This window comes from Pedobacter ginsengisoli, from assembly GCF_002736205.1.
GTDB classification, from domain to species: domain Bacteria; phylum Bacteroidota; class Bacteroidia; order Sphingobacteriales; family Sphingobacteriaceae; genus Pedobacter; species Pedobacter ginsengisoli_A.
This window is the reverse complement of the sequence record NZ_CP024091.1, coordinates 4901763-4959433: the sequence shown is the minus strand read 5'-3', so window position 1 is coordinate 4959433 and position 57671 is coordinate 4901763. Positions and strand designations below refer to the sequence as shown.

Below are 57671 nucleotides of genomic sequence, written 5' to 3'. Positions count from 1 at the left end.
AAACTAAAACATTAAAATAAGCGTTACCAACAATTAAAGGGTTTATATCAAAAGTATAAACCCTTTTTATTGGTTTAATATTTGATGCAGTCAGAACAAATTATCCCCCATATGAAAAAACAAATCTTATCGATGGCTATTGTTTCAATGCTGCTTTGGAGCTGCAGTAATGAAAAAAAACCGAAAACAAACACAGATGCCTCCTTAATAGATACGATAGAAGCTGTTGACACCACACACCATGCTCAAACATCCCTTGATTGGAACGGAACATACAAAGGGATTACCCCATGTGCAGACTGTGAGGGTATAGAAACAGAAGTTACTTTAAATAAAGACATGACTTTTATAGTAAAAACAAAATATAAAGGCAAAAGCGACGAGGTATTTGAAGAAAAAGGCATCTTTAAATGGGATCAGACAGGATCAATAGTTATGCTTGAAGGCCTTAAAGACAGGCCCAACCAATTTTTTGTTGGAGAAAATACTTTAACCCAGTTGGATCTGGAAGGGAAAAAAATTACAGGAGCATTGGCAGAGAATTATATCCTGAAAAAATAAAAAAGATCCGAAGGGTGTTCAAAAAGATGTGATCAAATAAATACATCTCTTTGAACACCCTTAACATTATATCCCAATTTTAACCCCAACATTTAACCCCAAACCTCCAATATTAATATATGAGCGCAGGTCATCCGAGGGTTTTCCAGAATCATAATTAGGTTGCCCTTTAACATTCATTGTAGAATTAATTGTTTTATGGTAGTTAACTTCTCTATCTCCTATTGGCTGATCTCCAAGAGTGAGTTGCTTTGATCCTGCCGGAGTATTGGTCGCATTAACAACTACGGTTGCTGTTCCATTGTACTTTCTAAGCTCTTTGTCTTTCCCTCCTACAGAAACATTACGATACTCAATTTCCGAGAATAAGCTTATTTTATTCCCAATTGCGTAATCAAAGCCTAAAGCACTTTGAAATCCAATCGTCGGTCTTGGGTTAATACGCTCTTCACGAGCCAAAACAAGAGTTGTTCTCGTTCCGGGAGGCGATACGGTACCTTGGGATGCAGCAATCTGACCAGTTTGATCATTAACTGATGTATTGATTTGCAGATAACCTCCAACCGGAACTATTACACCAATTTTACTGTAAGGCTGGATTTTTCCTGTATTTGGAATTCGAAATACTAATGCTGGTGCTATATCGAATGCACGCACCTGCCCTACGGCATGCAGACTTAACACATTTGTTCCGTTATTTATTACCGTCTGTTTTAGCATGTCCTGCTCTTCGCTTTTAAAGTAATTAAGCCCGACTTCTAAACCGATAATTTTATTAAACTGGTACCCCCCAACTAAGCCTACCCTAAAACCTTGTCCAAATGAGCCCGTTAATGCGGTTTCAGATGTTGAAGTGGTAGCGCTTGCACCAGTTCCTGTAATTGTTGTTGTTTTGTCTCTGGCCAACTGACCATTTATTGCTGGAAATTCAACAGGGGTTACTTTCATAAAATAACTACCTGTTGGTTTAATGTAAAAGCCCTTTTCTTGTGCTGATGATGATAAAGAGGCTGCGGCGAGTAATACTACTGATAAAATTAAGTTTTTCATATTTGATTAAATTTATGCATGCATAGTATTTAACGCGCAAAGTCAGGAAAAAGTTTGTTATCATTTTAAAGTCATAAGCTCCCGTATTTTTTTTTGTTTTACTTAACGTGACTACATTTGCTAACACTGTTATTTTTAAAACTTGTGTTAGAGCAAAAAGACAGATAAACATAAAAACTAAAAAAAATTCAATATGAGCTTAATAGAAGCCTTAAACTGGCGATACGCCACAAAAAAAATGAATGGTGAAAAAGTTTCACAAGATAAGGTTGATCAGATTCTGGCAGCTGCACATTTGGCGCCAACATCATCAGGCTTACAACCATTTAAAATTATAGTTGTTACCAATCCAGAGCTTAAAGAAAAAATTAAGGATGTAGCTTTCGGACAGTCCCAGATTACTGATTGTTCTCATTTATTGGTTTTCGCTGCCTGGGATAATTATACTGAAGATCGCATCAAAGCAGTTTTTAACCATACCAATAGCGAACGAGGATTACCTGAATCAGCAACAGCTGATTATGTAAACAGACTGATAGGCATTTATACCGCAAGAACCGAGGAAGAGAACTTTCATCACGCTGCCAAACAATCTTATATCGGCTTTGGAGTTGCCTTAACTGAAGCAGCTATATTAAAAGTTGATGCTACACCAATGGAAGGTTTTGAGGCGGATAAACTTGATGAATTATTAGGTTTAAGAGAGCAAGGACTACGCAGTACAACCCTATTACCATTAGGATACAGAGATACAGAAGGAGACTGGTTGGTTAACCTTAAAAAGGTTCGAGTACCTTTAAAAGATTTTGTATTAGAATCTAATTAATACGGTGAATATGCTTTAACGCATTAAGCGTAACAAAAAAATTAAGAAGATCCTGAAATTCATATTCAGGGTCTTTTTTTGTCTTATCATCTCCCCCTTCACCAATCATATTATGTCAAAATATGTTAAAGATGCAATGTAACTAACCTATTCAATTCATAAATGAATATATTAGCATGATTAACAGTATACATTCATATTGATGAGATTCGTAAAATTTGTAATTGCCCTAATATTATTTTCAACTGCTGCTCAGTCTTCTTTACATGCGCAGCAAGACAGTATTGTTTTAGACAACATAATGAACAAATCCAAAAAACTGGCGGAAGAACGACCGACAGAAAGAGTTTATGTTCATTTCGACAAACCATACTATAGTGTGGCCGACACCATCTGGTTTAAAACATACTTAACTATGGAACAGAATCTTCCGTCTATTCTAAGTAAGATAGTTTATGTTGATGTGATAAATAGCAGCGATTCCCTTGTTCAAAGTATAAAAATTCCTGTTGTAAAAGGCGTAGCAACCGGGAATATACCACTTACTCCCGGCACTTATAAGCAAGGCAACTATTATATCAAGGCATATACTTTATGGATGCTGAATTTTGGTGATAGCTTTTTCTTTACCAAGACTATTCCGGTTGGAGAGGCTATAGATAAACAATTAAATACTCACTTCAGCTACAAAACCACTCAAACAGATAAAAACCAAAGCATTGATGCTATAATCCAATTCAAAAACAGTGAAAACGTTGTACAGGCCAATAAAACAGTAAACTGGCGGGTAACCTCTAACTTTGATCTTGTAAGTAAGGGAAAAGGGACTACCGACCAGAACGGAATTTTAAAAATTAAGATTGATTCACGTAAAAATGAAGCTATTACCAATGGAGAGCTCATAACCGATATGGTTCTAAGTGAAACTAATACTGCTACTTCGACTTTTAAGCTTAAACCAGTTAAAAGTGTTAATGATGTTCAATTCTTCCCTGAGGGCGGAGATTTAATTAGTGGTATCGCTTCAAGAATAGCCTTTAAAGCTATTAATGGTGCGGGATTAGGGATTGATTTAAAAGGTACCATTACCGACAATGGCGGTAATACGCTTAGTAATTTTACATCAACTCACTTAGGTATGGGTTCTTTTTACCTAAATCCGGAGAGCAATAAAGTATATACCGCCAATGTTACTTTTAAAGATGGCACTACCAAAAGTTTTGAACTACCAAAACCTATCGCTTCTGGCATTACACTTCAGGTAGCCAATACAGATCCATTAGCATTAAACATTAAAATATTTGCCAACGAAACATATTTCGCTGCCAATAAAGGTAAAATGGTATTTATTGTAGGATCCAATGGTGGGATTGTTTACTATGCCGCAAAAACCAAGTTAAATAACCTGGTTACCAATGCTAAAATCCCAAAAGATAAGTTTCCATCGGGTATAACTCAAATTACACTGTTCTCCGAAACTGGTGATCCAATCAGCGAAAGACTGGCCTTCAACTATCCGAAAAATACGGTAAGCGTAACATTAAAAACCGACTTGCCAGCCTACAAACGCAGACAAAAGGTAAAAATGACTGTGACTGCCAAGAACGGCACTGTACCTATGGAAGGAAGCTATTCAATTTCTGTTACTGACGACCAGAAAGTTCCGGTTAATGAGGACAATGAAATAACAATTTTAAGTTCATTGCTGCTAACATCAGACTTGAAAGGATATGTTGAAAAACCAAACTACTATTTCAATAAACCTGATGAGAAAAAAATAAGTGATCTGGATGTACTACTGCTTACTCAAGGGTATCGTCGCTTTAATTTTAAGGATATAATGACCGGGCAACTTCCTCCGGTTACTTTATTACCGGAACAAGATATGCGAATTACAGGTACATTAAGAGACCGCACGGGCATGCCAGTAAGAAAGGGCGCATTAAGACTAACCGTTACAGGAAGCAAATACGCTGCTGAAACCATGACTAATAATACAGGTATTTTTGCCTTCCCTAATCTGAATATTCCTGATTCTTCTGAGGTTGTAATAAATGCAAAATATAGTGCCAATGGCTCAAGCTTAATGATATTGCTTGATGGGCAAATGGCCCCTCCGCTTACCAAAAACCCAGAGCACCTGGACGAGGTTGTTAATATAGATAGTGCACTTGCACCTTATTTAAATAACAGTAAAAAACAATATAGCTACCTTCGTACTCTTAAAGAGGTAAAAATTGAAGGCGCAAAAGTAAAACGACCAAGTCATGCCGACTATCCATCATTAGCTGGCTTAAGCAATATTACCGGAACAACAATAGATGGCGATCGTTTTCAGGGATGCAATATGTTTGCCCTATGCCTACAAACTCAGGCAATGGGCTTAACTTTTTTTGAAAACAATTTCTATGTCACCAGAGATTATAATCAAGGAAACAAAACACCTGTTCAGATCTTTATTAATGGTACACCTAGTGATTATTTTGCGTTAACTGCTGTTCAAACTTCAGAAGTTGAATCTGTTGAGATATTTCCAAGAGATGAGCTGGGTACAGTAAACAGATTATATGGTACCAATGGTGTATTAGTTGTTAACCTTAAGAAGGCTCCAAAAGGCACAAAAATGAGTTTAGCAGAATTTAAAAAGCTTATGCCTGAAGCTAACCTATTAAAATTTAGCCCTAAAGGATTTAGTACACAAAGGGAGTTTTATTCCCCTAAGTATATAAATGCTGCGAATACCTATAATTTTAATGATTTACGTAGTACGATTTACTGGAACCCTAAAGTGGTTACTGATTCAACAGGCGTGCTGTCATTAGAGTATTACAATGGTGATGGCAATGGCACCTACAGAGCTGTAATTGAAGGGGTAGACAAAGATGGAAACATATCTCGTTCTGTTTACCGTTATTCTATTAAATAACGGGGATTATTCCCCGTTATTTTCTTTCTCTTCATGTTCACATTTAATGCCCTCCTGGGTCATTTTCCAAACAGTAAACTCGCTACTTGAATCATGATCACAGTCCCAGTATCCATATCCGTCCAGGTATCGGCTAAAGTTTTTGCTTATATTAAGCCTGGTTCCAACAGGAACCTTTAAGGTAAGTTCAACCTCTTGTCCGCGCCAGTTACCAGCCTTAATAAACTGTAACATCGGACTAAAGGTTAATAAAGAATCATGCTGTAAAAAATCATAATGGATATTTTGTGCATTCTTTAAAGCCATTTCAAAGGTTTTACCTCTCGCTTTATAATATTGACTTAAATAACTCTTCCCGTTCTCACTTTTCTCAATATTCAACCTGATGTTTCTTGGTGCATCAAATTTATGATCAAGATCAGTTAAAATTCTTCTGCCGTTATAATTTCCAGGGTCTATGCTATAGCGTAAACTGTCTTCTTTTGTAAAGAATCTAGTCCTGTCTATGTTTAATGTGTACACTTGGTAAGGTTTAATGTCGTTCACCTGTGTAAATTCTGCCCCCTCCTTAAACTCAGATCCAATTTTAACCACATAAAATGAAGCTACTGCAACACCTGCAAGCCAAATAATCAACAAGCCAAATGAAAGCGACTTATTAGCGGGTCTGCTGTTAAAGGCTACTCTTATAGAAAAAAGTACAAGAGCTAAAACCGGAATCGCAAAAACCAAAAACACAGCAACAATTGACGCAGTAAGATAATCCTGATTTACTATGTTAAGTGGAAACATCTGATAAATATTTGAGTCCCATAGTCCTAGTAAAGCTGCCAGGGCAACAATCAGACTTAAAATACATAACGATCCAAAAGCTATAATACCGGCAGCAATGATTTTAAATATAACCTTACCTGTCCCATTAATAAAGTTACCTAAAACATCAAGAAACTCAGCAATAAAGCCCCTTGATTGCTGTGCTAAAGGCTGCAGATAACTATTGGCAAAGCCTTTCAGATTAGCTTCTTCACCTCTCATAGTCATTTTTTCAGCCTTGGTTACAGCCCGTGGTATCATTATCCATAATACAACGTAAGCCAATATCCCTGATCCACCAAGAAAAATAGTAGCAATGGCTATAAGCCTAACTAAACGCGATTCAATATCCAGATAATGGCTTAAGCCAGAGCATACACCGGCAATCATTGCCTGATCAGTATCTCTGTAAAGTTTCTTTACACTAAAATGAGGAGGGGCAACATACTCTTCAGGCTCCTCTTCAGATGATTCAAAATCTTTTACTGAACCCATCTGGGCAATAACAGTCTGAACGTCCTGAAAATTAACCACCTGTCTTTGCTCATTAGCTAGTATTTCTACAAACATTTCAGCAATCCTGTTCTCAATATCGGTTACAATTTCAAAATCATCCGCATTCCGTGCAAAATGCTGCTTTACTTCGTTTAAATAAACCGTTAGTATTTCATAGGCGTCCTCTTCTATATGAATGATGGAGTTGCCAATATTTATGTTGAGTGTCTTCTTCATTACTTATTTATATTTATTTGGTTGTTGGTATCATTATCTGCAACTTTTTTAGAAGTATTTATTGCATACGATAGCTCCTGCCAGGTAGAGTCAAGCTGGATTAGTATCGATTTACCCTTTTCTGTAAGCAAATAATATTTTCTGGGCGGACCGGAGGTCGATTCAACCCAATTATAGCTCAACAATCCATTATTCTTTAGGCGGGTCAGTAATGGATATAAAGTCCCTTCCACAACAAGCAACCTCGCTGATTTTAATTCAACTATAATATCTGAGGCGTAAATCTCACCTCTGGATATGATAAGAAGCACACAGTATTCCAGTATGCCCTTTCGCATTTGCGTTTGCGTATTTTCTGCTATCATAATACAAAGTTATATGTTTTATATAGTAATATGCAATACATAGTACTGTATAAAATTCAAAAAAATACATATCTAATTGATAAACAGGTAAATAATTTTAAACAAAAGATGAGTCAAGAGAAAGCAATAACATGAATGTTAACGAAAATAGGAAGTTATTAACATTTTAACACTGCTGCCTGAGTTTGGCTCACAGTTTGCAATAATCAACTGCATCTACTTGAAAACCATCTACCTATGTTAACAAAAACTTATTCCTTATTTAACATATTCGCAAGGCGAAAAGAGGAAGCTCCCCCTAAAGAATTAACCAGAAAACAATGGATAGCTGGCGATCGGATTGTAATGATCTTACTTTTTCTCAGTGTTATTATTGGTGCAATTATTTTCTCGTAATTACAGCAGTAGGGTATCTATTCTGTGAGCCTGTACCCTACCTTGATGTTCAGACCATGTATAGATTGTAAAATGTCCATCCTGAGAAGCCACCAAAGCCGTGGCATCTCTTTGATCATGAACAAATTGAGCAGCTGAAAGATGCCTTGTTCCGCCAACTTTTGAAGGATGGATTACTACACCATCACCTCCTGTAATTGGTTCAGAAAAAGAAATCTCATCTACATTATCTTTTCCTTTTGCCCGTCCTATTTTTGCTCCAAATGCCAATAACTCATACTGGTTACTAATAACCGTAGCTCCATCAACAGCAGTTAAACCTGCCAAATGCTCTACCTCTCTTTTTAAAGCAGTTTGCCAAAAAATCTGACTTGCCTCTTTGCGGTCCTGTTGCAAAAGTTTAGAAAGCCCTGTAAAAGAAGGCTGCACATAATATTGAATAGGTTTAATAATTGACTGCAGCCAATTATTTGTTTCATTAGGCACTACCAGCAAAGTTCCGCCCCTACCATGAGCCCGCATAGATACAGCAAGCTGTATAAGTACATTAGCAGAATCATTCCAATATGAAGGAGCAGTAAGATCAAGTAGAGATAAAAGTATTGGCGGACAGTCTGGCACACTTGTACTTTGTCCATCAACCATTTTTACCTGGTCACCTTTAAGAACAGCAATGTTCGTAAATTTACCGAAACCATAAATCCTTCTGTGTTTAATAACAAGTAGCGCAGGTTCCGAAACATCCAGTACAAAACAAAAATTAGGAATACTAACAGTGGTTCCCCAAATGTAAAGCGCACCCTCCTCTTCCCAAACGCCCAAATGCACCCCTGCACGCTCTACACCCGGGGCGATTTTAGTTAATGTCCCCGGGTTTAAAGGTAGCCTGCTTTTAAACAGTAACGGATTTCCTGCTTGTTGCGGGGGCAAAAATGCCAGTGATATTTTTGGTGAATGCCCTTCTTCTTTGCGTAAGCTTGCCCAAAAAGTAGCATCAATTATAGCCTCAACTATGCCTGCGGTAGGCAATGGTGCAAGGTCATCCTCTCCACTATCTTTGGCAGCAGCAAGGTGCGCGGCAAAAATAGCCTCAACTTTAGGGGCAATAATCCGTGCTGCCTGATAGGTAGATTGGTAGATCATGCCATAAAGTTAAGCTATTCGATTTATTTAATTGTATATCTAATGCCAAAAAATCCCCGTATTCCTTGGTTCGGACCATAAACATAGGTCGGATCAAAAGTAAGTCCATATGGGTTATCTACATCCAAATGCTTATCAAATGGATCGTTAGCCCTTGCAATTATAAATGGATTCCCTCTATTTGGAGTCCAGTTTAACAAATTCTTTATCCCTCCGTACAATTCAAACCGATTAAATCCACTAAATGTAAATTGAATATTTTGAATGCTCCATACTGGCGAAAATTCTTTGCGGGGGTCGAGCTCGCTTAATAACGGTAAACGCATCGGACTATAAATATTGCCCGTATAATCTACTGCCAGGTTAAGTGGTTTAATTTTATAAGAAACCGTCCAGTTTCCTGAAAATTTTTCTGTAAGAATTTGTTGCTTCTTAACACCATTTTCAAAGCTGGCCACATCCTGGTAAGTTGCTCCAATCATAACCTTAAGTCCATTGCTAAAAGCCATGTCAATACTTGTACTTAACCCCTTACTTACTGCGTACCCATTTAAATTATCGTAAATAATTTTATTAGGATCTGTATCAAAATCACCTATAATCCTGTTATTAAAATAAGTGTAAAACGCTGAACTTTCAATTCCGATAAACGTCCCATTGTCAGCATACATCTTCTTTAAATAATTTAAATTAACATTATAAGTTTTTTCAGGCTTTAATTCATGTGCAATCTCTACAGTTCTTGCACCAGTTAAGGCTGCATGATCTTCTGTAAATATATTTACTACCCTAAATCCGGTCCCTGCATTTAACCTAATAATATTATTATCGTTTATATTCCATTTGTAAGCCACTCTGGGCGTAAAAATATTTCCATGAACAGAATTATAATCATACCTGAATCCTGCAAGAAACTTATGTTTGGAGTTTAACGATATTTCATCCTGAATAAAGACGCCGGGCAGCCAGGTATTTTTTGCAATAGCCTGATTCAGACCTGTTGTGGCAGGAGTATTATCATCGTAAAATGTATATCTCAAAGCAGCTCCCAGCAAGAGATCATGCTTGTCAATTTTTTTATCCCATGTAAGCTGGGTAAAACCGATCTTCTGTTCGGCTATGTACGAAGTAGTACCGTATCTGCTATCCTGATTATGTTCATTATATGAAAAAGCCAGAAATAATTTCTCTTTTACTGGCAGTTGATAGTTCCCTATTACTTCCCAGCGTTTAGTATAAATACTTTCGCCATATACCTGGTCTCCTCCTCTAAACGATTTATTCCACTGCATTTCTCCGCCCCACCTGTCCTCATACATATATCTGCCACCCAGTGTAAATATCCTTTTGTTCTTTCTTTCAAAGCTCCATTTTTGAAATACAGAAACCCGATCCTGAAGTGTTACATCTGTAAAGTTATCATGATTATGATCAACAGGATTTCCATACTTAAAATAATTCACCCCAGTTAAGGCAACGGCTTTCTTCCCAATATTAAACTTAAACCCCAGATCAGCATTATATTCCTTGTAATCAGTAGCAAAAAAATCAGCAGAAATCAGAGGTGCATTTTCAGGCTTCTTGGTAATAATATTAATAAGCCCCCCAACAGCCTCACTACCATAAAGAGACGAAGCAGGTCCCTTAACAATTTCAATCTGCTCAACCAATGAATTTGGGATACCCGAAAGTCCATAAACTGTCGAAAGGCTGCTTACTATTGGCATGCCATCAATCAAAATCATGGTATATGGGCCTTCAAGACCATTAATATGAATATCACCGGTATTACAAATATTACAATTAAGCTGTGGCCTAACCCCGTTTACATTCTGAAGAGCTTCAAAAATACTTGGAGTAGGATTTTTTTTAAAATAACCAGGAGTGTATACCTCAACCGGAACCGGGCTTTCTAGTCTGTTCACTTCCTTTAAAGTTCCCGTAACCACAACCTCGTTTAAATCATTTTGAAGATTACTAAGGTCAAAATCAAGAACCAATGTCTCTCCACTTTTCAACACAATAGTCTTAACCATTTTTCTAAATCCTACCGCCGAAGCCTGAATTTTATAGGTTCCCGAAGGAACTTTAATAAAAGTATAATTTCCCATACTATCAGTTCGAGCCGCTAGTTGGGTTCCTTCTATCTTAATATTTACAAGGGGCAGGGCAGTTTCCTCAGAAATAATTTTTCCACTAATACTTCCCGTTTGCCCCATAGCATTAACAACAAACAGCATCAAAATAAAGGAGAGTAAAGTTTTACTTAGCATATATTTATATCGATCTAATAATTTAATAATTTTAACAAAACTATAAAAGTTAGATTAGTCTAACAAATATAATTTGACATTTATTATTTTTATTTCGCTTTATAAAGCGATAAGTTTGTACTTATGCTATCTTATACCGAAGAAAACTATTTAAAGGCCTTATTGAAGCTGAGCTTTCAGAATGAAGAAAAGCCAGAGGCGGGAACTAATGAAATGGCTGCCTATTTAGGTGTTAAACCTGCTACTGCTACCGACATGCTGAAAAAGCTGAAGGAGAAGAACCTGGTTACCTATCAAAAGTATGGCAAAATACTACTTACAGATATTGGTAGAAAAAATGGTATTGCCATATTAAGAAAACACCGACTTTGGGAAACATTTCTATATGAAAAGCTGGATTTTAGTTGGGATGAAGTTCATGAAGTGGCAGAACAGCTTGAGCATATACAGTCGGCAAAACTGGTAGACAAGCTTGAAGAGTTCCTCAACTTTCCTGAATTTGATCCACATGGAGACCCTATTCCAAAAGCAAACGGAGATATGCCTGCAATTGCAAAAACACTGTTATCAGAATTAAATGCTAACCAGAATTGCACAGTTGCTGCCGTTAAGGACACATCAACACTATTTCTTCAGTATCTTGAAAAATTAAAGATTACAATTGGCACTAAAATAAAAGTACTTGAGGTTATTGCTTTTGATGGTTCATTAAATATTCAGATTGAAAATGAAGAACCCAGAAGTGTATCAATGAAATTTGCTGAGAGTTTATTTATCAACCAACTTCCATAACATCCATTATATGTCAACCGAAATAAAATGTCCTAATTGCGCGCACACATTCCCAATTGAAGAGGTGATGGCTGAGGAGTATAAAAAAGACCTCAGGGAGAAGATGGTTACCTTTACCAAACAAAAAGAAGAGGAATTTGCTAAAAAGCAAAATGAGTTCCTTGTGCTCCAAAAACAACAGGAGCTTGCTTTTGAGCAGCAGCAAAAAAAACAGGCTGAGACTTATGAGCAAAAGTTAAGTGAAGAAAAAAAACAACTGCAAACCGTACTGGAAGAAAGTTTACGTAAAAGCATAGCAACAGATTTTGAGAACAGGCTACAGATACTTGGTAATGCAAATAAAGAAAGCGAAGAAAAGTTAAAGTCTGCTCGCGCTAAAGAGCTCGATTTCTTAAAAAAGGAAGAGGCTATGAAGCAAAAAGAAGAAGAAATGGAGCTTCAGCTACAACGTAAACTGCAGGAGCAACGTGCAGATATGACAGAGCAAATCAGGAAACAAGAGGCAGAAAAAAACAGCATAAAGGAAACCGAGCATCAACTAAGGGTAAAAGAACTGGAAAAACAACTCGACGACCAAAAAAAACTGGCCGAAGAGATGAAGCGTAAAGCAGAACAAGGTTCTATGCAACTACAGGGCGAGGTACAGGAATTAATTCTGGAAGAACTACTTAGAAACGCATTTCCTTTTGATCTGATAGCTGAAGTTGGTAAGGGAGTAAGGGGGGCCGACTGCGTTCATCATATCAGAAACCAATTTGGGCAGGAATGCGGTAAAATTATATATGAAAGTAAGCGCACCAAAGACTTCTCGATGGAGTGGATTGAGAAATTAAAAAAAGATATGCGTAGTATGGGGGTCGATGTTGCAGTTATAGTTACCCAGGCATACCCAAAAGGAATGGATTGTTTCGGTGAAAAAGATGGGGTTTGGATTTGCTCATTTGATGAGGTAAAGGCTGTTTCATATATCCTTAGAGATGGTATTGTGAAGTTATTCAGCGCATCAAAATCTCAGGAAAACCGTGGAGATAAAATGCATATGCTCTACGATTATCTGACCAGCAATGAATTCTCTGAACAATGGAAAGCCATTAGAGAAGGTTTCATGAGCATGAAACTATCTATCCAGAGAGAGCGTGATGCTATGGAAAAATTATGGAAGGCCCGCGAAAAACAACTTGAAAAGGTATTGTTAAATGCAGCACATATAAGAGGATCTATTGAAGGTATTGCAGGAACAGACAGCATACAGCTCAGCCTTACTGATGACGAAGATGATCCGCTATTATTAGAGTAATCATATTATGATATACGCAAAAAAGAAAGTACAGCAAACTGCTCATTTGGCCGCTCAAACGGCCAAAATTATTGCGAACGTAAAAGAGCTTCAAGAAAAAAACTTATTAAGAATTGAAGGTAATGAAGTATATGTATATCCTGAAATTCTTAAAGATAAACCAACAGCATTAAACTGGATTAAATGCCTGCATTTATACTGTATGCTAAAAAAACGCTTTAAAGAAAGTGATTCTCTTTTCTTTAAAGATTTTACTACCGGAGAACAGATAGGAGCCTATAAAAATAAAAAAGCAAATGTTTCTATTTTTACCTGAAACCAACTATATCCATTTAGTTTTTCGCCAGTTTTCTTGTTTTTCAAAGTCCAGAAACGTCCAGGCTACAAACCTGCTTACCTTTTGCCCCTGAGCCATCTCAATTGTTCTTACCTCAAACGCATTAAAATTCTGAATCGCTTTATAAATGAACGGAAGGTTACTGCTCTTTGAAACCAAAGTTGAAAACCAAAAACATTGATTAGCAAAAGCAACACTTTCTTCTACCATTTTCCTGATAAATCCTACTTCACCCCCATCATACCATAGCTCTGTATTTTGTCCACCAAAATTCAACGTCACTTCCTTGCCTTTTTGCTTGCCTAAATTTTGCAACTTCCTTTTTGTACCAGATTGAGCCTCTTCAGCAGAAGCATGAAAGGGAGGATTACACATAGTAAAATCAAACAGCTCGCCAGGCTTTATAATACCCTTAAAAATATGTTGTTTATTACTTTGCGCCCTACAGGTTATAGCATTAGTAAGCCCCGAATTTGAAGATATAATTGCTTTTGCAGCTTTTATGGCCCCAGGATCTATTTCAGATCCTACAAAGCCCCAACCATATTCCTGATGACCTATAATCGGATAAACACAGTTAGCGCCCAACCCAACATCTAAACCCTTAACTAACTTTCGTGTTGGTATTACACCATTATTAACAGAAGCAAGCAGGTCTGCCAGGTAATGCACATAATCTGCCCTCCCAGGTATTGGCGGACAAAGGTATCCGGCAGGAATATCCCAATGTGAAATACTATAAAAATGTTTAAGAAGTGCTTTATTAAGACTTTTAACCGCTTCGGAATTAGAAAAATCTATAGATTCATCTCCATATGAATTCACTGCAACATAGTTTTTCAGTTCCGGATAACTTTTAATTAACTCAGGAAAATCATACCTGAAGCGATGTTTATTTCTTGGATGGAGTGATGTTTTTTCTGCAGACATTCGTATAAAATTAACCAAAGTTAAGCGTTCTAACTAAACAATTGGATATATAAGAAAGCATGACGTACTTTGCATCTATAATTTTTCAACTTTTAAAGGTACTATGCTTAAGTTTATCAAGGGATTTGGCTATGCGTTTTCAGGTATTGTTTATGCCTTTAAAACACAGCTAAATTTTAAATTTCATATTGCTGCCCTGCTTGTAACCGCCGTTGCCGGATGGCATTTTACCTTATCTGTAAATGAATGGCTTTGGATAATTGCCGCTGCCGCTATCGTTTTAATAACAGAATTATTGAATACAGCTATAGAAGTACTGGTTGATCTGGTTTCGCCAGATATTAACCCTAAAGCAAAGATCATTAAAGATGTGGCTGCAGCAAGTGTATTGATTGCTGCTATAGCTGCAGCAATAATTGGTTTGATCATTTTCATTCCAAAAATCTTTTAACCCATGCTGCATAAAACCCGGGGCATTGTTTTAAAAACCACACTTTACAGCGAAAGTAGCGTAGTTGTACAGATTTTTACTGAAAAGTTTGGCATTCAATCCTACATGATCAACGGCGTTAAAAAACCTAAGGCAAAGATCAGGATGAACATGCTCCAGCCGCTACACCTTGTAGACATGGTGGTTTATCATAAAACCAATACCAGTATTCAGCGTGTTTCGGAACTCAGGCCTTCCCCTATTTTCAATAGCATCCCTTATGATGTTATAAAAAGTACAATGGCCATATTTATTAACGAGGTATTATACAAGAGTATAAGGCAGCAAATGGCTGATGAGCAATTATTTGATTTTATATTTAATGCCATTTGCTGGTTTGATGAAAACAATGAAACTAATGTAAATTTCCACCTGGCTTTTTTACTTAAGTTATCACGACACTTAGGTTTCGCACCTAATATGCAAACAAAAAGCGACCAGAGCTATTTCGATTTACAGGAAGGAGAATTTAAATCGATGCTCCCAATACATGGCCATTATTTAGAGAAATCTGATGCGATTCTCTTTATTTCTCTATTTACTGCGCCTTTTGAAAAAATAAATCAAATAAAAATAGAAAATAAAACGAGAAGGCTCATTCTAGATAAAATACTGATTTACTACACCTTACACACCGCATCTTTTGGAGATATCCGATCACATCAAGTTTTAGAAGAAGTCCTTTCTTAAAATCTCACAAAAGTTTTGGAGTTTTAAATTAGAGGTGTATATTTGCACTCCCTAACAATCAGGGATTATTACAGCCTACTCAGCTGGCTTTTTTTGCAAAAGAGTAGAACCAAAGGGGAGATTAGCTCAGCTGGTTCAGAGCACCTGCCTTACAAGCAGGGGGTCACTGGTTCGAACCCAGTATCTCCCACCAAAAACCTAACGAGGACTCGAAGGTTAAGAACAACAGCTTACTCAGCTGGTTGTTTTAAACAAAAGAGTAAAAGAACCAAAGGGGAGATTAGCTCAGCTGGTTCAGAGCACCTGCCTTACAAGCAGGGGGTCACTGGTTCGAACCCAGTATCTCCCACCATAATGGACAACCTCGGATAATTCCGAAGTTGTCCATTTTTTTTGCCCTGGCAATTCCTTCTTCACCCCTATTCGCGAGAATAGATTGGCCTAAACCATCCGCTGGGCGTAACTTTTCTGTGATTATTGATATAGATGCAAGCAAAGGAATTTTAAAACTTACTTTTTAGTTATATATTGAGCTAACCAAATACGCTCTCATGAAGATTCTGCTCGCATTGCTTACAATCTGCTGCATCTTTACTGTTCCCACTGCCGCACAAAATTCCTTTACTGTAAAAGGTCTGGTTATCGACACGACTACTCATGTTAAAATTCACGAAGCAACAATTATAGTACTTGATGGCCAGGATTCCATTCTGCAAAAATTCACTTATAGCAACAAGGGTGCTTTTGAACTTAATAACCTAAGACCAGGTAAATTTCTAATTTTCGCTACTTATCCAGACTACGCAGATTTTGTTGAACATTTTACATTAGATGAAGCAAATCCTGTGCACGACTTTGGAAATATCATGATGATTCTAAAATCAAAGCTGCTTAATGAAGTTATTATTAAAGCAAGGGTAGCTGCCATTAAAATAAAAGGTGATACTACAGAATTTAATGCCTCTGCTTACGCAACGCAAAAAAATGCAAAGGTAGAAGACCTGCTGAAGCAATTACCAGGAATGAGGATCAATCAAAGTGGTGTTATTATTTTTCAGGGTGAAACTGTAAGTAAGGTTCTTGTAGACGGTGAAGAGTTTTTTAGTGACGACCCTTCTCTGGTAACTAAAAATATAAGAGCCGATATGGTAAGCAAAGTGCAGGTTTACAATCAGAAAAGTGAACAGGCAAAGCTCACAGGTATTGAAGATGGTGTAAAAGTTAAGACAATCAACGTTGTACTTACCGAGGATAAGAAAAAGGGTCTTTTTGGCAAAGCCGATGCAGGTTATGGCACAGATGATTATTATACAGCCCAACTTATGGCTAATAAATTCAGTCCTAAACAGAAGGTCTCCGTGTATGGGAATATCGGCAATACCGGAAAGGTAGGGCTGAGTGGAGAAGACAACAACAAATTCGGTGATGGATATAGCCAGGGTGATTATGGGGGCAATGGAATTCCCCTGGCGCGTGACGCCGGTGCACATTATAATAATAAATGGAATAAAGACAATCAGTCTATCAACGTGAACTATAAAGCTGGCGCATTAACTACAGATGCCGTTTCCAGTACCATAAGTCAAAACAATCTGCCGGGTAATTTTAACACAAGCAGCAGGAATGGTGTAAATCACCGCTACAACTTTAACCAGTCCTTCAATGGCAGATTTAACTCTAAAATTGATTCAACAGCAGATATTAGTACTAATATTAATGCATACCGTGCTGAAGGCAACAACAAAAGTTATCAGACGGGTTCGACCTTGCGAGGCAATGGCGTTCTACAAAATACAAACACAAATTCAACAATAGGTGAGAACATGTTTGAATCCTTTGCTGCGAACGCAAGGTATACAAAAAGATTTAAAAAGAAAGGCAGAAGTATTTCCATTAACACAGGTGGCTCTTTGGATCGGAGTAATAGCAAAAACAATCAGAAGTCGGAATTGAAATATTATAATGAATTGGGTGTGTTAGACAGCACAAGTACCATCGATCAGTTTAAGCCCTATATTTCCAATGCGAACAGGCTCTCAGCTGGTTTTTCGTACACCGATATGCTGACTAAGGCTATTTCGATTACCGCAGGATATAATTTTTCCAGAAGTATCACCACAAACGACCGAAGATCTTTTAATCTATCAGGTGCCAACCGGTACGAAGAGCTTGATTCTGCATTCAGCAGTGATTTTAAGTTAGTAAATCTCTCAAGTTTATACAGCTTAAGTGCAAATTATTCATCAGGCAAGTTATCCGCAGGTGCAAGTACCAGTCTTGCAGATGCCAGCTATAAACAGGAGGATCAATTTATTGATTTTGTGATGAACCGCAAGTTCATCAACCTCCAGCCAGGGGCCTATCTGAGATATCAGTTAAGCAAGGCGGCATCACTCTCCTTAGACTATAATGGAAACACTAACCTGCCCTCCTCCTATCAATTACAGCCACTACGTCAGAACAGTGATCCGCTAAACATAAGTCTGGGCAACCCGGATTTGAAATCTTCCTTCAGCAACCGTTTTTCTTATAATTATAGGGTCTACCAACCAACGCGTGACCAGGGAATCAATTTTAACGGAAATTACAGCTTTACAACTAATGCCATTGTAAGTAACAGAGTTACTGATTCAGCTGGTGTAAACACGCTGAGCTACTCAAACCTACGCGGTGGCAAGCCCAGTTACTGGAATATGTACGCTGAACTATATGGACATGCAACCAAGCTTGATTTTATACTTTACATTAGCCTCAACGTTAATGGGAATGCCTATTTTAACTATGTAAACAATACATTGAACAAGACCAGTACAGTAGAATATAAACCACAAATCGACATAGGGAAAAATACAGCAACCTATTCCTATGGTTTCAGTATAGGATCAAATTATGTGGTCAGCTCATCATCGCTGCAATCTGTAAATAATAACAGAAAAGGTTTTTTTAGCAATGCTAGCTTTTACACCAAACTACCCAATAACTTCTTTATAGGAGCGGATGCTCAATACAACTACATGGCAAAAAACCGATTGTTTAACCGCAATTTTGAGCGGCTCATTGCCAATGCTTATTTTGGAAAAAATTTCCTTAAAGAGGAAAACCTGAAACTGACAATTAGGGGAAATGACCTATTTAATCAAAATACAGGATATGAACGTTACAGTTCAGCAGATGGCTTTACTGAGTCAAGAAATACAACCATTCGCAGATATTTCATTCTATCCTTAACCTGGGACTTTACAAAGTTTGGTAAATCACTTCAAAAACAACAACCATGAAACAGTTAGTTATTTTGCTGATTTGCATATTCACAACAAAAAGTATTTATGCTCAAAATAAACACTTTATTACCAGTGGGGTAATAGAATTTGAGCGAACCATGAATATGTTTGCGCTGGTCAAAAAAAAGGTGACAAAACACAGTATGGAGAATAAAGCTTACTATGAAAAGTACTTGCAAACTGAGCCTCAATTCAGGGTACTGAAGAGTAGTTTGACCTTTAATACCGGTAGTTCTCTTTTTACGCCCGTGGCCGCAAAAAATGTTCATTGGTGGTATGATACCCCAATGGCAAATCAGGTCAATATTGTATTTTCTGACTTGAAAAATGGAACGAGCACCATTCAAAAAGAATTCTATGAACGTACTTATCTTGTGAAGGATAACTTACGGAAAATTAAATGGAAAATAACTGAGGAAACACGAATAATTGCTGGTTATGAATGCCGGAGAGCCAACGGGCTGATGCTCGATTCTATCTACGTAGTTGCTTTTTATACAGAAGAGATTCATGTACCAGGTGGTCCTGAATCCTTCAACGGACTGCCGGGAATGATTCTGGGTATTGCTGCTCCACATGAAAATGTGACCTGGTTTGCAACCAAGGTTACAGAAACTAACGTTGAGCCGAAAAACATTGAGCCGCCAAAAAAGGGCAAGGCAGTAAATAATGAACAAATGCATGAAGAGATTATGAAAGCTTTAGCCAACCAGGGAGACCATGCAATTGTTCAACTTAAAGGGCTTTTGTTATAACATTTCCAACTTGCGTACTTTCCTTAAAAACTAATATTATGTGTATTTTTTATTTCTGCCATAACAAAAGTACTGTGGGTACTCCCTATACTTTCAACTGAGCCCAGTTTGTTAAAAACAAAATCCTGATAATGCTTCATGTCCCTTGCATACACTTTTAGGATAAAATCATAATCGCCCGAAATATTATAGCACTCCACCACTTCATCAATTTCAAGAATGTCGGCTACAAAGTGATGGCCTATTTTTTTGTCGTGCTGTTTAAGTTTGATATTGCAAAAAACAATGAATCCTTGATTGAATTTCTCTGCATCCAAAATCGCAATATACTTTTTGATGTATCCGTTATTCTCTAATCTTTTCATCCGTTCAAAAACCGGTGAAGGAGAAAGATTTACCATCGCTGCCAGCTCTTTATTTGTATGTTTTGCATTGTTAGCCAATATCTTCAGGAGCAATAAATCTGTTTCGTCTAATTCGTTCATAGAATATTTTTCTTTGTGACGAGTAAAAATAATGTATTATCAGCAAAAAACACCAAAACAAATAACAAAACCAGACAATATATCTAAATATCATCTTCTGAAAAGATATATAATCTTCAAATGTATCTTTGTTAAAGTTTAAAACTGATTTGTAATAATTAAAGTTCTTTACATATTTCAACCATCGGAAAAGGTTTTACTTAGCTGTAAATTAATAGGGAACTGTGTGTAAATCACAGACTGTCGCGCAACTGTAAGTAACAGATCAAACTGTTATAAGTCAGACCCCTGCCTGCTCTGCATGCTGAAATCATAAAGGGCCTTTTACAATGATTATTAACCATTTAAAAAGTTGAAAAAAATGTTAACACAAAATCTGGGTTACCCGCGCATTGGTAGCCAAAGACAACTAAAAAAAGCCTGCGAACAATATTGGGCAGGTAAAATTGACCTTATAGAATTGAATAAGGTAGCCCGTACCATAAAAGAGCAAAACTGGCAAACCCAATTAGAATCAGGAATCGATTTGATCCCATGTAACGATTTCAGTTATTACGATCAGGTATTAGATACCAGTTTACTGTTGGGTGTTATTCCGCAGCGTTACGCTCCAGTACTTTCGCAAGTAAAAGACAATAATGAGATTGATCTTTATTTTGCTATGGCACGTGGCTATCAGAAAGACGGCCTTGACATTACCGCCATGGAAATGACCAAATGGCTAGATACCAATTATCACTATATAGTTCCTGAATTTACGGCGAACCAGCAATTCAAAATTTTCAATGAGAATATATTTGGCGAATACAACAGCGCTAAACAATTGCTTGGAGACAAAGCAAAGCCAGTATTAGTTGGCCCGGTAAGTTATTTACTAATAGGCAAAGAAAAAGAACAAGGATTTGAAAGAGTTGACCTGATCAGAAATCTTGTTCCGGTTTATATAGAAATCATCAACCGCCTGAAACAACAAGGCGCCTTATGGGTGCAGCTAGACGAACCTTGCCTGGCATTAGACCTTTCTAAAAAGGAGAAAGAAGCATTTGATTACGCTTATCGTGCCATTGCCAATCGCGTAAGTGGTATTAAACTGCTTGTTGCCACTTATTTCGAGGCCTTGCTAGACAACACTGAGTTGGCCGTAAATCTTCCGGTTACTGCATTACATATTGACCTGGTACGTGCACCTGAGCAATTGGATGAAGTGCTTGCGCTGATTCCAGATAATCTGCAACTCTCTGTAGGTGTAGTAGATGGACGTAATGTTTGGAAAAACGACTATGAAAAGTCATTATCTTTAATCAATAAAGCAGTTGAAAAACTAGGTGCAAACCGCGTGATCATTGCTCCATCGTGCTCACTGCTGCACAGCCCAATTGACCTGGAACTGGAAACTGCGATTGACCCTGAAATCAGAAACTGGATGGCTTTTGCCAAACAAAAACTAACTGAAGTAAGCGAAATCCGTCAGATTGCTGAAGGAAATACTACTCTGCTTGAAGCCAATAAAGAAGCTATTAAAAGCAGACGATCATCACAAAAAGTACACAAGCAAGTAGTTAAAGATCGTATTGCAGCGATCAGTGAAGCCGATGCAACTCGTAACAGCCAGTTTCCTATACGCCAGCGCTTACACCACGAAAGATTTAATTTCCCGGCTTTTCCAACAACAACCATCGGATCATTTCCGCAAACTGACGATATCCGTCAACTACGCGCAAAGTTCAAAAAAGGTGACCTTACACTTGAACAGTATGATCAGGCAATAGAACAGGCTACCATAGATGCCATCCGCTGGCAGGAAGAGATTGGCCTGGATGTGTTGGTTCATGGCGAGTTTGAGCGCAACGACATGGTTGAATACTTTGGTGAGCAGCTAGATGGCTTCCTGTTTACTAAAAATGGATGGGTACAAAGTTATGGCAGCCGCTGTGTAAAGCCACCGGTAATTTATGGTGATGTAAGCCGCCCTGAAAACATGACTGTACGATGGAGCAAATTTGCCGCTGCACAAACTGATAAACCAATGAAAGGAATGCTTACCGGCCCGGTAACGATCCTGCAATGGTCATTCGTCCGCGACGATCAGCCACGTGAAACTACAACCAACCAGATCGCCTTTGCAATCCGAGATGAAGTATTGGCATTGGAAGAAGGGGGAATTGGCATAGTTCAGATTGATGAGGCTGCTATCCGCGAAGGCCTGCCATTAAGAAAAGCCAAGCATCCGCATTATCTTAACTGGGCAGTAAAAGCTTTCCGCATTACAGCAAGTGGTGTGCAGGATAAAACCCAGATCCACACCCATATGTGCTATAGCGAGTTCAATAACATAATTGAACATATCGCAGCAATGGATGCTGATGTGATCACCATTGAAACTTCCAGATCACAAATGGAGCTATTGCAGGCCTTTGCTCATTTCGAATATCCAAACGAGATTGGCCCGGGTGTATACGACATCCACTCGCCACGTGTACCAACTACCGGCGAGATGGCTTCATTACTTGCTAAAGCGGCTGATTTATTACCTGCACGTAACCTTTGGGTTAATCCAGACTGTGGTTTAAAAACCCGAAAATGGCCTGAAACAAAAGCAGCGCTCGAAAACATGGTTGCAGCCGCTAAACAGGCCCGCGAACAGATCAGCGTAGAAAGTATATTATAATTACTATAATACTGCAGGCGTTAAAACTGCCTGCAGTATAAATTATAAACGCCCAAACATATGTTCCTAGATAAGATCAAATCCGGTCAGTCCGGAATTTTAACTTATGGTATCACCCCACCAAAATCAGAAACAAGTCCGGAGAGAGTTGCCGAAATTGCCAATAGAACCATGGCACGGCTTATCCCTTTGGATATTGATGCACTAATTGTATACGATGTGCAGGATGAATCGGCCCGGACTTCTGAAGAAAGACCTTTTCCTTTTTTGAATGCTTACGATCCGTTCACCTTTGCCAGTAAATATCTCGGAGATTTTGAAATCCCCAAAATCATCTACCGCCCTGCTGGTAAGTTTTCGGCAAAGGAACTTTCCAATTGGCTAAATGATTTGCATGAGTACGGCTTTTATCCCGTTTTTGTTGGCGTACCAGCACCTGATTTTCCCGTTAAAATTAGCTTGACTGATGCATACGATTTATGGCGAACACACGAAAAACACTCTGTAATAGGAGCCGTAACTATACCCGAAAGACATGAAGTATTAAAAGATGAAGACAAACGTATATTAGGCAAGGCAGCTTGTGGGGTATCCTACTTTATATCCCAATGCATATTTAATGTTGATTACGCAAAAAAAGTGGTTGATGACTTGTGCCAAACCTGCCGCGAACACCAGACCGTACCACCCACTATAATTTTTACACTTACAGCCTGTGGTTCAGTCAAAACCCTGCATTTTATGGAGTGGCTTGGCATACATATTCCGGATCAGCTGAAAGAAGAGCTAAGGCATACAGATAATATGTTGGAAAAATCAGTCAGCGTTTGCCTTGATATCGCTACTGAACTCATTGCATTTTGCGCTGAACGCTGCGTACCATTTGGATTTAATATTGAAAGCGTAGCTATAAGAAAAGATGAAATTGAAGCATCAATTCAAATGGTAAATCAAATTGCTGAAATGCTGGAGCAGAAAGGTATTCGAAAAACGGCAGCTGTACCAGTACAAAAAGTGATTAGACTGTAATAAATTCACATCAATTCAGTAATGAGTCTATGTTTTCATCGAAAAAATATGGACTTTGATGAAACAACACCTACTGGCACTGTACATCTTACCTAAACTCATGCTATTTGAAATAAAATAATGTAACCTGTTATTTAAATTGGTATCATTATTCATATTTTTACTACCAATTGAGAAACTAGTTGAAATGAAAAGAAAACTATCATTAATTGAAGGAACCATGTATGCAGGTGGCCAAACAGCAGTAAATGTTGTTTCTTCTGTTAAAATTAAAGGCTCAATTCAAGAATCTGGCTTGCATGCCGCATTGCTGAAAATTCAAAATCGTCATTCTTTATTAAGTTGTAATATCGAAGATGAGGCAGGCATACCCTACTTTATTGAACAGAATCCGGCTCAAAGAATTGATGTACGCATAGTTAACCGACAAACAGATAAAGATTGGGAAAGGGAATCGATAACAGAATGCCTCACTCCCTTTAACACCAGGAATGATACTTTGGTGAGGCTGGTATGGCTAAAATCAGAAGATTTTTCTGATCTGATCATTGTAGGTCATCATTGCATATGTGATGGCAAATCAATTCTGAACCTTTTAGATGAAACATTGTCTTTGTTAGACGATCCGGAAAAAGAAATAGGCACCTATAAATCTTTTTCGTCTATTCAGGATTTTATTCCTGCCGAAATCAGGAACAGTAAGGCCAATAGGTTAAAGATTCAATTATTTTCTAAAGTTGCAAAACTTGCTTTACTGGCTGTTGCCTTTAAAAAAGAGATTAAAAGAGAAAAGCCATTTTTTTTACATTGGAAACTTAGCAAGGAAGAATCATCCCTAATTATTGAAAAATGCAAAGCCGAAGATTCTTCTGTACATGATGCACTAAGTGTGGCCTTTTTAAAAGGATTTAAAGAAATTAAAACCATAAAATCGTACTCCAGGCTTTATTGCGCTGTAGATATGCGTAAATTCCTCCCTGAGGTCAAAAGCAATATGCTCTTTGCCTTTCCGGCAATGGTTGGGCTAAATCTGACGAACAAAAAAAACAATGATTTTTGGAGCCAGACCCGGGATTTTAAAGATGACCTGGCTAGAAAAATTGGGGACATGGATGTAAACACTGTATTGTTGTATAGTGAGTGCCTGTTACCTTCATTACCAAGAATGACCAGATATGCAAAAGCAGATAAAGGAGCTCATGATTTTACGCTTTCGAATATGGGAAAAGTAAACATCAGCGAAAAATATGGTGCATTGGAAATCGAATCGTTACAATCTCCTTCAACTATTTTTCCCTTTGGTAATCCAACAACGCTATTCACAACTTATTTTAAGGGGCAAATTGACTTCATATTTACTTCGGATGAGCATTTTATAAGGCATGAAGATGTACTAACCTTAAAAAAGACTGCGATAAATATGATTATATCTTAATGATGATTAATCCTGCTTTTTCAGATGCTTTAACATCGTAACCAATTACCTTAATTTCATCTATAAAATAATTGGTACAACACCCGCCAGAACCTTCTCTTATATTTACTTCCATGGGTATCACTACATCAGCACCAACTTTTAGTATAATTTTACGACTCTTTTCACTATCTATACTAATATTAAATATGTTAATATTATTTTCTGAAATAAAGTTCAAATAAACGGCTTGGTTAGCCTCATCGGTTAACTGAATACTTTTTGAATCATACTTTTTAGAGGTAAATACATTTACTCCGGTTTCAGAATCAATGAGTTCAACAGAAAAAACCGGGGGACCGGTTACGCAAGCTATCCCATCACAACGATCGCATCCATTCATTAGTAGAATGATGAAAACGGAGGCAATCATAAAAATGTTTCTCATAAAGAGCGTTATAAAGCGGTAAATATTACTTCAATATAGCCACATTTTTTAATCTGCGCGAAATAAATGATTAAGTTAATTATTTATTTATATTTAGAAAACGTTGAAAATCACTGAAATGTAAATATGAAATTACTAAAACTAATCGCCCTCTCTGCAATAACTTTAGCGTCCTGCTCTCCAAAGCCCGATGCCAAGAAAAGCGCACCAGCACAATCTATAAATGGCACATGGAAACTTGTATCGGCAAAAGTTATCACTAAAGGCGATACCCTCAGTACTTTCCCGGTCGAAAACCAAGAGATGATTAAAGAGTTTAATGGTACTCATTTTGCCTTTTTTAAGCATGACATTAGCAAAGGAAAGGGCAAAGAAGCCACCTTTGATGCAGGTAGTGGCACATACACATTAAATGGCGATAAATACGAAGAACATCTGCAATATTGCAGCTTTAGAGATTGGGAAAACCTCAAATTCAGTTTTACGGTAAAAATCAGCAATGATACGCTGGTGCAACGTGGCATTGAAAAAATAGATAGCCTGAATGTTAACCACGAGATTGTAGAAACCTACGTTAGGTTACCTTTATAAGCATAAAATTCTATTCTTTATTTTAATTGGTAAGCCATTATACTCTTCTTAAAGAAAGTAGGGATATAAACTATTTTTTTAACCGGATCGTAGCCAATGTCTGCAGTATTCTTTTTTTCAAGATGTGTATCTAGCAATAATTCTGAAGTACCGTTAGCAAATACATAGAACACATAGCCACCCCAACATGAAAACAAGAAATCGCCATTCCCAATAGGCTCAATTCCATCGCCTCCATAAGGTAAACCTGCTACCTTAATCATCTCCTTTTTTGCATTGGCCTTTAAAAGGTTTTTGCCACCTCCGGCTATATATAGATCGTCGCTAACTGCTTTAAGTCCGTTTACACCGTCTATATTTTCCATGTAAACAACATCTTTATTTTTTATGAGCTGATGAATTCGTTTTGTCTGCGAATCTGAAACATATACTACGCCTTTATCGCTAACGGTAACATCATTTAAAAATTTAGCCCCTTCTATAGGTATGGTAAGCTCAACTTTACTTTTCGGAATATCAATAACCACTACATCAGTCAAATCGGCAACGTACATTTTATTGCCATATATAGCCATCCCCTTTGGCGAATTAAGGCCTGTAACCCAATCCAGATTAATTACTTTACCATTCATGTCCAGTTTCCCTATCCCCCCAATCCCATCTTTATCATTCGCACTATTTCCCATTATTGCTACATACAATACGCCGGCCTTAGTATCGGGCAATACAGATTCAGGCATATTAATTATACTGTCTGTTTCCCATATTTTTTCCAGTTTGTGCTGTGCGTTAACACATAAACCTAACAACATTATAAACGATAAACTCAAAAATTTCTTCATACAATTTCTTTAAAATAACTGCTTTGCCAATGAAATTACATAAAAACCAACACATTAGATGTAAAATTTTTATGTTTCATATTTCTTTTTTTACATTACGACTTTACTAAATCGAGTTAATTATCTGTTTATTTGTATTTATTAATTAAATAAACACACAAATTTAATCTTCTTTGTTATGCTGCTTAGCATCTTAAACTCCGTTTTTTGCGTCGCGTTTATACTTTTCGCGTATGTAAACCTTAATGATAAAGATTCATGGCTTTGGGTGCCTATCTATATGGTGGCTTCCATTTGTTGTGGATTTGCCATTTTTAATCTTTTTTATCCTATCGTATACCTTGTTGCCATATCTTTCTATCTTATTTACGCAATCATCCTGTTTTTTGCTAAAGACGGAGTGCGCGACTGGATAATAAAGTACCGACGCCCAAGCTTAGTTGAGAGTATGCAGGCCACCAAGCCTTATATTGAGAAAGCCAGAGAGTTTTTTGGTCTGCTGATTATAAGTGGTGCACTGGCTATAAACTATTTTGTGGCTATCAATTTATAAAAAAAGAACATCATGCTTTTGATAGATATAGAAGGGATAAAAAGCCTCAATGATCTTTTTCTGCAAATCATTAAACAAAATCTTAGCAGTGATGCCTTGTTGTGGTTAGAGAATAAGATTGGGTTAATTAAAACAGAAGAAAAGTCAATACAGTTAAATCTTACTTTTTCTCATCTGCCAAGATTGGCAGGAAAAAAATCTATAGAGGTACAGGCGGAAGATGAAGAAAAAATAAATAAACTGGCACCTGGCTTTTCATTAAATAACTGGACTGCCGACAGGTTATCTCGTGTTTATTTATTGATGCAGGTTCCCTCTGAAGATAAAGATGTTTATCTGAAAAAGATAAATGGTTTATTTATAGCTTCTGAGATGAATGAGCAGATTGCACTTTATTCGGCTTTGCCATTTTTAGCATATGCTGAAGAGTGGATCGGCAGATGCGAAGACGGAATCCGCAGTAATATTGGTACTGTACTGGAGGCCATTATGTACCACAATCCTTATCCGGCTCATTTTCTGTCGGAAGGAGCATGGAACCAATTGGTGCTAAAGGCATTTTTTACAGAAAAAGATGTAAATAACATCACCGGATTAAAAGAAAGATCGAATCAGGCACTGACAGATACTTTAAGCGACTATGTACAAGAACGTTTAGCCGCCCACAGAACAGTTAACCCGGAGATCTATAAATTGATAGAACAAAAAAATCAGAAAATATAAATTTTGAATTATGTGCTGTAATGATAATTTTCAGGAAAGAAATGAAGGAGAAAAAATTCAAACTTCTCTTGATTTAAACGACATCAGCGGGATGAAATTTTTTGACCCGCATGTACACATGACCTCTCGTACTACAGATGACTACCAGGCTATGGCCGATGCAGGAATTGTTGCTTTAATAGAACCGGCTTTTTGGCTGGGACAACCACGTACCGGAGTAGATAGCTTTACCGATTATTATAGCAGTCTTATTGGATGGGAAAGATTCAGGTCTTCTCAATTCGGCATTAAACATTATTGTACTATAGGTTTAAACTCTCGTGAGGCCAATAATGAAAAACTGGCCGAACAGGTAATGGAGGTTCTACCGCTCTTTATTTTTAAAGAAGGAGTAGTTGGTATTGGTGAGATTGGTTTTGATGACCAGACTGCTGCCGAAGAAAAATATTTCCGCTTGCAATTGGAATTGGCTAAAGAATCTGGATTACCTGTACAAATTCATACCCCACACAGAGACAAGAAAAAAGGCACACAACGCAGTATGGATATCGCCATTGAACATGGCCTTTCTCCGTATTCTGTAATTGTAGACCACAATAATGAAGAAACTGTTAAGGAAGTTTTAGACAGAGGTTTCTGGGCAGCATTTACCATTTATCCTTTTACAAAAATGGGCAATGAGCGAATGGTAGAGGTGGTAAAACAGTATGGATCGGAAAGGGTGATGATCAATTCTGCAGCTGACTGGGGCATTTCTGATCCTCTTGCGGTGCCTAAAACTGCAGCATTAATGAAAAAATCGGGAATCAGTCTTCCTGATATTGAACTGGTGAGCTACAGAAATGCAATAACTGCATTTGCACAAAGCGGACAGATTGATGAGAATGATTTTATTGCTGTTAAAAACATTGATCAGAGTCAGAAATTTGAGAGTAATTCGATTCTGCGTGGCGGGCAACAACCAAGAATAGATAAAAACTCTATTATCATTTCTTAATTAGTTATTGAATTGAAAAAACTATTAGGATATATAAGGTTAATGCGGCCTGCAAATGTAGTTACTTCGGTGGCAGATGTACTTGCCGGTATAGCCATAGCAGGAGCTTTTTCTATAAGTAGCTGGAACAGTTTACAGCTTCCGGTTATATTGCTATGCATCTCGACAATAGGTTTGTACAGTGGTGGTATTATTTTTAATGATGTATTTGATGCTGATTTGGATAAAGTTGAACGTCCGGAACGTCCTATTCCAAGTGGCCTGATAAGTAAAAAAGCAGCTACCATATTTGGTGCAGTATTCTTCTTTATAGGAATTGCGGCCGCTAATCTGTTTGGCACAACAACATCAGTAATTGCGGTTTCTATCATGATTGCCTGCCTTACCTATAACAAATGGGCCAAACATCATTCTATTTTAGGTCCGCTTAACATGGGCTTTTGTCGTGGATTAAATTTGTTGCTGGGTGTAAGTATTATCAGTTCTCAGGTACAGCAATGGTGGTTTTTAGCCTTAGTGCCTATTATTTATATTGCATCAATTACTATGATTAGCAGAGGCGAGGTACATGGCGGAAGCAAAAAAATGCTGTATTTTGCGGCACTACTTTATGCAGTAGTTATTGCAAGTATACTTTTTTTCGCAACTACCAGAGGAGGTTTACCCATCACCCTGGCATTTATTATCCCTTTCGCTTTAATGATATTTATACCGCTGTTAAAAGCCATAAAAAATCCAATAGGCCCAAACATAGGTAAAGCAGTAAAATCAGGTGTAATTGCACTAATATTAATGAATGCTGCCTGGGCCAGTGTTTTTGCAGACTGGAAAGTGGCCCTATCAATTGTTATTTTATTACCATTATCAATATTACTAAGTAAGGCATTCGCGGTTACTTAGTCAGGAATTTTCAACTATGAGTTATTTAGAACAGTCGTTTAGTGTAAAATTTGAGTATAAAATATACTTTACCTCTTCACTATTTGATACCGGCAATCCTATACTGGCAAACTTCTTTAAGGAGAAGCCTTCGGAGGCTTTGCGCAAAATATTTTTTGTACTTGACAAGGGTGTTGCCGATGCTCATCCAAACCTTGTAACATCAATCAGGGCATACTTTGCACAGCATAGCGATGTACAATTGATAAATGACATAATGATTGTTCCGGGTGGAGAAGCATCAAAAAACGACACTGCTCTTTTTGACCAACTGGTTGAAGCGGTGAATGTTTATGGTATTGACAGACATTCGTACATTGCTGCAATTGGCGGAGGTGCTGTGCTTGATCTTGTTGGTTATGCTGCTGCAGTTTCGCACCGAGGCATTAAACATATCCGCATCCCTACAACTGTTCTTTCTCAAAATGATTCTGGCATTGGTGTTAAAAACGGCATCAATTACAAAGGCAAAAAGAACTTTCTTGGCACTTTTGCACCGCCATCAGCTGTGCTAAATGACGATCAGTTCTTACTTACACTTAACGACAGAGACTGGCGTTCGGGTATTTCGGAAGCAGTTAAGGTAGCTTTAATCAAAGATCCTGAGTTTTTTTACTGGATTGAGGCGAATACCGCACAATTGGTTGCACGTGATATGGATACCATGAATTATCTGATTAAGCGCTGTGCCCAATTACATTTAAACCATATTGCAGGAGACGATCCGTTTGAAACAGGATCGGCCAGACCTTTAGATTTTGGCCACTGGAGTGCACATAAACTTGAGCAGTTAAGCAATTTTAGTGTTTTACATGGTGAGGCTGTAGCAATGGGCATTGCATTAGATAGTACTTATTCTTTCTTAACCGGAATGTTAACGGAAGAAAAATTACAGCGCATATTAAATGTAATGCTTCATTTATCTTTTGACATTTCTAATCCGTTTATTCAGATTAACGATACTGAATCTCCAATACTTCGTGGATTGGCAGAGTTTCAGGAGCATCTGGGCGGTAAGCTTACCATTACTTTACTTACTGATTTGGGTACCGGGAAAGAGGTACACCAAATGGACCACAAGTTGTTGATAGAAGCAAGCAACTATGTTTTAAACTTCACCAGCACGCATGCTGGTTTACCATTAAGTGATCACTAAAAATGAAAGTTAACACAGGCCATTTAACCTATTGCACAAATATACATCCTGGTAAAAACTGGAGCGACGATTTTAAAGCTTTACAAGAGAATTTTCCGGTTATTAAACAATCTGTTTCTCCTGATCAGCCTCTAGGATTAGGCCTCAGATTGTCTAATATCTCTAGCCTTGAACTGGCTAAAGACAATGCTTTAACCGAATTTAAACAGTGGCTTAAGGAAAATGACGCCTATGTTTTTACCATGAATGGTTTCCCTTACGGAGAATTTCATCGCATTGTGGTTAAAGAGGATGTACACACGCCTGATTGGACCACTGATGCACGCAGAGATTATACAATAAGGCTTTTTAGAATTCTTCAGTCTTTATTGCCAGAGGGGATGGATGGCGGAATTTCAACATCGCCGCTAAGTTACAGGCACTGGTTTAAAACTACAGATCACTTTGAACAGGCCAAACGCACCGCTACCCTAAACGTAGTATGGGTTATAAAAGAGTTAATTACAATTGCTAAACAGACAGGTCAAATCATGCACCTTGACCTGGAACCGGAACCGGATGGTATACTTGAAACCGGACGGGAATTTATAGACTGGTTTGAGAATGATTTACTGCCACTTGGAATTCCGGCAATTGAGAATTCATTTAATGTTACCAGTGATGAGGCCACATTGTTAATTAAAAAACATCTTTGCCTTTGCTATGATGTTTGTCACTTCGCAATAGGCTTTGAAGCTCATGCTGAGGTATTAAAAGAACTTGAATTAAAAGGCATTAAGGTAGGGAAAATACAGATCAGCGCTGCTTTAAAAGCGGATCTGGATAAACCGGAGGCAGAAAAAGAGAGTATAAAAAGCAGCTTCCAAACCTTTAATGAGCCTACTTACCTGCATCAGGTAGTGGCACTGAAAAAAGATGGTGGTTTAATTCGCTACTCAGACCTTAGCCCTGCTCTTGGTGACTTTGAAAATCAGGAAACAACCCAATGGAGAGCACATTTTCATGTTCCCATATCAATTAAGGAGATAGGTGTACTGGAATCTACTCAGGATGACATTACCACAGTTCTTGAACTTCAAAAAAATGCTCCTTTCACTAACCATCTGGAAGTAGAAACCTATACCTGGGAAGTATTGCCAGAGCAGTTAAAATTACCGATTGCCCAATCTATAAGCAATGAATTGAACTGGGTAATTAAATCCAATATATAAGATGAAGAAAACTGTAGTAATAGATGTTGTTGGCTTATCCTCAAACCTTATTGGCAAGCACACTCCTTTTTTAGAACAATACATAAAAGATAAAAACTTTGGTGCAATAGCGCCAATGCTACCGGCTGTAACTACCAGTGTACAATCAACTTATTTAACAGGGAAACTGCCAACTGAGCATGGAATTGTAGGAAATGGATGGTATGACAATATTGATTCGGAAATTAAATTCTGGAAGCAATCAAATAAGTTAGTGCTTGCAGAGAAGATCTGGGACAAAGCAAAAAAAGAAGACCCTAATTTTACCTGCTCCAACATGTTCTGGTGGTACAATATGTATTCAAATGCTGATTATGGGGTAACCCCTCGTCCGAACTACCTGGCTGATGGCAGAAAAATGCCTGATTGTTATTCGGAACCGGCAGAATTACGTGATATTTTACAGGAGAAACTAGGTCAGTTTCCACTTTTTCAATTTTGGGGACCGGGTGCCAATATAAAATCAAGCAGGTGGATTGCTGATGCATCCATGATTACAGAAGATCTTTATAACCCTACGCTTACGCTAATATATCTGCCTCATCTGGATTATTGTTTGCAAAAATTCGGTAACGATTTTGATAAGATCAGTAAAGAGCTTGGTGAAGTTGATGAATTGGTAAAGGATTTAGTTCTATTCTACGAAAAGAAAGGTGCCAATATTATTATCCTTTCTGAATACGGCATTGTTCCGGTGAACAAACCTATTCACATAAACAGAGTATTTAGAGAAAACGGTCTGTTGCAAATCCGAGTAGAGCGGGGTCTGGAATTATTAGACGCAGGGGCATCCAAAGCTTTTGTAGTAGCTGACCATCAGGTTGCAAATGTTTACATCAATGACCCATCGGTAACTGATAAAGTAAAAGCTATTTTAGAAAAAACGCCAGGCATTGCACTGGTTTTAGATAAAGAAGGCAAAAAGAAATACGGAATAGACCATGAAAGGGCCGGTGACTTTGTATTGGTTGCTGAACCTGAAAGCTGGTTTACCTATTATTTCTGGCTTGATGATGCAGTAGCTCCAGATTATGCCAGATGTGTAGATATCCATAAAAAACCCGGATATGACCCTGTAGAAATGTTCATGTCATCTAAACCACGTGCGGCGTATAAGCTTTTAAGAAAAAAAGCCGGCTTCCGCTATGTTATGGATGTTATTCCATTGGATGCTACTTTAATTAAAGGTTCGCACGGTAGCGTTAATACCCCGCCAGAGTTCCACCCTGTTCTGATTACAGATCAAAAGCTAAACAACAACGACAATATACAAGCTACAGAAGTTCATGATCTGATCTGGAAGGCCTTAAAAGGATAATCCTATAGGTTTACCAACTTATTTCTATTCTTATTACATTTGGTTCAAACACACAACACCTAAATGAACCACTATGGACTCAAGAAGAGACTTTATTAAAAAGGCTGCCCTATTGTCGGGAGCAGCTGGTTTACCTAATGTAATTCCCATGTCTATCCAAAAGGCAATGGCAATTGAGGCAGACCCCGGATCTACCTTCCACGATGCAGAGCATGTTGTAATCCTGATGCAGGAAAACCGGTCTTTTGATCACATGTTTGGCAAACTGAAAGGTGTGCGCGGCTTTAATGATCCAAGAACCTTTACACTTCCTGACCAGAACAAAGTTTGGCTACAAAAGGATAATGAGGGAAAAACTTATGCCCCGTTTCATGTAGACATCAATAAAACTAAGATTACCTGGCAAGGCGGACTGCCGCACTCGTGGTCGGATCAGCTTGCTGCCAGAAACAATGGAAAGTACGACAAATGGGTGCCCGTAAAATCACTAATGTGTTTAGGATATTACGACAGAACAGACATTCCATTTTATTATTCAATGGCCGAAGCTTTTACCATTTGCGACCATAACTTTTGCTCATCTTTAACAGGAACTACACCAAACAGATTATTTTTCTGGACCGGTAACATCAGGCCCGAATTGAATGGAAGTTCGGTAGCGGCAGTAAATAATTCACAGGCAGAATCAAGAGACAATGCTTTTGTAGACTGGGATACCTTTCCTGAAGTATTGGAAGATAATGGTATTGACTGGAAGATTTACCAAAATGAAATATGGACAGCCGATTTACAAGGAGATAATGTAGATGACTGGCTGGGCAATTATGGAGATAATGCAATTGAGTATGTAAAGCGTTATAATGTTAAGCTTGCGGCATATTTCAGAAAAAATGGCGATCATACCAATAAACCTCCTCTTACTGCAGCCCAGGTAACTGAGAAATACAATAAGCTATCTGTCCGCGAAAAAAACTTAATAGATAAGGCATTTGCCAGCAATATAAATGCACCGTTTAACTATCTGGAACTTGCTCCGTTTACTTTTACTAATGACGAAGGACATGAAGAAACTGTTAACATTCCAAAAAACGATATCTTCTATCAGTTCCGTAATGATGTAGACAACGGCAAGCTCCCTACTGTTTCATGGTTGGTAGCGCCACAAAGATTCTCAGACCACACCAGCTCACCTTTATACGGAACCTGGTATGTTTCTGAAGCGCTTGACATCTTAACAAAGAATCCTGAAATATGGAAAAAGACTGTTTTTATACTTACCTATGATGAAAATGATGGCTACTTTGACCATATACCTCCATATGTAGTTCCTAAACCTAATGACCCTGCAAGCGGAAAAGTCTCAGAAGGGATTTCAGTTGATGCTGATTATGAGCTAAAAAAAGATAGCCCAATTGGATTAGGCTATCGTGTGCCAATGATTATTGCATCGCCATGGAGCAAAGGTGGCTATGTAAATTCGCAGGTTTTTGACCACACTTCTACATTGATGTTTTTAGAAAATATCCTTAGTAAAAAAACCGGCAAAAAGATTCGCAGTAATAAGATTAGCAGCTGGAGAAGAGTAATATGCGGAGACCTGACTTCGGCCTTTAGGCCATCAACAGGAATGGCCTCCGGCGCACCAACACCTTTAAAAAGAGAAGAGGTGGTTACTGGCATTCAAAATGCAAAGAATAAGCCTGCGCAGGTTAAACCTAATCCTTTATCAAAAGCCGAAATAGCTTCAGGTACTTATCTGCCCCAACAGGAACGCGGAACAAGCAAAGCTTGTGCTTTACCATATCAGCTATTTGCAGAGTGTAATCTTAATGAGGCTGGCACCAGTGTTGAGCTTTATTTAGCGGCTGGCAAAGGGAATTTCGGACAAAAAACACTACCCGTAGGTGCTCCATTTAATGTTTATACCACCAATTTGTATAAAGGACAGCCAGGAAAAACCTGGGCTTATGCTGTAAAAAATGGAGATAAAATTACGGATCATCTTACTTTACAAAACTTTGGTGATGGGCAATACAATCTATGCGTAAGTGCCCCCAACGGTTTTTTCAGAGAATTTAAAGGCAATAAAAATGATCCTTCTTTAAAAGTTAACTGCAGATATGAGCTTAATGGCTTTTTAACCAAAAAGCCAAGTGGAAATATTGAGCTTATTCTGGAAAACGAAAGCGATCAGGATTTAAAATTAAACATTACCGATAATGCTTATAAGAGTAGTAATACCAAATCTTTATCCTTAAGCTCAAAAAGCAAAAAAACATTGATTGTTGATCTGCATGGGAGTTCAGGATGGTATGATTTTACAATTCAACAAGAGGGTAACAACATATTTTCTAAACAATATGCCGGACATGTTGAAACAGGAGAAGATTCAATAACAGATCCATATATGGGTGGGGTGATTTAAGGCTTTTCCGTTGCTTCGGTTTCAGTGGCTATTGGTGATTCAATTGAAGAGCTCTGTGCCTCTGCGGAGGCCATTTCTTCTTGTATTTCCGGATCAAGCTCTACACAGCCTTCTTTATCTTTTTTTGCAAATAAAATTGGATAGATGAGCATTAGTGCACCCGCTATAAATAAGATGCCCGCTAATGACAACATGTAATTGCTTGATTCCAGTTCCTTTACACTCATTACTTTATAAGCAATTAATGCAAGTACGCCTAATATAAAGGCAATTACCGCTTTTTGAAGTTTTAGAGTTCTGATCATGATTGGAGGCTATTTAAATGGTTTAAAACTTCGGACAAAAATCAAACCACTTTGCAATTAATGGCTGAGCTAAAACGACTTATTAACTTCTTATAAATGATTTAAAAAAACTTATATTTGATTTACCATGACCAAAATTAAATACCTATTACTTTTCATCTGTATGGCAGGATGCCTTGCAGCTTGTAAAAAAGACCTTGTTGAAGATACCCACGATCCTGTAGCTCAGTTTACAACAGATACAAATGCTATAAGGGCTTTTGTAACAAAAAATAATCTTGTTACAAAAAAGGACGAAGAATTTGGACTGTTTTATCAGATCATTACCCCTGGAACCGGAAATATCGAATATAAGGCCACTACACTTGTAACTTGCAACTATACAGGAAGGCTATTAGATGGAACTCAGTTCGAAACCAATAATGGTGCAAAGTTTACAATGGGCGGGATAATTGCCGGATGGCAAATCGGGCTTCCGCTAATTCAAAAGGGCGGTAAAATCCGTTTAATTATTCCTTCTTATTATGCTTATGGCAATGTAAAAAACGGTCCTGTACCTGCTAATTCAGTTCTTGATTTCACTATCGAAATAACAGATTTACAATAAAAACAAATATCAAATATTTATAACATTATTAAAAAGGGGCCTGCGCCCAGTCATGGTCGGAAGAAATTCCGGCCATTTTTTATGTTTTAAAAAACAGGCCTGGGTCTCCTCCGCATTGCACAACGATTAGGGCAATAGCTAAGTCCCTTACTTCCATGGAGAACCGTCTTTTTGCTGTTTTGTAAGTCAATTTATTTGCTTTTTTATATATCAGCACCAACATGGCCGTCATTAATGTCATGTACAGCATTACCTGTATTCCGTTCTTATTCAAAGACACAAGGTGGCTCATATTGAGTTCCTGTTTTAGAAACCTAAAAAATACCTCTATATCCCAGCGTCTCCTATATGCTTGAGCCATTTCCTTTGCAGACAGATCAAAATCATTGCTCAAAAACCAATATTTCTTGCCATCCAACTTGCTTTCCACAATAATAAGACGAAAGGGACTATCTACTAGTTCTTCTCTGAAATGTTTATTCCCCTTTTTGTTATTTACCGCTACACCAGTATACAATTGAACTTTAGAGTCCTTTAATAGATTGGATTCGCCTAGGTCCAAGTCTTGATTCTCCTGGATAAGCGACTCGAGTTCAACGAATTTCTTATTTTCTTTGGTCCTGCAAATGAATGTTATTGCATTGGAACTAAATGTTTTCATGTTTCTGATTGATTGCAAACCTCTATCCATCACATAAATGTTTTGATGATCTGTTTCTTTCTTCACATGAGCCACTACTGCTTCAGGCAATGCAAGATCTTCACTGGCATAGCCTTTGGAGGTAAATACATGGGATTGACATGGTAATACTCCATCAAAGGCAATACTATATTTCACTGCTTTCTTACCACTTTTGTTATCAAGCCCTTCGGTTAACTTACCAACCGTCTCACTAACCATTGAGCTATCAACACGGATAAGGTTATATTTCTCTCTTTCGGTTAGGGAGTACAAACTGGAGAACTGATCGTAAATGCATTCATAGATCTGCTTAAAATAATCTGGATCTATTTTAGAAAGTCGCTCTGAAATGGAGCTTCTGCGTACCCGTTCATCCTCATCCAGATTAAAAAGTACTTTGAATACAGAATCATTGAAGGTATCCTCTAAAGTTCGTTGACTTAGTTTTTCATTATCCAAGATACCATACAACAGAAGATAGAATAGCTTATTACCATGAAGAACCTTCGCGTAATGATCGATCTTGGTAGTGAGGGATAAATTTGATATCAGCGCCTCAGGAATGTACCCTAATAGATGTTTTGCACTGATAGCATGATCTTTAAATTTTGCCATATCTTATTGATTATCAGCAATTAAGATACTAATTTAAATCCACAAAAACAAGCATAAACAACTGATTATCAGGTATTTATGTAAACAAAAAACTCTTTTACGCAAAAAAGTCGGAAGATTTTTCTTCCGACCATGACTGGCCTGCGCCCCTTTTTTTATGCACAGAATTGCCATAATAGTGTCATTTGAAAAATAACTTAGTGTATTTATTACACTATCTAAAAATAATGCTTACATTTGCATTGTTAATACAGCGCAGCTGATTATTAAATGATAAAAACAGACAATGGTGCGATTATTGTCTTAAAGAAAAAGATCCCGTTCATACTGGGTTTATATTTGGTTAAAAAGAGGTAGTGCTTGGATAAGACTACCTTTTTTTTTGTGCCAAAAAAACGCAGAGAATCCAACTTATAAAAGCAACTGATGACAATTCTATGATAAATAAGTGTTTAAACATTTATTACATTTGTCCCCGAGAGCGTTAATTTAAAGGGGGTAAGTCGAAAGGCTTATCCCCTTTTCTTATTTTAACCATTTCCCGTTATAACCAATCCTACTTTATTTCTTTTTAGTTGGTCGACTTTTTTTGACTGTTTGTCGTGTATTATCTGCCAATTGTATAAAACAGATAATTTCCGTGCAACTTTTCTTGTGAAGAAAGCATCCTATTGACAAACATCAAATGGATTCTTAAAAACACAACATCATGAAAACCCTAACAAAAACCCTAGTCGCATCGGCACTTACAGCCATCGTTTTAACATCTTCAGCTATTACTACTTTTGCAGCAAATCCAGTTTCACCGCTGGTGCTATCTTTTAAAGCAGCCACTGTAAGCTTTAACAAGGTTGTTATTACCGGTAACGCAAAAATTATTTTAATAAAAGGCCTGAAGGAAGAGGTCAGGATTGAGGAATATTATAATCCTTCAAAAACCACAATTGCCAGAAAAGGCTATTCTTTATTAATCAATTCCACAGAAAAATCTCCGGTAACTATTACCGTTACAGTAAAAGATTTGTGCAGAATCCAGGCATTCGACGATGCTTCAATAACTACAATGGGCACACTTAATCTTACTTACCTGCAAATCTTTTTAAATGACAATGCAAGAGCCGATGTAAAAGCCAATGCAAATAGCATGTACACCATTCTTAAAGATGCATCAACCTTAAAATTAAGTGGCTCCGCAGAATCACATACTTATATAGCCAATAATTCAGAAGGCATTGTATTTGAAAATTTTGTATGTCGGAAAACTGACAAGTTAACTTCTGAGCCATTAGCTTCAAACTAAACTCAGGTATTAATATTTTTTCAGGATCTTAATCAGCATGTCCGCTATAACCTGATAACCCTTATCTGATGGATGCAATCCGTCGTAAGTATTGTTGCTTGCCTCTACCGGATAAGGGTATTCATCGGTATCAGGGTTAAATGGGATATCTTTAAAATCAGGATAGCTATAATTTTTATACGCTCCCGTTTCAGGGTCCTTTAATCTTTTATACTTTACCAGAGTATTCAGTTCCATCCCGCTCTTGTGATACAGATCTACCACTTTAAAGTGCTCATGCCGACCTATTTCATTAACAGCGTCAGCAAATTGAGATAACATCTGTCCTTTTTTCTCTTTATAAGATCCCCATGCATTGTTGTGGCTATCGCCTATATATACAAAATCTACGCGCTGCATCGGGGTAATCAAGATAATTTTAGCATCAGGATTAAGGGCTTTGAGCTTATTAATAATGATGCGGTACGATCCGTAAACCGTTTTGAGGCCGGTATTATTAATATAGTCGCTTAAGGTTCCCAATGGCATACCTGACCACCAATCATTTGTACTTAAAAAAACTGAATACACATCAGATTTTTGGATGCCCAGATTTTCAATTTCTTTGGCAATGCCAACTGCGGTCCAACCATTGTGTCCCTGATTGTTGTAACGAATATTAGGCAACTTGCTTACCACCCTGGTCATGTATCCGCTGGTAACACGATTACCTGTTTCATCCTGATGATCATTTAAATAAGTAATCGAATCGCCAATGGCAGTCCATGTAATCTCCTTCGGAGTAAAAGACCCAAGGGTAACAATAATAGCAAGCAGCAATAATATTCTTCTCATTTAATTCAGGTTTACTTTTTAGTAAACATAAGAATAAAATGCGATTACAACTTATCTGGCAAAGTTTCTTTTATATACGGTTTTTACAAACAAAATAGGCTTATCCAGTCGGCCTGACCTTACCAGATAATTAATTACAATTAAAAATAACATGCTTGCTTATTTTACGATACCTGCAAAACGCTGGTAAAACACAGTTGGACTATTCTCGTTTTTAGGTGCGTATTTACCGGCAATAATAGGAATGTAAATTACACGTCTGCGGCTTTGCTCTCCAATTACATTAGATTGAGCAACGCGGTGCCATAACCTACCATCATGAACGGTAAGATCGCCAACCTCCGGTATCACTGCAATTTCTTCTGCATCCTCATCATGGTCAAGAAAGTATTTTTTTCTGAAAAGCATTTGATAAAGCCCCTGCTTATGAGTCCCCGGAATTATCCTTAAACCCCCATTTTCAGGTTCCAGATTATTAAGATGTATTCCTACATTAAGCATCGGGTTTAACTTTTGCCCATAAAAAATGTCTCTTAGCCCATCCGTATGCCAGCCCATTTTAGTGAATTTACTATCCGGACCATTTACATAGTGGTTAAAAACCATTCCGTCCTTTTCGCTTTCGCCAAGTCTGGCACCGGCACCGGCAAGCTCAAGTAATCCATTTAGTCTTGGATCAAGTAAGAGCCCGCTAAAGGCCGAATGATGCTGATTGATAAATGCAAAACGCTGTACTATCTGCGAGCCATCAAGATCACGTCCATATTTTATCGGAACACCATTAACCTTATTTACCTCCTTACTTAGCCAATTTTTTTGTACATCCAGAGAAGCATCTACAATTGATTTTACAGTTTGAGGTGTTATAAAGTTCTTAAAATGAATAAATCCATTTGTATTAAAAAAGTCTTTTTGTTCAGCGGTTAAAGTTTCAGCTAATGAAAACTTTGGATATGAAGTTGCCATAGGTATATTTTGTAAAAAATTAAAAGAAGGTATTATTTGAAATCAGAAAGGGGGCTCAAGATGGCCCAAAGAAATTAACAGCAACAACACTGCATGGGCTTCATCATCTGAAGCATGGCCATGGAGCGATTTAGTGAATAGTTGTTATCTGTTTTAATAGACATAGTCTATATGTTTAGTAGTTTATCTTACAAACATATAAAATATATTGAATACCAAGCATTTATTTTAAAAAAATATTTTTCTACTACTGATTATTTGACATTATAGATACCGGCGGTAATCCTTTCTATGAGTGATTTTGGTAAGATTCTATTTGCATATGCTGAGATAATGTTGGTAAAACCGGGTATTATTTCGGCTTTTCTATTCAGCATTCCTTTAACCGCAAAATCAGCAACTACATTTGCATCCATATTAAATTTTTCAGCTATATCATTGATAGCTGAAAGTCCTGCCCTTTCGGCAAAACCGGTTCCAACCGGACCCGGGCTGAGACAGGTAACTGATATGGAAGAATCCTTAAGTTCATACCTTATAGCCCTGCTAAACGACAAAACGTATGATTTAGATGCCGCATACAATGCCAGCGTAGGTACGGACTGATACGCAGCCGTGCTGGAAACATTCAGCACATAACCTTGCTGGTTTCGTCTTAAAAGCGGGAGCATATAGTATGTGAGTTCAGTAAGTGCAGTTATATTTAATTGCAGCATATTCAGCTGCTCGTTTAAAGGAAGGCTTTCAAATTTCCCCCAAACACCAAACCCGGCATTATTAACCAGAACAGAAACCGGAAATGCATTATCTGTGCACCAGTCGGTCACACGCTTTGCCACTCCGGGAACCGATAAATCCAATGCAAAAACTTCAACTCTAACATTATATTGAGCTGAAAGTTCTGACTTAAGCATATTAAGCTCCGGGGCCGATCTGGCAACCAGCAAAAGATTAAATTTCCTTTTCGCCAGTGAAATGGCCAGGGCTTTCCCTATTCCTTTACTTGCTCCTGTTATTAATGCGAATTGATCCATAAAGCTAAAAATGTAAATTTACAATAATCGCCTGTATGATTCTTAAAATAAAGAAGAGGCTATCTAAAGATGTACGTTCGTCATTAGATAGCCTCTTCTTTATTATAGCAGTATGGTTTTATTTAACTGCCAAAGCTTTATCAATTAAAAAAGCCAGGTTTGTACGGTGAGCTTTTGTCTGCTCATTTGTAGAAACTGCACCGGCAAGCTGAGTTTTTATCTTTTTCAGTGTAGATAGCGCTGCAGCTTTACTGGCGTTATCATAACCACCCGGGGCAGAAACAATACTTGCAGAAGCCTTAATAAATTCAGTCTGCAGATTTTGACGGATCAAATTCACGTTGGTTTTAAGATCTGCTGCAAAAATATCATTCGCCAAATCACTCATAACACTCGCTACCGAATATGTATTACCATAAAGTCCGCTGTTGTTTATCCTGGTTAAGGTATTTGGATGCAGGATTTGAGCAAGTGTGCTTAACTGTAGCCCCATAAAAGTATTCTGAGGTTTAAAGTCTTCGTTAGTGCCAAAAAATCCAAACCCACGTCTTTGAATCTGCAGGTATGGGAAAAGCGGACTGTCGGCATCAAAAGCATTTGGTGCAAATACATATTTACCCAACAAGGCCATTGCCTTTTTCTGATAAGCAACAGGAACAGGAGTAAACGGTGCTGCAGTTGTTTTTTGGCCTACAAAGCTTCTGTCTACATACACACCGCCAATAAAACGGCTAATGGCTGCAGCTATACTTGCGCGTTGTCCGTTAAGCTGTAAATAACGCATACGGAGCTCCTGATAGCTTTGTCCTGTTTTACTAAAACGGGATTTCAGCTTTGGCATCATAGTGTTAAGCAATTTAAACCTATCCTCGCCATAAGTAACCATATCGTTAGTCTGGTCGTTAACATTTACTCTCGGATCGATACCACCGCCCGGACTTCTCATGTCATCTGCGTCATTACCAAAGGCAAGCTGCGGATCTGTGCTACGGCTTAAGATCTTATTTAATCCAGCCTCTTCTTCCGATTCACTAAATGGAGTATAACCATACTCAATTGCCCACAAATCATAAGGTCCGGCTTTAGTAGTATAATAATCGCCTTGCTTACTACGATCACTGCTTACATTTATCGCAGGGTAATCCATTACCGATCCCTGCAATCCAATTTTACGGGTAAGCGCTACATCATTCATCTGAGCAGGGGTTAGCATCTGGCTGGCTTTCATATTATGATTTAGCCCAAGCGTATGCCCCATCTCATGCATTATCAGATAATACAGGAATTGTTTATGCATTTCACGAACAGTTTCAGCTCTTTTTGCTGGCGGAACATCAGCATCTAAAGCCTCAATGGCAGTTAAGCCAGTTTGATACTGCATACTTAATTCCTGAGCCAATGTACAAGACGACATGTGGTTTTTATCGAAGCTATGGTTATGGCCTGATCTTGACGAAACTGCTTCAACAGGGTTTTCCCAAGGTAGTTTTAAAGCCCCGTTACTTCCATTATATAAATCATCGGTAATAATAGTTCCAGCTCCTGAGCGCCATTCAACAGTAATATCAGCACCAAGGATCTGTCCTGTTAAAGGATTATAGAAACTTGGTCCGATTGCGCCATAAGAAGGATAAGCTGAGGAAACCCAACGAATTACATTATACGCAATATCAGCCGGATCCCAGGTAGCAGTATCAGGCATTTCTTTCATTACAACTGCATTCTTGAAACCGGCCTTCTCAAAAGCTTCATTCCATTTTTCGCCCGCTTCTTTAATAATCGGGCGGTATTCCAACGGAGTAGTATTCTCAATCCAGAACACAATTGGTTCAACCGGTTCGCTTAAGGCAGCAGAAGGGTCTTTCTTTTTAAGGTTCCAGCGGCTAATAAAATCTTTATAAGGCGTTGGCGATAAAGAAGTAAGGTTATCTACTTCGGCACCAAAGTAACCTACCCTTGGGTCATCACGACGAGGACGGAAATCATTTTTAGGCACTTCAAGAAAAGAATGCTGCATTTTTACCCTTACATAACGGGCATCAGTAATGTCTTTACCACCACCATTCAAAGGCACAGGATTGTCATATGCAAGTTCTACTACTACATCAGTATTTCCCGGAAATGAGCGGATCTTTTGGTATTTAGATTTAGCAGCGTTTAAGTTCCCCAGGTTAAATACTGCACCCGGAGGCAAAGTTGGCGGAAAAACCGGTTTCACAGGATCCAGCTTGTCTCCTAAAAAAAGACCATCTACAGCAATTAGGTATCCCAATGAATCCTGTGCAGCAATCTTATCACTATAAAAAACTGCATCCGACACATCAACATCTGCTGATTTACTTACCGGGTTTGCTTTATCATAATAAAAATTAGTGTTCTTTTGCAGAAGCTCAATTTTATCATCAGATTTCTGGATATAGAATAACCAGGTAGTCCTGATCATATTTTGGTTAAGGAATAAAGTTGTTGGCCCACCCATTGAAAAACTCTGGTAAATATAATTTTTACCCAGCTGGTCTTTTTTAACATACATCTGCAGACTACCGGTTACCGTGTCTCTGTACATCGAAAAAAGGCCATCAATTTTTTTACTCGATTTTATTTTATCGTTTATAGTTGGCTTGGCGGACTTGGCTGCTGCGGCTTTTTTTAACGAATCGGCAGCCAGTTCCTTTTTCTTCTTCTTTTGGGCAAAAGCGCCCCCTACCAGCATTAAAACCAGTGCAAGTAGTGTAACGGTTCTTTTCATATGAAATAATAGTTTGTTAAGGTTATGAAGTTATCTTGTGTATGATGCTCTTGCACAAAAAATGTTACTAAAAATATGAATTTTCAAACAAAAAGAAATAAGTCAAAATCCCTTTTCATAAAATTAACCGGTTATTCTTAAAACCAACTCAGGAAATGGGAAGAGAAAGCAACGGAATTTTTAATCCTGAAGCCATTATCCTGGTTTTACTCCGGTGAACAATAGAAGACCAAAATCCATATCTTTTTGGAACCATAATCAGCAGATCAGCCTGAAAATCAATAATTTCTTTTTCTATCTCTTTGATAACGGCATTTGAATTTACGTTTTTATAATAATAAGAGATGCCCTCAAGACCATCATCAATAGCGCTCACCTCGGGTAATGAGGCATGAATTTTCAGTTCCTCAACTTTCTCGTTTACGTTAAAAACCTCAACCTCGGCATTTAGTGCTATTGCCAGTTCCTTAATATTTGCGAGTACCTTTTCAGAGATTCCGCTTAAAACATCGCAGGCAAAAAGCACATTTTTAGTCCCCTCAAAATGGGCACCCAAAGGTACCGCCATTACAGGCAGATTAAGCCTCTTAATAGCCGAAGTAGTGGTATTCCCCCATAGGTCCTGTTCCAGTGTTTTAGTATTCATACCCAGAACAACCAATGCAGCCTGGTGTTTTTCAATTAAACTTTTCAGCGCATCCTGAACAAAAGAGAGATCTGATTCATGTTCCACCTCAATATCATAATCTATAGATATGGTAAGTGCCCTTTCAATCAAACGAATCTCATTATCAGTTATCAATTTTTGTATGCTTGCTGCAGGTAAAAGCGTATTGGCAGCATGAGTAGGAATTACAAAAGAATTATACAGTATAAGTTTTGCGTCATTATGTTTAGCAACAGCGGCAGCATATTCCACAGCATTTTCGGCTACTTCCGAAAAATCGGTGGCTACAATTATGGGGTTCATATATGAAATATTAGTTACCCATAAATTTAATCATATACGCACTTATAAAGTAAAATAAAGGCCTAAACCACCTTTATTTTACTTTACACTTAGATTTTAACATTACTTGTTATGTGTAATGATTGTGGCGCTTACTCCGGTACCATTTACACTGCCATTTATAAACACAGTATATATTTTCCCTGACTCAAAAGTCAGGTTAGACAATCCGTTGCCTGTAATTGGTATTACTGCCTGAGTGGCGTTGTTCTTAACCTCCAGATTCTTACCGGCAAAAGCATCAATTTCCTTAAAAGGGCCAAGCGTTTTCCATGTCAAACCAGGTATAGTTGCCGGAGCTTTCCCATTTGCATCATAAGTTATAATGGTCTGTTCGCCAAAATTGCCATAAGCAACGTTAGAAAAAACCGCAGCACTGCCTGCTAAAGCTAAATCAACATTCGGTGCGTCAGGAGAAAAGTTTGCAAAGCGAACTTTTGCTTTACCCGAAACCGGTGTAGTCAGGTCATCACAAAACAAGGCTATCCCTGTTTCCTGGATTCAATTTACTTGGCCTGCGTTTAGCCACTGCAAATAAAGTATGGTAATAGCTGGCAATAGGGCCATTAGGCCCTGCAAAAGAAGCCTTATCTGTCTCCTGCACAAAGGTGGCACTACCTCCAAATACATATGATGATTTATAACTCGTATTGCTCCCCTCTGTAGAATTGTACTGTACTTTGCCATACTGCGTATCCATGTAATCAGTTGAAGCATTATGAACTATCATGGCAGTATTTATCTGTCTTGTAAAGTCCAGAAAGTTAATCGGAGCGGTAATAGACAAGGCATTTACCAGTTTAACCTTAGCACTTAAAGGTGGCCTGTCGGCATTATCCGAATCCAGGTATTCCGTTTTTTTGCATGATGCGGTTCTGATAGCAGCCACGCCCAATAGTATTGCAAATTTTGTATTTAAAAATTTCATGATCTTTCTGTTTTATAATTAGAACCTGGCCGATAATCTTACAAAAGGTTGTATACCTGTATTTGTTCCGGCCTGTGTGCTTCCCGGGCCCGGGTTCAGTGTAATATTGCTTCCAGGCACAGCAACACAACACCTGTAATACACTTAAAATCAGTCAAATGGACAGTTTATATGGTAATTACTGCACACTTTGAAGCGAAATGAATGGACAACGGGTTTCATAATTACCTGTCTACTATTGCCGAAACCTCCACTAAGGGCTAGTCAATAAACAAAAAAATTGTAAATTGAGTAGATAACATCTTTTGATGGCATATATCTATTGGGTTATCAACCCTTTGACCCTGCTTTGCGAGTTTTAAAATCTGATCCTTATCTTTGAATACAGCCAATCTAAGGTATAAAGAGGATTTTTTCTGGCGTTTGAGCTCTGGTATTGACCACTTCTCGATAATTGATTGCTGCTGGTAGAAGCTACGTTCGAGCTTATCATCAATTTTAAGCAGTCCAACATAATGAGACCCGCTCAATAAGTGAGAAAGCTTCTCACTTATTGGATATCCCAAATATAAAAGTCTTACAGGATTTAACAACGGGCCATTAAACGATATAAAAGTAGGTCACTATTCTTTTGTCATCCATTTCCAGGCTGGCATAATTTTGATATGCACGCCATCAATGGTCAATTCTTCTTCCTCATCAAGTGTAATAATCCAGGCTTCGTTAACCTTGCAATAAGCAGCAGCTTTAAGTAATCCTTTCATTTCCCTGCTCCTCGTGTCTGGATTAGAGAGTGTCCAACTCACCTGTACCGGCATAGCAATTCCACCTTCAGGATAGATTACAAAATCACATTCACCCGCCGGTTCAGAGTAGTAATAAATATTTTGAGTATAAATATTGCCAAATTTCAGATAAAGCTCTTTATATACGAGATTCTCTAATAACAAACCATTGTTACCTGTATACTGAGCGGTGTTGGCATTTAACAAGCCATTATCAAGCCAATAGATCTTTTTATCTGATTTCTCGCGCTTGCTATCTGAATAGTTAAAACGACTAATTCTTTTAAAGAGGTAGGCCTGTTCTGCCATGTCCATCGCTTCATAGATACTATTTATCCCAACGCTGTATTGTTGTGATTTGAGCTGATTATATAATCGTCGGTTACTAATTGTTTTACCTATAGTAGACGCGGCCTGCCTATACAGGCTTCTTAAATAGCTATAATTACTTAACTTGTTGTATTCTACAATGTCGCGAAGCAACATCGCGTTATAATACTCCTGCAAATAAGACAACCCAATTTGAGTAGAAGGAAGGTTAATTGTTTCCGGATACCCTCCATGAATTAAATATTTATGAAATAATGCTATGGTTTGGCTTTTACCCGGACCGTATGCTGTAGGTTTAAAATTGCTGAATTCACAATATTCCTTAAAAGAAAGCGGTAATAATTCGATGGCTATGCTTCGTCCCCTCAATACAGATTTTAGTTCGGTATGAAGTACAGAACTGTTGCTACCTGTAAAGAATATTTTTTTGGACCATGTTTCATTTATTCGGTTTAAAAAATGCTCCCAACCGGGCGCAGCCTGTACTTCATCGAAAAAGAACCAGGCATTTTCCAATTTATTTTCCGGATTTAGTTCCTGCCATGCCTGCAAGATCAGATCTAGCTGATGAGGTTCAAATTGTATACGTTCATCCTCGAAATTGAAATAGATAATTTGAGTGGGAGATATTCCTCGGGTTGTCTTCAATTCCTCAATGGCTAATTGCATTGCTGATGTTTTACCTACACGCCTGGGGCCAATGATAGCTTGTATCTTTTCCAGATCCAAAGATATTCCCGTATTTCGTGATCTTAGGCCTCTGGAAAGATTCATATCCTGATTTTGGATCAAAATCTCCTTTATTATTTCCTTCATCATACACAAATATAAAAATATATCTTTACTACGAAGACATAAATTCAATAATCATCTTTTTGATAAAGCCGATTATTGAATTTATTCCGTCACACAGTATTTATTCCAGTCCCAAATGCAAAGAACACCCACTAAAAGATGTAAATTCACAAAACACCCTTTTATTGTCACGATTGCACCTCACATAATTACCTCCGCCCTCTTTAAATTTGGTTAACAATTAAATTAATAGAAACCAAAATGAGAAAGATCAGAATTTTCGAACATATCTCACTTGACGGTGTGATAGAACACGACGGAGACTACACTTACGGTGCATGGACAACACCTTACCGCAGTCCTGCCGGCGCAGCAGCACTCTTTGAAGCATACGGCCCCAATTTTGACCTCCTGCTTGCCCGCCGCACCTATGATATATTTAGTGGCTTTTGGCCTAACGCTGGAGATTTTCCAATGGCAAATGCTATAAACGCTGCAACGAAATATATTGCAACCCACAGACCCGATAGTTTGAAATGGGGGCCGGTAAATAATTTGGATGAAGACGCTGTAGAAGCGATCAGGAACCTAAAGTCAACTGATGGCCCTGACCTGATTGTTGTGGGGAGCTCAACATTAACGTCTGTATTGCTTGACCAGGGACTGGCTGACGAGGTTATCCTTATTACCTATCCGGTTTTACTTGGCCAGGGTAAACGCTTATTATCGGACAGTATTAATGCCCGGGAACTTGCTCTTGTTGACTCAAAAACCACGCCTACCGGCTTGTTCATTAACACTTATAAACACATTGGCCCGCTGAAAAAATAATTTTTCTTTTTATCTGCATAACAGAGGCTTTTCCAGCCCCAAAAATCCGCTAAAATCGCACTTTTTTAACACGCTAAATACCAGATACTTATAAGGGCTTATACAATGTTTAAACAATCGTTATACAATGGCCAAACAATACACATGCAATTTGGCAATGTATAAACCCTGAATAAGCACAGTTCAAAATAAATACTACTAAATTAGTAGTATTTATTTATATTTGACTTAGAGGAATTAATTATGATGAGTCATTTTAACTATTTAGCCTTCGCTATTCCGGCTTTTTTTGTGTTTCTGTTTTTAGAATATGGTTTGGCTTTAAAGCTAAAAAAAACACATCTGTTTAAATATGAAAGTTCTATTTCTAACCTCAGTATAGGCATTGCCGAAAGGCTTCTGAACCTGTTTATATCGGCAAGTTTTTATAGCCTGTTCTTTTTTATTTACACCAACTATGCACTTTTCAGCATACCTAACACCTGGTGGGTTTGGCTATTACTGATCCTGGTTACAGATCTGATTTGGTACTGGTATCATAGGCTGGGGCACGAGGTAAACATCCTTTGGGCTGCCCATATTGTGCATCATCAGAGTGAAGAATTTAACTTTACCGTATCTGCCAGGATCACCGTTTTTCAGGCATTGATCAGAAATCTCTTTTGGTGTGTAATACCCCTGCTCGGATTTCATCCTGCTATGGTAATCACTATCCTGATTGTACATGGGGCCTACTCCTTCTTTACCCACACTCAGCTGATTAAAAATTTAGGCTGGCTTGAATATATTTTGGTTACACCTTCTATACATGGCGTTCATCATGCCAGTGATCAAAAATACCTTGATAAAAATTATGGGGATGTATTTGTGTTTTGGGACAAAATTTTTGGAACATTCCAGAAAGAAGAAGAACAGCCAAGGTATGGGCTTACGCACCCGGTAAAAAGTTACAGCTTTTTATGGCAGCATTTTCATTATTACCTTGAAATTTTAGCTGCTTGTAAAAAAGTGACGGGCATAAACCGGAAATTGAAAATTGTGTTTGGTCACCCATCAAGGCTGGATCAGGAAATAAGGCCTATGCTGGAAAAGAAATACTTGCAGCACAAGGTATCTTCATCCTACCGCTTCAAATTCAGAGGCTATCTGAACATCCAAATAATTGTTAGCGTAATTCTGTTGACGCTAATTACCGGTTTATATCCTTTCTTTGAGGCTACTGACAAGCTATTTATTGTTGGCTTTGTTTTGCTTACGCTGATCAATTGCGGCGCATTAATGGAGCAGCGCAAATGGATTTACAATCTTGAATATACACGGCTGCTGACGGTATTTACTTATATTTTTTGGAAGGCCGACCATATGGAGCTGTTGTTACCTTTAGTTGTGCTGTTGTTTATTGCCGAACAATTGTTCCACATTAGCCATTTATACCGCCATTATGTACTTAGATACGATAAAGTTTAGCTACTTCAGCAAAAACAAGATATATGCAAACAAGCCCAATTTTGTTTTAAGTACTTTAAGCGCTCCTTTAACATGATTTTTTACTGTAGATTCGGAGATATTCAGTTCTTCTGCTATCTCCTTATGGCTTTTGCCTGTATTTCTGCTCATTAAAAATACTTCTCGCATTTTTGGTGGCAGCTCGTTCACTGCATCTTCAATAAGCCGGGTAAGTTCTCTTTCCCTAACCTGCCTGTCGGTAATGAAATTTGCCTCTGTAATAAAGTCCTGTAAAGATTTGAGGTATTTATGCTCTACCTGCCTGTGCGCCACAAAATCAAGAATGCGGTTTCTTAAAGTGGTATATAAATATCCTGATAGGTTATGGGTGTCGGGCAGGGTATCCCGCTTGTTCCAAAGGGCGCTAAACAATTCCTGAATAAGATCACGCGCTTCTTCAAGGTTGCCCAGCTTCTTATACGCATAGCCATGCAGCACGCCTTTATACCTTACATAAAGTTCGCTGAATGCCCGCTGGTCACTTTGACTTCTCAAAAGGCCAGCCAATTCCTGATCCGATAGATTACTGTAAACAACCATTAATAATAAGTCCCTTACTGTAAAGCCATATAAATATTAACGAAATGTTAACAAATTCAATCAAAAATTATTGTGTAGGAGGGAGTATCATTACCACTACTCATACTTTAACGCATCAACCGCATTTGCCTTTGCAACCTTAACCGTTTGAAAGCTTACTGTAATTATGGCGATGAATACCGATAAAAATAAGGCAATTAAAAACGGCCAGGCAGTCATTGGAACTTTATAATCATACTTCTGCAACCACCTTACCGCAATGATATAAGCAGCAGGAATAGCAATCATATTAGATAGAATAACCAGCTTTATAAAATCCTTGTTTAGCAGAACAAGAATACTTTTCAAATCGGCACCAAGAACTTTCCGTATGCTGATCTCTTTGCTTCGCTGCTCTGCAATGTATAAAGCAAGACCCAGCAGACCTAAACAAGAGATAAAAATAGCAAAGCAGCCAAACAGATTCGACAGCACACTTAGCAAACGCTCCGTTTTCATCATCTCCTGCATACCTTGACTAATGAACTGAATGTTTGGCGGATAAGAGGGATTAAGTTGCAGGCTAACATCTTTAATAGTCTGAATTGATTTACTCAAAGGCTGATCGGGGTTAAGACGAAGCAATAATACTCTGCTTTGAGATATGTTACAATAAAATAGTGTAGGTTTCGCCTTTGCACCAAGATGTTCATTTGTATAGTCTTTTACTACACCAATTATTTGAAGAGGCTGATTGTCTCCCCAATTGATTGTGGTTCCAACAGGTTTTTTGAGCCCCATTGTTTTTACCATAGCCTCATTTACAAGTACAGATGTTGCGGTGTCGGCAACAAATTCACGAGAGAAATCTCTTCCCTCTACTAAAGATGTACCTATTGTTTTAACAAAATCAAAGCCTGTACTTCGATAATCTATAATAGAATTATCATTTGCTGCTTTACCAGGCCAAGTAATATCACCGGTTATTGTACCTCCCTTAGTAAATGAACTTGCAAATTCCGTTGCTGAAGCAATCACTCCCGCACTTTTAAGTTCTGTTTTAAAAATTTCTAATTTCTGCGGCTTTAGCCATTCACCCTCCAAATCTAATTCTACAAGGTTATTTTCATTAAATCCAAGAGGCTTATTCTTCATTAATTGAAGCTGACTATAGATCACAATTGCACAAACGATCATACAAATGGAAATAGTAAACTGCACTACAACAAGGATTTTACGCATTGGCAATGAGGACTTGCCTATTCCTGTAAAGCCCTTTAACACTTTTACAGGAGTAAAGGAAGATAAATAAAATGCGGGATAGCAGCCTGCAAGCACACCTGTAAATAAGATTAGCGAGAGCAACGTAATCCATGTCTGAACTGAATTGTAATTAATGTGGATAGAAATATCCAGTAAGTTATTAAAATAAGGCAAAACGACTTCTAACAATACAAAAGCAATCAGAATCGCAATAAATGAAAGCACGAGTGATTCTAAAACAAATTGGCCGATCAGTGTTTTTCTAGAAGCACCCAGGGCTTTGCGAACCCCCACTTCCCTTGCACGCTTCTCTGATCTGGCTGTAGACAGGTTCATGTAATTAATGCAGGCAATTAACAAAACACAGAATGCCAAAAAAATAAATAACCTAACCTGATCAATCCTTCCGCCGGCCGATTTACCATTTTCAAAATGATTATAAAGATGGTACTTGCCAAAGGGAAAAAGAAAAGCCTGAAGGTTACTCTTCTTATCATTTTTCTTAATCAATTGCCGTATAGCGGCATCTGTGGCTTCAAAACTAGCTTTATCTTTTAACTTGAATAACGTAAAACAAGTAATAGCTCCCCAGCCGTTATCCTTTTCTCCTGGATTCTCGCTTTCAAAAAAAGACCAGGGCTGCAGTGCTTCGAACTGATGGGTCGTATTCTTTGGCAGATCTTCTACAATAGCAGATACTTTCAGAATCTTCTTGTTGTCCCATTTTACACTACTGCCTAAAACATTCACACTGCCAAATAATTTCTTAGCTGCCGATGCAGTAAGTAAAACTGAATTTGGCTCGCTTAATGCCGTTTCTGGGCTTCCCTGAATAAATTTGTAATCAAATATCTTTAAATAAGACGGGTCAACATTTAAGGTAGTTAGCTTAAAATTATTGTTGGCCGTACCAAATAATTTAGTTGCATCGCCCATCGCAATTCTGCTCGCTGCTTCCATCGTAGGTACGGTAAGTAAGGCGGCATCGGCAAGTTTATTTGGAGTAGCATCCGTTGTTAAAAGTTTGCCATTTACATTCAGGGTAAGTTTGGTGGCGTAAATACGATCAATATCTTTAAATTGTTTATCGTAGCTCCATTCGTAATTCACGTAAATTAATAACATTAAACAACAGGTCAAACCAATGGCCAGTCCGCCTATATTGATCAGAGAAAAACCTTTGTTTTTCCAAAGGCTTCTTAAAGCTATTTTAAAGTTGATTAAAAACATATGCCGCATTTTTCATCCCTTGTACCAAAGATATGCCATTTCAAGAAAACGCGACACACATCTAATTATCAACACATTAAGATTTTAAAGATGTTCATTATCGAACAATACCTGTACATTAGTGTACAGGCACTGATAACGAAAATGTAATTACATCATCTACACTATCCTCATGAACATTTTGATAGGATTTGCTGTCTCTTTTAAAACCAGTCATCTTTAACACTTTTACAGAAGGGATATTATTTGCTGCGGGAAAAGCTGTAATGGTTTTTACCTCCATTTCTTCAAATGCATATTTAGTAACCGCGTTAACTGCCTCTCTCATAAATCCTTTTCCCTGGAATTCGGTAAGCAGTTCATAGCCAATTTCGGCAACTTCATTTTCTATATCAAGATTCCAGAGACAGATGGTTCCGATTAAAGAGGGATTATCAGGTAAGGAAATTGCCCAGTAAGCAGAAGCATTGCTTTCGATAAGCTTTCTAATCTTATAAATATGGGCCATGGCATCTTCTATACCAGTTGATGGCACTCTGCCGGTTAGAGTTGCAATTTTCGGATCAGATCGCAATGCATGAATTGGCAGGGCATCCTGCGCAGATAATTCTCTGAGTATTAAACGGGGGGTTTTTATTATGGGAAAAGTAGAAAAATCAGGGTTTTTCATAGATAAATAGGGATGTTCGGTTACTTTTAATAACTGCGAAAATGCAATTTTATTTTAATTGAATAATAATTAAAAGAGCTATGTGCTCTTCAATTTCTCATTCTAATAACTTAACTTTGCATCCTTAATTTTTTGAGATACTTGATTGATGTATAGGGAATTTAAACAGTTAGAACTAGCGAAAATAGCAAAAGAGATACTTGATTTTTGGAAAGCGGAGAACATCTTTGAAAAAAGCATTTCGACGAGATCAAAATCAAATCCATTTACTTTTTACGAAGGCCCGCCTTCGGCAAACGGAATGCCTGGTATTCACCACGTAATGGCCCGTGCTATTAAAGATATTTTCTGCCGTTATAAAACCATTAAAGGATTTCAGGTAAAAAGAAAAGCAGGATGGGATACCCACGGACTTCCGGTAGAACTGGGAACTGAAAAGGAACTTGGTATTACCAAAGAAGATATAGGCAAGACCATTTCAATTGAAGCTTACAATGAAGCCTGCAAAAGGACAGTAATGCGCTACACAGATGTGTGGAACGACCTTACTGAAAAAATGGGCTATTGGGTAGATATGGATGACCCTTATATTACCTACAAATCGAAATACATGGAGTCGGTTTGGTGGCTTTTGAAACAGATCTACGATAAAGGTTTGTTGTATAAAGGCTATACCATCCAGCCTTACTCCCCAAAAGCAGGAACAGGATTAAGCTCACATGAGGTAAATCAGCCGGGAGCTTATCGCGATGTAACCGACACTACAATTGTAGCCCAGTTTAAAACCCTGCCTGATACATTACCTGCTTTCCTGAAAGAATTTGGAGAGATACATTTAATGGCCTGGACAACCACACCATGGACTTTGCCATCAAACACAGCCTTGACTGTGGGGCCAAAAATAGATTATGTACTGGTAAAAACGTTTAATCAGTATACCTATCTTCCTATAAATGTAATCTTAGCCAAGAATCTGGTAGGAAAACAGTTTAACAAAACTTACTTTGAAAGTACTGCTGCCGAGGATTTCAGTAATTTTAAAGAAGGCGACAAAAAAATCCCTTATCAGATTTTAGCAGAATGTAAAGGGGCTGATCTTGTAGGCATTAAATATGAGCAGCTTTTGCCTTATGCTTTACCATATCAGAATCCTGAAAATGCTTTCCGTGTGATCTCGGGAGATTTTGTAACTACAGAGGATGGAACAGGTATAGTACATACGGCACCGACCTTTGGTGCTGATGATGCTAAAGTAGCTAAGGAAGCAGTACCTGAGGTACCGCCTATGCTGGTGCTGGACGAAAATGGTTCGCCGGTTCCATTGGTAGATTTGCAGGGAAGATTTACGGCTCAACTGGGCGACCTTGCCGGAAAGTATGTGAAAAATGAATACTATGAGGAAGGTGAAGCTCCGGAGAAATCTGTAGATGTTGAGATTGCTATTCGTTTAAAAGAAGAAAATAAAGCATTTAAAGTAGAGAAATACGTTCACAGTTACCCGCACAGCTGGAGAACTGACGAGCCACTGTTGTATTATCCGCTGGACTCATGGTTCATCAAGGTAACTGACATCAAAGACAGGATGTTTGACCTGAATGAGACCATCAACTGGAAACCAAAATCGACAGGTGAAGGACGTTTTGGAAACTGGCTGAAAAATGCAAACGACTGGAATCTTTCGCGCTCGAGATATTGGGGAATTCCATTACCGATCTGGAGAACGGAAGACAAAAGAGAAGAAATAATAATTGGCTCAGTTGAAGAGTTATACAATGCCATAGAGCAGTCGATAGCCACCGGCTTTATGACGGCGAATCCTTTTAAAGGGTTTGAGATCGGCAATATGTCGGAAGCAAATTATGACCTGGTAGACCTGCACAAGAATGTGGTAGACGACATTATATTGGTTTCGCCTTCAGGGAAACCTATGAGCCGTGAAAGTGATCTTATCGACGTTTGGTTTGACTCAGGGGCTATGCCTTATGCACAGTGGCATTATCCTTTTGAAAATAAGGACAAAATTGATGAGCAACAGGATTTCCCGGCCGATTTTATAGCTGAAGGTGTTGACCAGACCCGCGGATGGTTCTATACCTTGCACGCCATAGGGGCATTGGTTTTTGATAAAATTGCGTATAAAAACGTGGTTTCGAATGGATTGGTACTCGATAAAAACGGGCAAAAAATGTCGAAACGCTTAGGCAACGCGGCTGATCCG

At 38.0% G+C, this 57671-nt stretch carries 51 protein-coding genes, 2 tRNA genes and 1 riboswitch (2 of these 54 cut by a window edge); of the genes, 30 read left to right on the top strand and 23 right to left on the bottom strand.

Annotation, left to right across the window (positions count from 1 at the left end):
* Both msrA and CPT03_RS20845 read left to right on the top strand, forming a co-directional pair.
* A protein-coding gene (gene msrA, locus CPT03_RS20850; RefSeq protein WP_099440636.1) for a peptide-methionine (S)-S-oxide reductase MsrA crosses the window boundary here: on the top strand, positions 1–15 show its end. The gene continues 585 nt to the left of window position 1, outside the view; the window shows 15 of its 600 coding nt (coding positions 586–600); the start codon falls outside the window, past its left edge; its stop codon occupies positions 13–15.
* Between the two features lie 96 nt (positions 16–111).
* Entirely contained in the window at positions 112–561 is a 450-nt protein-coding gene (locus CPT03_RS20845) for a copper resistance protein NlpE (RefSeq protein WP_099440635.1), read from the top strand.
* 66 nt (positions 562–627) lie between these two features.
* Here CPT03_RS20845 and CPT03_RS20840 read toward each other — a convergent pair whose 3' ends face one another.
* Positions 628–1611: an outer membrane beta-barrel protein gene (locus CPT03_RS20840; RefSeq protein WP_099440634.1), complete on the bottom strand. Its 984-nt coding sequence runs from the start codon at positions 1609–1611 to the stop codon at positions 628–630.
* 193 nt (positions 1612–1804) lie between these two features.
* On the opposite strand from CPT03_RS20840, the gene CPT03_RS20835 reads away from it, so the two are divergent.
* The gene (locus tag CPT03_RS20835) at positions 1805–2437 is read left to right on the top strand and encodes an NAD(P)H-dependent oxidoreductase (RefSeq protein WP_099440633.1); all 633 of its coding nucleotides are present in this window, start codon (positions 1805–1807) and stop codon (positions 2435–2437) included.
* Between the two features lie 202 nt (positions 2438–2639).
* On the top strand, positions 2640–5363 hold the full coding sequence (locus CPT03_RS20830; protein ID WP_099440632.1) for a carboxypeptidase-like regulatory domain-containing protein: 2724 nt from the start codon (positions 2640–2642) through the stop codon (positions 5361–5363).
* A gap of 6 nt (positions 5364–5369) precedes the next feature.
* Here the strand turns inward: CPT03_RS20830 and CPT03_RS20825 are convergent, their stop codons facing one another.
* From CPT03_RS20825 to CPT03_RS20810, 4 genes are all read right to left on the bottom strand, one after another.
* Positions 5370–6908 (bottom strand): PspC domain-containing protein, encoded by a 1539-nt coding sequence (locus tag CPT03_RS20825; RefSeq protein ID WP_099440631.1) that lies wholly within the window; start codon positions 6906–6908, stop codon positions 5370–5372.
* Positions 6908–7273: a PadR family transcriptional regulator gene (locus CPT03_RS20820; RefSeq protein WP_099440630.1), complete on the bottom strand. Its 366-nt coding sequence runs from the start codon at positions 7271–7273 to the stop codon at positions 6908–6910. Before CPT03_RS20820 ends, CPT03_RS20825 begins: the two co-directional genes overlap by 1 nt.
* A gap of 396 nt (positions 7274–7669) precedes the next feature.
* Complete coding sequence (locus CPT03_RS20815; RefSeq protein ID WP_099440629.1) at positions 7670–8812, bottom strand: putative sensor domain DACNV-containing protein; 1143 nt, start codon at positions 8810–8812, stop codon at positions 7670–7672.
* A 23-nt stretch (positions 8813–8835) separates the two neighbouring features.
* Entirely contained in the window at positions 8836–11085 is a 2250-nt protein-coding gene (locus tag CPT03_RS20810; protein WP_099440628.1) for a TonB-dependent receptor, read from the bottom strand.
* A gap of 123 nt (positions 11086–11208) precedes the next feature.
* Between CPT03_RS20810 and CPT03_RS20805 the strand changes: the two genes are divergently transcribed.
* Genes CPT03_RS20805 through CPT03_RS20795 form a run of 3 tightly spaced genes read left to right on the top strand, consistent with a single transcriptional unit; the run spans position 11209 to position 13490 of the window.
* The gene (locus tag CPT03_RS20805) at positions 11209–11877 is read left to right on the top strand and encodes a metal-dependent transcriptional regulator (protein ID WP_099440627.1); all 669 of its coding nucleotides are present in this window, start codon (positions 11209–11211) and stop codon (positions 11875–11877) included.
* 10 nt (positions 11878–11887) lie between these two features.
* Positions 11888–13174 (top strand): DUF2130 domain-containing protein, encoded by a 1287-nt coding sequence (locus CPT03_RS20800; protein ID WP_172954203.1) that lies wholly within the window; start codon positions 11888–11890, stop codon positions 13172–13174.
* Between the two features lie 7 nt (positions 13175–13181).
* Complete coding sequence (locus CPT03_RS20795) at positions 13182–13490, top strand: hypothetical protein (RefSeq protein ID WP_099440625.1); 309 nt, start codon at positions 13182–13184, stop codon at positions 13488–13490.
* 6 nt (positions 13491–13496) lie between these two features.
* Here the strand turns inward: CPT03_RS20795 and rlmF are convergent, their stop codons facing one another.
* Positions 13497–14441, bottom strand: a complete 945-nt coding sequence (gene rlmF, locus CPT03_RS20790) for a 23S rRNA (adenine(1618)-N(6))-methyltransferase RlmF (RefSeq protein WP_099440624.1) — start codon at positions 14439–14441, stop codon at positions 13497–13499.
* Between the two features lie 103 nt (positions 14442–14544).
* Between rlmF and CPT03_RS20785 the strand changes: the two genes are divergently transcribed.
* From CPT03_RS20785 to CPT03_RS20760, 6 genes are all read left to right on the top strand, one after another.
* Entirely contained in the window at positions 14545–14892 is a 348-nt protein-coding gene (locus CPT03_RS20785; protein ID WP_099440623.1) for a diacylglycerol kinase family protein, read from the top strand.
* 3 nt (positions 14893–14895) lie between these two features.
* Positions 14896–15621, top strand: a complete 726-nt coding sequence (recO, locus tag CPT03_RS20780; RefSeq protein ID WP_099440622.1) for a DNA repair protein RecO — start codon at positions 14896–14898, stop codon at positions 15619–15621.
* A 115-nt stretch (positions 15622–15736) separates the two neighbouring features.
* A tRNA-Val gene (locus CPT03_RS20775) sits at positions 15737–15814 on the top strand.
* An 81-nt stretch (positions 15815–15895) separates the two neighbouring features.
* Positions 15896–15973 (top strand) — tRNA-Val (locus CPT03_RS20770).
* A 199-nt stretch (positions 15974–16172) separates the two neighbouring features.
* Positions 16173–18899 (top strand): TonB-dependent receptor, encoded by a 2727-nt coding sequence (locus tag CPT03_RS20765; RefSeq protein ID WP_099440621.1) that lies wholly within the window; start codon positions 16173–16175, stop codon positions 18897–18899.
* Positions 18896–19657, top strand: coding sequence for a GLPGLI family protein (locus CPT03_RS20760; RefSeq protein ID WP_099440620.1), 762 nt, complete (start codon positions 18896–18898; stop codon positions 19655–19657). The genes CPT03_RS20765 and CPT03_RS20760 overlap by 4 nt, the downstream gene beginning before the upstream one ends.
* A 23-nt stretch (positions 19658–19680) precedes the next feature.
* Here CPT03_RS20760 and CPT03_RS20755 read toward each other — a convergent pair whose 3' ends face one another.
* Positions 19681–20142 carry an Lrp/AsnC family transcriptional regulator gene (locus CPT03_RS20755; RefSeq protein WP_099440619.1) on the bottom strand — a complete coding sequence of 154 codons (462 nt, stop codon included), beginning with the start codon at positions 20140–20142 and terminating at the stop codon, positions 19681–19683.
* Positions 20143–20316: 174 nt separating this feature from the next.
* Positions 20317–20453, top strand: a riboswitch (cobalamin riboswitch).
* A gap of 50 nt (positions 20454–20503) precedes the next feature.
* Between CPT03_RS20755 and metE the strand changes: the two genes are divergently transcribed.
* From metE to CPT03_RS20740, 3 genes are all read left to right on the top strand, one after another.
* The gene (metE, locus tag CPT03_RS20750) at positions 20504–22810 is read left to right on the top strand and encodes a 5-methyltetrahydropteroyltriglutamate--homocysteine S-methyltransferase (RefSeq protein ID WP_099440618.1); all 2307 of its coding nucleotides are present in this window, start codon (positions 20504–20506) and stop codon (positions 22808–22810) included.
* A gap of 60 nt (positions 22811–22870) precedes the next feature.
* On the top strand, positions 22871–23839 hold the full coding sequence (locus tag CPT03_RS20745) for a methylenetetrahydrofolate reductase (protein ID WP_099440617.1): 969 nt from the start codon (positions 22871–22873) through the stop codon (positions 23837–23839).
* A gap of 187 nt (positions 23840–24026) precedes the next feature.
* Entirely contained in the window at positions 24027–25274 is a 1248-nt protein-coding gene (locus tag CPT03_RS20740) for a condensation domain-containing protein (protein ID WP_099440616.1), read from the top strand.
* On the opposite strand, the gene CPT03_RS20735 is transcribed toward CPT03_RS20740, so the two are convergent.
* Positions 25264–25701 (bottom strand): hypothetical protein, encoded by a 438-nt coding sequence (locus CPT03_RS20735; protein ID WP_099440615.1) that lies wholly within the window; start codon positions 25699–25701, stop codon positions 25264–25266. The genes CPT03_RS20740 and CPT03_RS20735 overlap by 11 nt on opposite strands.
* Before the next feature lie 126 nt (positions 25702–25827).
* Between CPT03_RS20735 and CPT03_RS20730 the strand changes: the two genes are divergently transcribed.
* Positions 25828–26292 carry a lipocalin family protein gene (locus tag CPT03_RS20730; protein WP_099440614.1) on the top strand — a complete coding sequence of 155 codons (465 nt, stop codon included), beginning with the start codon at positions 25828–25830 and terminating at the stop codon, positions 26290–26292.
* A 17-nt stretch (positions 26293–26309) separates the two neighbouring features.
* Here the strand turns inward: CPT03_RS20730 and CPT03_RS20725 are convergent, their stop codons facing one another.
* A complete protein-coding gene (locus CPT03_RS20725; RefSeq protein WP_099440613.1) occupies positions 26310–27134 on the bottom strand; it encodes an ATP-binding protein in 825 nt (274 codons plus the stop codon).
* A 178-nt stretch (positions 27135–27312) separates the two neighbouring features.
* On the opposite strand from CPT03_RS20725, the gene CPT03_RS20720 reads away from it, so the two are divergent.
* The 8 genes from CPT03_RS20720 (at position 27313) to CPT03_RS20685 (ending at position 36495) form a co-directional block, all read left to right on the top strand.
* The gene (locus CPT03_RS20720) at positions 27313–27687 is read left to right on the top strand and encodes a transmembrane 220 family protein (RefSeq protein ID WP_099440612.1); all 375 of its coding nucleotides are present in this window, start codon (positions 27313–27315) and stop codon (positions 27685–27687) included.
* Between the two features lie 12 nt (positions 27688–27699).
* Positions 27700–28410, top strand: a complete 711-nt coding sequence (locus CPT03_RS20715) for an EboA domain-containing protein (RefSeq protein WP_099440611.1) — start codon at positions 27700–27702, stop codon at positions 28408–28410.
* A gap of 10 nt (positions 28411–28420) precedes the next feature.
* Entirely contained in the window at positions 28421–29407 is a 987-nt protein-coding gene (locus CPT03_RS20710) for a TatD family hydrolase (RefSeq protein WP_099440610.1), read from the top strand.
* A 12-nt stretch (positions 29408–29419) separates the two neighbouring features.
* Positions 29420–30307, top strand: coding sequence for a UbiA-like protein EboC (gene eboC / locus CPT03_RS20705; RefSeq protein WP_216641575.1), 888 nt, complete (start codon positions 29420–29422; stop codon positions 30305–30307).
* Positions 30308–30323: 16 nt separating this feature from the next.
* Positions 30324–31502 (top strand): 3-dehydroquinate synthase, encoded by a 1179-nt coding sequence (locus tag CPT03_RS20700; RefSeq protein ID WP_099440608.1) that lies wholly within the window; start codon positions 30324–30326, stop codon positions 31500–31502.
* 2 nt (positions 31503–31504) lie between these two features.
* Positions 31505–32713 (top strand): metabolite traffic protein EboE, encoded by a 1209-nt coding sequence (eboE, locus tag CPT03_RS20695; RefSeq protein WP_099440607.1) that lies wholly within the window; start codon positions 31505–31507, stop codon positions 32711–32713.
* Position 32714: 1 nt separating this feature from the next.
* Complete coding sequence (locus tag CPT03_RS20690) at positions 32715–34070, top strand: alkaline phosphatase family protein (RefSeq protein WP_099440606.1); 1356 nt, start codon at positions 32715–32717, stop codon at positions 34068–34070.
* A gap of 73 nt (positions 34071–34143) precedes the next feature.
* Complete coding sequence (locus CPT03_RS20685; RefSeq protein ID WP_099440605.1) at positions 34144–36495, top strand: phosphocholine-specific phospholipase C; 2352 nt, start codon at positions 34144–34146, stop codon at positions 36493–36495.
* On the opposite strand, the gene CPT03_RS20680 is transcribed toward CPT03_RS20685, so the two are convergent.
* A complete protein-coding gene (locus CPT03_RS20680) occupies positions 36492–36800 on the bottom strand; it encodes an isoleucyl-tRNA synthetase (RefSeq protein WP_216641574.1) in 309 nt (102 codons plus the stop codon). The two genes, CPT03_RS20685 and CPT03_RS20680, sit on opposite strands and share 4 nt — an antisense overlap.
* Before the next feature lie 127 nt (positions 36801–36927).
* Between CPT03_RS20680 and CPT03_RS20675 the strand changes: the two genes are divergently transcribed.
* A complete protein-coding gene (locus CPT03_RS20675; RefSeq protein WP_099440604.1) occupies positions 36928–37407 on the top strand; it encodes an FKBP-type peptidyl-prolyl cis-trans isomerase in 480 nt (159 codons plus the stop codon).
* A gap of 79 nt (positions 37408–37486) precedes the next feature.
* Here CPT03_RS20675 and CPT03_RS20670 read toward each other — a convergent pair whose 3' ends face one another.
* Positions 37487–38704, bottom strand: coding sequence for an IS4 family transposase (locus tag CPT03_RS20670; protein ID WP_099440603.1), 1218 nt, complete (start codon positions 38702–38704; stop codon positions 37487–37489).
* Between the two features lie 709 nt (positions 38705–39413).
* Between CPT03_RS20670 and CPT03_RS20665 the strand changes: the two genes are divergently transcribed.
* Positions 39414–40004, top strand: coding sequence for a GIN domain-containing protein (locus CPT03_RS20665; protein WP_099440602.1), 591 nt, complete (start codon positions 39414–39416; stop codon positions 40002–40004).
* Between the two features lie 9 nt (positions 40005–40013).
* Here CPT03_RS20665 and CPT03_RS20660 read toward each other — a convergent pair whose 3' ends face one another.
* From CPT03_RS20660 to CPT03_RS20620, 9 genes are all read right to left on the bottom strand, one after another.
* A complete protein-coding gene (locus CPT03_RS20660) occupies positions 40014–40838 on the bottom strand; it encodes an SGNH/GDSL hydrolase family protein (RefSeq protein WP_099440601.1) in 825 nt (274 codons plus the stop codon).
* 159 nt (positions 40839–40997) lie between these two features.
* Positions 40998–41804 carry a phytanoyl-CoA dioxygenase family protein gene (locus CPT03_RS20655; RefSeq protein WP_099440600.1) on the bottom strand — a complete coding sequence of 269 codons (807 nt, stop codon included), beginning with the start codon at positions 41802–41804 and terminating at the stop codon, positions 40998–41000.
* A gap of 254 nt (positions 41805–42058) precedes the next feature.
* The gene (locus tag CPT03_RS20650; protein WP_099440599.1) at positions 42059–42838 is read right to left on the bottom strand and encodes an SDR family NAD(P)-dependent oxidoreductase; all 780 of its coding nucleotides are present in this window, start codon (positions 42836–42838) and stop codon (positions 42059–42061) included.
* Between the two features lie 118 nt (positions 42839–42956).
* Complete coding sequence (locus tag CPT03_RS20645) at positions 42957–45587, bottom strand: zinc-dependent metalloprotease (protein ID WP_099440598.1); 2631 nt, start codon at positions 45585–45587, stop codon at positions 42957–42959.
* A 148-nt stretch (positions 45588–45735) separates the two neighbouring features.
* Positions 45736–46557, bottom strand: a complete 822-nt coding sequence (locus CPT03_RS20640) for a universal stress protein (protein WP_099440597.1) — start codon at positions 46555–46557, stop codon at positions 45736–45738.
* Positions 46558–46659: 102 nt separating this feature from the next.
* Entirely contained in the window at positions 46660–47076 is a 417-nt protein-coding gene (locus CPT03_RS20635) for a DUF4397 domain-containing protein (RefSeq protein WP_099440596.1), read from the bottom strand.
* Positions 47066–47524: a hypothetical protein gene (locus CPT03_RS20630; RefSeq protein ID WP_099440595.1), complete on the bottom strand. Its 459-nt coding sequence runs from the start codon at positions 47522–47524 to the stop codon at positions 47066–47068. Before CPT03_RS20630 ends, CPT03_RS20635 begins: the two co-directional genes overlap by 11 nt.
* Before the next feature lie 260 nt (positions 47525–47784).
* A complete protein-coding gene (locus CPT03_RS20625; protein WP_216641573.1) occupies positions 47785–48090 on the bottom strand; it encodes a DUF1016 N-terminal domain-containing protein in 306 nt (101 codons plus the stop codon).
* Between the two features lie 57 nt (positions 48091–48147).
* The gene (locus tag CPT03_RS20620; protein WP_099440593.1) at positions 48148–49458 is read right to left on the bottom strand and encodes an ATP-binding protein; all 1311 of its coding nucleotides are present in this window, start codon (positions 49456–49458) and stop codon (positions 48148–48150) included.
* 237 nt (positions 49459–49695) lie between these two features.
* On the opposite strand from CPT03_RS20620, the gene CPT03_RS20615 reads away from it, so the two are divergent.
* Positions 49696–50265 carry a dihydrofolate reductase family protein gene (locus CPT03_RS20615; protein ID WP_099440592.1) on the top strand — a complete coding sequence of 190 codons (570 nt, stop codon included), beginning with the start codon at positions 49696–49698 and terminating at the stop codon, positions 50263–50265.
* 243 nt (positions 50266–50508) lie between these two features.
* Positions 50509–51732, top strand: coding sequence for a sterol desaturase family protein (locus CPT03_RS20610; protein WP_216641572.1), 1224 nt, complete (start codon positions 50509–50511; stop codon positions 51730–51732).
* On the opposite strand, the gene CPT03_RS20605 is transcribed toward CPT03_RS20610, so the two are convergent.
* The 3 genes from CPT03_RS20605 to CPT03_RS20595 form a co-directional block, all read right to left on the bottom strand.
* Positions 51733–52311, bottom strand: a complete 579-nt coding sequence (locus CPT03_RS20605) for an RNA polymerase sigma-70 factor (RefSeq protein ID WP_099440590.1) — start codon at positions 52309–52311, stop codon at positions 51733–51735. It lies immediately after the preceding gene.
* A 96-nt stretch (positions 52312–52407) separates the two neighbouring features.
* Positions 52408–54783 (bottom strand): ABC transporter permease, encoded by a 2376-nt coding sequence (locus CPT03_RS20600; RefSeq protein ID WP_099440589.1) that lies wholly within the window; start codon positions 54781–54783, stop codon positions 52408–52410.
* Positions 54784–54901: 118 nt separating this feature from the next.
* Complete coding sequence (locus CPT03_RS20595) at positions 54902–55453, bottom strand: GNAT family N-acetyltransferase (RefSeq protein ID WP_099440588.1); 552 nt, start codon at positions 55451–55453, stop codon at positions 54902–54904.
* 148 nt (positions 55454–55601) lie between these two features.
* On the opposite strand from CPT03_RS20595, the gene ileS reads away from it, so the two are divergent.
* Positions 55602–57671, top strand: partial view of an isoleucine--tRNA ligase gene (gene ileS / locus CPT03_RS20590; protein WP_099440587.1) — the 5' portion only. 1323 nt of this gene lie beyond the right edge of the window; only the first 2070 of its 3393 coding nucleotides appear in the window; its start codon is at positions 55602–55604; the stop codon falls past the right edge of the window.

Excerpts from the sequence above, each read along its gene's own strand:
- CPT03_RS20645 (WP_099440598.1), bottom strand. The coding sequence starts at position 45,587 with ATGAAAAGAACCGTTACACTACTTGCACTGGTTTTAATGCTGGTAGGG.
- CPT03_RS20715 (WP_099440611.1), top strand. The coding sequence starts at position 27,700 with ATGCTTTTGATAGATATAGAAGGGATAAAAAGCCTCAATGATCTTTTT.
- CPT03_RS20690 (WP_099440606.1), top strand. The coding sequence starts at position 32,715 with ATGAAGAAAACTGTAGTAATAGATGTTGTTGGCTTATCCTCAAACCTT.
- CPT03_RS20760 (WP_099440620.1), top strand. The coding sequence starts at position 18,896 with ATGAAACAGTTAGTTATTTTGCTGATTTGCATATTCACAACAAAAAGT.
- CPT03_RS20815 (WP_099440629.1), bottom strand. The coding sequence starts at position 8,812 with ATGATCTACCAATCTACCTATCAGGCAGCACGGATTATTGCCCCTAAA.
- CPT03_RS20595 (WP_099440588.1), bottom strand. The coding sequence starts at position 55,453 with ATGAAAAACCCTGATTTTTCTACTTTTCCCATAATAAAAACCCCCCGT.
- CPT03_RS20610 (WP_216641572.1), top strand. The coding sequence starts at position 50,509 with ATGATGAGTCATTTTAACTATTTAGCCTTCGCTATTCCGGCTTTTTTT.
- CPT03_RS20765 (WP_099440621.1), top strand. The coding sequence starts at position 16,173 with ATGAAGATTCTGCTCGCATTGCTTACAATCTGCTGCATCTTTACTGTT.
- CPT03_RS20720 (WP_099440612.1), top strand. The coding sequence starts at position 27,313 with ATGCTGCTTAGCATCTTAAACTCCGTTTTTTGCGTCGCGTTTATACTT.
- CPT03_RS20630 (WP_099440595.1), bottom strand. The coding sequence starts at position 47,524 with ATGAAATTTTTAAATACAAAATTTGCAATACTATTGGGCGTGGCTGCT.
- CPT03_RS20745 (WP_099440617.1), top strand. The coding sequence starts at position 22,871 with ATGTTCCTAGATAAGATCAAATCCGGTCAGTCCGGAATTTTAACTTAT.
- metE (WP_099440618.1), top strand. The coding sequence starts at position 20,504 with ATGTTAACACAAAATCTGGGTTACCCGCGCATTGGTAGCCAAAGACAA.
- CPT03_RS20650 (WP_099440599.1), bottom strand. The coding sequence starts at position 42,838 with ATGGATCAATTCGCATTAATAACAGGAGCAAGTAAAGGAATAGGGAAA.
- CPT03_RS20835 (WP_099440633.1), top strand. The coding sequence starts at position 1,805 with ATGAGCTTAATAGAAGCCTTAAACTGGCGATACGCCACAAAAAAAATG.
- CPT03_RS20830 (WP_099440632.1), top strand. The coding sequence starts at position 2,640 with ATGAGATTCGTAAAATTTGTAATTGCCCTAATATTATTTTCAACTGCT.
- CPT03_RS20640 (WP_099440597.1), bottom strand. The coding sequence starts at position 46,557 with ATGAACCCCATAATTGTAGCCACCGATTTTTCGGAAGTAGCCGAAAAT.
- CPT03_RS20600 (WP_099440589.1), bottom strand. The coding sequence starts at position 54,783 with ATGTTTTTAATCAACTTTAAAATAGCTTTAAGAAGCCTTTGGAAAAAC.
- CPT03_RS20660 (WP_099440601.1), bottom strand. The coding sequence starts at position 40,838 with ATGAGAAGAATATTATTGCTGCTTGCTATTATTGTTACCCTTGGGTCT.
- CPT03_RS20805 (WP_099440627.1), top strand. The coding sequence starts at position 11,209 with ATGCTATCTTATACCGAAGAAAACTATTTAAAGGCCTTATTGAAGCTG.
- CPT03_RS20735 (WP_099440615.1), bottom strand. The coding sequence starts at position 25,701 with ATGAGAAACATTTTTATGATTGCCTCCGTTTTCATCATTCTACTAATG.
- CPT03_RS20605 (WP_099440590.1), bottom strand. The coding sequence starts at position 52,311 with ATGGTTGTTTACAGTAATCTATCGGATCAGGAATTGGCTGGCCTTTTG.
- CPT03_RS20670 (WP_099440603.1), bottom strand. The coding sequence starts at position 38,704 with ATGGCAAAATTTAAAGATCATGCTATCAGTGCAAAACATCTATTAGGG.
- CPT03_RS20755 (WP_099440619.1), bottom strand. The coding sequence starts at position 20,142 with ATGAACGAATTAGACGAAACAGATTTATTGCTCCTGAAGATATTGGCT.
- CPT03_RS20685 (WP_099440605.1), top strand. The coding sequence starts at position 34,144 with ATGGACTCAAGAAGAGACTTTATTAAAAAGGCTGCCCTATTGTCGGGA.
- recO (WP_099440622.1), top strand. The coding sequence starts at position 14,896 with ATGCTGCATAAAACCCGGGGCATTGTTTTAAAAACCACACTTTACAGC.
- CPT03_RS20655 (WP_099440600.1), bottom strand. The coding sequence starts at position 41,804 with ATGGCAACTTCATATCCAAAGTTTTCATTAGCTGAAACTTTAACCGCT.
- CPT03_RS20675 (WP_099440604.1), top strand. The coding sequence starts at position 36,928 with ATGACCAAAATTAAATACCTATTACTTTTCATCTGTATGGCAGGATGC.
- CPT03_RS20725 (WP_099440613.1), bottom strand. The coding sequence starts at position 27,134 with ATGAAGAAATTTTTGAGTTTATCGTTTATAATGTTGTTAGGTTTATGT.
- CPT03_RS20730 (WP_099440614.1), top strand. The coding sequence starts at position 25,828 with ATGAAATTACTAAAACTAATCGCCCTCTCTGCAATAACTTTAGCGTCC.
- CPT03_RS20845 (WP_099440635.1), top strand. The coding sequence starts at position 112 with ATGAAAAAACAAATCTTATCGATGGCTATTGTTTCAATGCTGCTTTGG.
- CPT03_RS20820 (WP_099440630.1), bottom strand. The coding sequence starts at position 7,273 with ATGATAGCAGAAAATACGCAAACGCAAATGCGAAAGGGCATACTGGAA.
- CPT03_RS20620 (WP_099440593.1), bottom strand. The coding sequence starts at position 49,458 with ATGATGAAGGAAATAATAAAGGAGATTTTGATCCAAAATCAGGATATG.
- CPT03_RS20700 (WP_099440608.1), top strand. The coding sequence starts at position 30,324 with ATGAGTTATTTAGAACAGTCGTTTAGTGTAAAATTTGAGTATAAAATA.
- CPT03_RS20710 (WP_099440610.1), top strand. The coding sequence starts at position 28,421 with ATGTGCTGTAATGATAATTTTCAGGAAAGAAATGAAGGAGAAAAAATT.
- CPT03_RS20795 (WP_099440625.1), top strand. The coding sequence starts at position 13,182 with ATGATATACGCAAAAAAGAAAGTACAGCAAACTGCTCATTTGGCCGCT.
- eboE (WP_099440607.1), top strand. The coding sequence starts at position 31,505 with ATGAAAGTTAACACAGGCCATTTAACCTATTGCACAAATATACATCCT.
- CPT03_RS20840 (WP_099440634.1), bottom strand. The coding sequence starts at position 1,611 with ATGAAAAACTTAATTTTATCAGTAGTATTACTCGCCGCAGCCTCTTTA.
- CPT03_RS20665 (WP_099440602.1), top strand. The coding sequence starts at position 39,414 with ATGAAAACCCTAACAAAAACCCTAGTCGCATCGGCACTTACAGCCATC.
- rlmF (WP_099440624.1), bottom strand. The coding sequence starts at position 14,441 with ATGTCTGCAGAAAAAACATCACTCCATCCAAGAAATAAACATCGCTTC.
- CPT03_RS20825 (WP_099440631.1), bottom strand. The coding sequence starts at position 6,908 with ATGAAGAAGACACTCAACATAAATATTGGCAACTCCATCATTCATATA.
- CPT03_RS20740 (WP_099440616.1), top strand. The coding sequence starts at position 24,027 with ATGAAAAGAAAACTATCATTAATTGAAGGAACCATGTATGCAGGTGGC.
- CPT03_RS20785 (WP_099440623.1), top strand. The coding sequence starts at position 14,545 with ATGCTTAAGTTTATCAAGGGATTTGGCTATGCGTTTTCAGGTATTGTT.
- CPT03_RS20680 (WP_216641574.1), bottom strand. The coding sequence starts at position 36,800 with ATGATCAGAACTCTAAAACTTCAAAAAGCGGTAATTGCCTTTATATTA.
- CPT03_RS20800 (WP_172954203.1), top strand. The coding sequence starts at position 11,888 with ATGTCAACCGAAATAAAATGTCCTAATTGCGCGCACACATTCCCAATT.
- CPT03_RS20810 (WP_099440628.1), bottom strand. The coding sequence starts at position 11,085 with ATGCTAAGTAAAACTTTACTCTCCTTTATTTTGATGCTGTTTGTTGTT.
- CPT03_RS20615 (WP_099440592.1), top strand. The coding sequence starts at position 49,696 with ATGAGAAAGATCAGAATTTTCGAACATATCTCACTTGACGGTGTGATA.